Below are 56,374 nucleotides of genomic sequence, written 5' to 3'. Positions count from 1 at the left end.
GCCTACCTCGACGAGCCCGACAAGCTCGACGACGTGCTCGCCGAGGGCGCCGAGCGGGCCTCGGCGATCGCGCGCGGCACGATGGACCGGGTGCGCGACCGGATCGGCCTGCTGCCGGCCCGGGGGCAGCGGGCGTGAGGCTCCCGGAGCGCGTGGGCGACCAGGTGCGGATCGGGGTCGCCCTGCAGGTCCCCGAGCCGTACGGCCCGCTGCTCCAGCGCGCACGCGCCGGGTTCGGCGACCCGCTCGCGCACGACATCCCGCCGCACGTCACGCTGCTGGGGCCGACGGTCGTCGAGCCCGACCAGCTCGAGGTCGTGGGGGACCACCTCACCGCCGTCGGCAAGGAGCACGCGCCGTTCACGGTGCTGCTGCGCGGCACGGGCACGTTCCGGCCGGTGTCGGCGGTCGTGTTCGTGCAGGTGGTCAAGGGCATCGCGGAGTGCGAGCAGCTCGAGCGCGCCGTCCGCTCGGGACCCCTCGAGCAGGAGCTGCGGTTCAACTACCACCCGCACGTCACGGTCGCGCACGACGTCCCCGAGGACGCCCTGGACCGCGCCTTCGACGAGCTGGCTGGTTTCGAGGCCGAGTTCGAGGTCGACAGCCTCCAGGTCTTCGAGCACGGCGACGACGGCGTCTGGCGCGCGGTCCGCGACTTCCCCCTCACGGCCACCCCCCACCTCTAGCCCCACCCGCGCCACCCCAGCCACCCGCGGAGCCCGGCGCCCACCGCGGAGCCCGGTGCCGTCCGCGGAGCCCCGTGCCGACCGCGGAGCCGCGTGCCGTCCGCGGAGCCCGGTGCCGACCGCGGAGCCCGGTGCCGACCGCGGAGCCTGGTGCCCGTCCGCGGAGCCCCGTGACAGCTGTGCGGAGCCTGGTGCCGTGACACGCCGGCGTGTCGTGGCACTTCGCTCGCGGGCGCCCGCGACGGCACCGGCGGTCGCTCGTGGACCCACTGTCGCCACCGTCGCCGGCGACAGCCGCGGGTGGTCGGACCCCACCGGCAGCTCGCGACAGCGGAGCACCGTGTCACGACGCGCCGGCGTGTCCTGGCACCGTGCTCCGCGCTGGGCGCACGGGGCTCCGCGGTCGGGCACGGGGCTCCGCGGTCGGGCACGGGGCTCCGCGGTCGGGCACGGGCTCCGCGGGGGGCACCCGGCTTCGTGGCGGGACGCGTGTGCTGGCCCCCGAGGCGGACAGGGATGAGGGCGGCACGCCCGGCGTGCCGCCCTCCTCCCACGTGGACTGCTAGAAGGCGCGGGTGATCATCGCGCGCTTGACCTCCTGGATGGCCTTCGTGACCTCGATGCCGCGCGGGCACGCCTCGGTGCAGTTGAAGACCGTGCGGCAGCGCCACACGCCCTCCTTGTCGTTGAGGATCTCGAGGCGCTGGGAACCGCCCTCGTCGCGGCTGTCGAAGATGAAGCGGTGCGCGTTGACGATGGCCGCCGGGCCGAAGTACTGGCCGTCGGTCCAGAACACCGGGCACGACGACGTGCACGCCGCGCACAGGATGCACTTGGTCGTGTCGTCGTAGCGCTCGCGCTGCTCGGGCGACTGCCGGCGCTCGCCGGACGGCTGGTTGCCGCCCGTGATGAGGAACGGCATGACCTCGCGGTAGGACGCGAAGAACGGCTCCATGTCGACGACGAGGTCCTTCTCGACGGGCAGGCCCTTGATGGGCTCGACCGTGATCGGCTTCTTGATGTCGAGGTCCTTGAGGAGCGTCTTGCACGCGAGCCGGTTGCGGCCGTTGATCCGCATCGCGTCGGACCCGCAGATGCCGTGCGCGCACGAGCGCCGGAAGGTCAGCGACCCGTCCGTCTCCCACTTGATCTTGTGCATCGCGTCGAGCACGCGGTCGGTGCCGTGCGCCGTGACCGTGAACTCCTCCCAGTACGCCTCGGGGTCCGGGGCGTCCGGGTTGAAGCGGCGGATGCGCAGCGTGACGTCGAAGCTCGGCACGGCCCCGACCTCGGGCTCGGGCGCCTGCGTCGCGCGGGTGTCGAGTGCGGTCATCAGTACTTGCGCTCCATCGGCTGGTAGCGGGTCACGGTCACGGGCTTGGTGTCGAGGCGGATCTCGGTCTCGCCGGCGACGCCCGTCGGCCGCGCGTAGGCCATCGTGTGCTGCATGAACCTGGCGTCGTCGCGGGTCGGGAAGTCCTCCCGGAAGTGGCCGCCGCGTGACTCCTCGCGCGCGAGCGCGCCGACGACGACGACCTCGGCCAGGTCGAGCAGGAAGCCCAGCTCGATCGCCTCGAGCAGGTCGGTGTTGTAGCGCCGGCCCTTGTCCTGCACGCCGACGGCGAGGTAGCGCTTCTTGAGCGCGCGCACGTCGGCCAGGGCCTGCGTGAGCGAGTCGGCGGTGCGGAACACCTGGGCGTTCGCGTCCATCGTCTCCTGCAGCGCCCGCCGGACGTCGGCCACGCGCTCGCCCGCCGCGGCGTCGCGCATGCGCTCGATCTCGGTGACCACGGCCGACGTCGGCTCCTCGGGCAGCTCCACCCACGACGCCGTCTGCGCGTACGCCGCGGCGGCGATGCCCGCGCGCTTGCCGAAGACGTTGATGTCGAGGAGCGAGTTGGTGCCGAGGCGGTTCGACCCGTGCACCGAGACGCACGCGACCTCGCCGGCCGCGAAGAGGCCCCGCACCACGTCCGTGTTGTTGCGCAGCACCTCGGCGTCGATCGTCGTCGGCACGCCGCCCATCGCGTAGTGCGCGGTCGGGTACACGGGGACGGGCTCGGTGTACGGCTCGATGCCGAGGTACGTCCGGGCGAACTCCGTGATGTCCGGCAGCTTGGCGTCGATGTGCGCGGGCTCGAGATGCGTGAGGTCGAGCAGGACGTAGTCCTTGTTCGGCCCGGCGCCGCGGCCCTCGCGGACCTCGTTCGCCATGGACCGCGCGACGATGTCACGCGGCGCGAGGTCCTTGATCGTCGGCGCGTAGCGCTCCATGAAGCGCTCGCCCTCGCTGTTGCGCAGGATCGCGCCCTCGCCGCGAGCCGCCTCCGACAGGAGGATCCCCAGGCCGGCGAGGCCCGTCGGGTGGAACTGGAAGAACTCCATGTCCTCGAGCGGGAGGCCGCGCCGCAGCGCGAGCGCCATGCCGTCGCCCGTGAGGGTGTGGGCGTTCGACGTCGTCTTGAAGATCTTGCCCGCGCCGCCCGTCGCGAACACCACGGACTTGGCCCGGAAGACGTGGATCTCGCCGGTCGCGAGCTCGTACGCGACGACGCCGCTCACCGCGACCTCCTCGCCGTCGGGCACGTCGCCCGTCGTGAGGTCGTGCGTGAGGAGCACGTCGAGCACGTAGAACTCGTTGAAGAACTCGACGTCCTGCTTGACGCACTGCTGGTAGAGCGTCTGCAGGATCATGTGCCCGGTGCGGTCCGCCGCGTAGCAGGACCGGCGGACGGCCGCCTCGCCGTGGTTGCGCGTGTGGCCGCCGAAGCGCCGCTGGTCGATCTTGCCCTCGGGCGTGCGGTTGAACGGCAGGCCCATGCGCTCGAGGTCGAGCACCGCGTCGATGGCCTCCTTCGCCATGACCTCGGCCGCGTCCTGGTCGACGAGGTAGTCACCGCCCTTGACGGTGTCGAACGTGTGCCACTCCCAGTTGTCGTCCTCGACGTTGGCGAGCGCCGCGCACATCCCGCCCTGCGCCGCGCCGGTGTGCGAGCGCGTCGGGTAGAGCTTGGTGAGCACCGCGGTACGGGCCCGGGTCGAGGACTCCAGCGCAGCCCGCATGCCCGCGCCGCCGGCGCCGACGATGACGACGTCGTACTGGTGGGTCTGCATCAGGTGAGGGGTCCTTGTCTTCCGGCAGGTCGGTGGGGTGCGAGGGGTGTCGCGGCCGCGACGGCCGCGGCGGTCAGGCGGTGCAGAAGGACGGCAGCAGGTCGGCCGGCGCGCCCGCGGGGCACGGGTCGAACGTGAAGATCACGAGCGTGCCGAGCACGACGACGACCACGAAGGCCAGGTAGAGCGCGCTCTTGAGCACGATCCGGGTCCCGGTGCGCTCGGCGTAGTCGTTGATGATCGTGCGAACGCCGTTGGTGCCGTGGATCATCGCGAGCCAGAGCATGAGCAGGTCCCAGACCTGCCACAGCGGCGAGGCCCACTTGCCGGCGACGAACCCGAAGTCGATGGCGTTGATGCCGTCGCCGTCGACGAGGTTCATGAACAGGTGCCCGAAGATGAGCACGAGCAGCAGGACGCCGGACGCGCGCATGAACACCCAGCCGTACAGCTCGTAGTTGGTGCGCGACGTGCGGCGGCCGGACCGGGGGCTGCGGGGCGCCGCGACGGTCGGCGCGGCCGTGGTGAGCTGGGCCATCAGTGGCCTCCGAAGACGTTCATGAGGTGGCGCGGGAGGAAGCCCGCCATCGTGACGACGAACAGGCCGATGACGACCCAGAGCATGACGCGCTGGTACCGCGGGCCCCTCGACCAGAAGTCCACGAGCATGACGCGGACGCCGTTGAAGGCGTGGAAGACGATGGCGGCCACGAGGCCGGCCTCGCCGAGCCCCATGACGGGGTTCTTGTACGTGCCGATGACCGCGTTGTACGCCTCGGGGGAGACCCGGACGAGGGACGTGTCGAGCACGTGGACCAGGAGGAAGAAGAAGATGAGGAACCCGGTCACGCGGTGCGCGACCCAGGACCACATCCCCTCGCGGCCGCGGTAGAGCGTGCCAGCCGGTGCATCGGGCACTGAGGGTTCCTCCCGGGCAGTTCGAGGTGACGTCGTCGTCCGGCCCAGGCCGTCCCGGCGGTGCGCCGGCACGACCCGTGACCCGGAGTCACTGTACGTCCCGACTGTAGCCACCGCCGGTGCGCGCACCGCCGCGCGCCAGGGCCAGGAGTCCTGCTCACGGCCCTGCGGGGCCCCCTCGGGGCGCGTTTGTGACCAACACCACAGGCGCCCTCGGCGCCGTGGACAGGCGTCCCGCGGGCCGGACGCCGGAGCCCGGCCCGCGGATCCCGCGCGCCTGGCAGGATCGGCAGCCATGACGACGTCCCCCGCTCCCGTCCCCGGCTTCCGCGCCGTCGTCCCGGCCGGCGGCGCCGGGACGCGGCTGTGGCCGCTCTCGCGGGCCGGCGCCCCGAAGTTCCTGCACGACCTCACGGGGACGGGCCGCACGCTCCTGCAGGCGACGGTCGACCGCCTCCTCCCGCTCACGGGCCCGGACGGCGTCGTCGTCGTCACGGGACGGGCGCACGAGGCGGCCGTGCGCGGGCAGGTCCCCGAGCTCGGCGCGCACGCCGTGCTCGCGGAGCCGTCGCCGCGCGACTCGATGGCGGCGATCGGGCTCGCCGCCGCGGTGCTCGCGCGGCGCGAGGGCGAGGACGTCGTGCTGGGCTCCTTCGCGGCCGACCACGTCATCGACGCCGGGCCGGGCTTCGCGACGGCGGTCCGCGAGGCCGTCGCCGCGGCGCACGAGGGCTACGTCGTCACGGTGGGCATCCCGGCGAGCGGCCCCTCGACGGCGTTCGGCTACGTCCACCAGGGCGAGCCGCTCGGCCTCGCCGACGCCCCGAGCGCCCGGCACGTCGTCGGCTTCACGGAGAAGCCGGACGCCGCGACCGCTGCGGAGTACCTCGCGACGGGGGAGTACCGGTGGAACGCGGGCATGTTCGTCGTGCGCGCGGGCGTGCTGCTCGGTCACCTCGAGCGCCTGCACCCCCAGCTCCACGCCGGCCTGCGCGAGATCGCCGCGGCATGGGGTACCGGCGCGCAGGACGACGTCGTCGCCCGCGTGTGGCCCGGCCTGACGAAGATCGCGATCGACCACGCGATCGCCGAGCCCGTGGCCGCGGCCGGCGGGGTCGCCGTCGTCGACGGCGCCTTCGGCTGGGACGACGTCGGCGACTTCGCGTCGCTCGGCGACCTGCTACCGGTCCGGGACGGCGCGGGGGACGGCGTGCGCGTGCTCGGGGACGCCGACGCCGCCCTCGTCGTCGACGCACGGGACGCCCTCGTGGTGCCGGGCACGGGCCGGCTCGTCGCGGTGCTGGGCCTGGACGACGTCGTCGTCGTGGACACGCCCGACGCCGTCCTCGTCACCACGCGCGAGCACGCGCAACGGCTCAAGGCCGTCGTCGACGCCGTGCGCGAGCGCGGCCGGACCGACCTGCTCTGACCGCCGGACGCCGCGCACCCCGGGTGCCGCTCCACGGACGCCCGCGGGCGCGGCGCGGCCGACGAACTAGGCTCGTCGGGTGCTGGAAGCTGCCCGAACCGTCTCCGTCGACCGTCTCAACGCCCGCGTGGACGGCCTGCTGGACGAGCTCGTCGCGTTCCGTCGCGACCTCCACGCGCACCCCGAGGTCGCGCACACCGAGCGCCGGACGACCGAGCGCGTGGCCGCGCGGCTGCGTGCGGCCGGGCTCGAGCCGCGCCTGCTCCCCGGGACCGGTCTCGTGTGCGACCTGGGGCCGAGCCCCGTCGCCGCGGGTCGGCGTCGGATCGCCCTGCGCGCCGACCTCGACGCGCTCCCCGTCGCGGACCACTGCCCGCACCCGTGGCGCTCGACCGTGCCCGGGGTCGCGCACGCGTGCGGCCACGACGTCCACACGGCCGTCGTGCTCGGCGCGGGCCTCGTGCTCGCCGAGCTGGCCGACGCCGGCCGCCTGGCCACGGGCGTCCGCCTCCTCTTCCAGCCCGCCGAGGAGGTCCAGCCGGGCGGAGCGCTCGCGGCGGTCGAGGCGGGCGCCATGGACGGCGTCGCGCAGATCTTCGCGGTGCACTGCGACCCGAAGCTCGACGTCGGCCGGGTCGGCACGCGCATCGGCCCGATCACGTCCGCCTCCGACCCCGTGACGGTGACGCTCACGGGCTCGGGCGGGCACACGTCGCGACCGCACCTCACGGCCGACGTCGTCTTCGCCCTCGGGCAGGTCATCACGCAGGTGCCGAGCGTGCTGGGCCGGCGGCTCGACCCGCGCTCGGGCGTCAACCTCACGTGGGGCCAGGTGCACGCGGGCAGCGCGAGCAACGCCATCCCGGCGACGGGCACCGTGCGGGGCACGCTGCGCTGCCTCGACGCCCGGGCGTGGGAGGAGGCCGCGTCGGTCCTGCGCGAGGCGGTCGAGCACGCCGTGGCGCCGTACCGCGTCGAGGTCGACGTGCAGCACCATCGCGGCGTCCCCCCGGTCGAGAACGAGGCCGCGAGCACGCGCCTGCTCGACGCCGCCGCGCGCGACGTCCTCGGCAAGGACTCCGTCGAGCTCACCGAGCAGTCGCTCGGCGGCGAGGACTTCGCGTGGCTGCTCACGCGGGCGCCGGGCGCGATGGCCCGGCTCGGCACGCGCACCCCGGGCGGCCGCACGTACGACATCCACCAGGGCGACTTCGACGTCGACGAGCGCGCGATCGGCGTCGGCGCGCGCCTCCTCGCCCGCGTCGCCGTGCTCGCAGGGACGCCCACGGGGGACCTGCCGACGGCCTGAGCCCGCCGGACGACGTCCGGGGCGAACCGTGCGAATGCCCCGCGGGCACCCGAACGGCCCTGCCGAACATTCCGGTTGGGTAACAACCCCCCGGGTGATACCGGCCGGTAACACTGGCGTCGCACGGGCGCGGTTAGGGTGCGTGGTGCCAGCCGGTCAGGTGCCGGCGGTGAGGACGCAGTGACGGAGCGCGCCCGCAGGGCGCCCGCGGCACCCCGCGGGCCCCTCGGCAGGCAGGCCCCCGGCAGACACAACGGGAGTACGACGTGACAAGAGTGACGCGAGCAGCGGTCCTGGCGACCGCGACGGCCCTCGCCCTGGCGGCCTGCGCTGCGGCCCCGGAGGAGGAGCCCGAGGCCTCGGCCGGCGAGGACACCTCGACCGAGGAGACCGTCGACTACACCGCCTGCATGGTCTCGGACGAGGGCGGCTTCGACGACGCCTCGTTCAACCAGTCCGGCTTCGAGGGCCTGCAGCGCGCGGGCGACGAGCTCGGCATCGAGACGCGCACCGCCGAGTCGGCCGACCCGGGCCAGTACGCGGGCAACGTGGACTCGATGGTCCAGGAGGGCTGCAACCTCATCATCGGCGTCGGCTTCGCGCTCGAGGACGCCATCCAGGAGGCCGCCGAGGCCAACCCGGACATCAGCTTCGCGCTGGTGGACAGCGCGTTCTCCGACGCGGACTTCAACCCCGTCACGCTCGACAACGCCAAGCCGCTGCTCTTCAACACGCACGAGGCCGCGTACCTCGCCGGCTACCTCGCCGCGGGCACGTCCAAGACCGGCACCGTCGCGACCTACGGCGGCATGCCCTTCCCGTCGGTCACGATCTTCATGGACGGCTTCAGCGACGGCATCGCGAAGTACAACGAGGACAACGGCACGGCCGTCCAGCTCCTCGGCTGGGACAAGGCGTCCCAGAACGGCTCGATGATCGGCAACTTCTCCGACACCGAGGCCGGCCGCGCGACGACCGAGCAGTTCATCGCGTCGGGTGCCGACGTCATCCTCCCGGTCGCCGGCCCCGTCGGTGCGGGCTCGCTCAACGCGGCCTCGCAGGCCGAGGGCGTCTCGGTCATCTGGGTCGACTCGGACGGCTACCTGCAGTCCTCGAACGCGGACAACAAGCAGCTCATCCTCACCTCGGTGATCAAGCAGATCGGCACCGCGGTGTTCGACACGATCTCGGCCGCGGCCGAGGGCGGCTTCACGTCCGACCCGTACGTCGGCACGCTGGAGAACGGCGGCGTGGACATCGCGCCGCTGCACGACTTCGAGGCGACGGTCCCGGCGGAGCTCGTCGACGCCGTCGACGCCCTGCGCGAGCAGATCATCGCGGGCGAGCTCGTCGTCGAGTCGCCGTCGGCCACCCCGACGGAGTGATCGACCGCTGACCGCACAGGCTGTGGCCCGGGGCGCACGTCGCCCCGGGCCACGGTCGTGGGTGGGCACGGTCGCGGGCGGGTCCGCCCGGTCGCCGTCCGAGAGGACGTCGACGAAGGGCCTGTGGTGGCGCGACGTCGCCTCACTACTCTCAAGTGCATCACCCGACGTGGAGGCGAAGACGCCGTGAACGAGGAACACCGCGAGGAGCGCTCGTGAAGCTGGAGCTGCGGGGCATCACCAAGCGGTTCGGACCCCTGGTCGCGAACAACGCGATCGACCTGACCTTCGAGCCCGGCGAGATCCACGCCCTGCTCGGGGAGAACGGGGCCGGCAAGTCGACCCTGATGAACGTCCTCTACGGGCTCTACCAGCCCGACGACGGCCAGATCCTCGTCGACGACCAGCCCGTGCGCTTCGCGGGGCCCGGCGACGCGATGGCCGCGGGCATCGGCATGGTGCACCAGCACTTCATGCTCGTCCCGGTCTTCACGGTCGCCGAGAACGTCGTGCTCGGGCACGAGCCGACGTCGGGCCCGGTCGGCGTCATCGACCTCGCGGAGGCGCGTCGGCTGGTCCGGGAGATCTCGGACCGCTTCGGCTTCGCGGTCGACCCCGACGCGCTGGTCGAGGACCTGCCCGTCGGCGTCCAGCAGCGCGTCGAGATCATCAAGGCGCTCAGCCGCGACGCCAAGGTGCTCATCCTCGACGAGCCGACGGCCGTGCTGACGCCGCAGGAGACCGACGAGCTCATCGCGATCATGCGTCAGCTCAAGGACGCCGGGACCTCGATCGTCTTCATCACGCACAAGCTGCGCGAGGTCCGGGCGGTCGCCGACCGCATCACGGTCATCCGTCGCGGGACCGTGGTCGGGACGGCCGAGCCGACCGACAGCGAGGCGCAGCTCGCCTCCCTCATGGTCGGCCGCACGGTCGACCTGGGTGTCGACAAGGCCCCCGCCGACCCGGGCGACGCGACCTTCCGGATCGCCGACCTCAGCGTGCTCGACGCCGTCGGCACGCGCGTCGTCGACGGCGTGAGCCTGGAGGTGCACCGGGGGGAGATCCTCGCCATCGCGGGCGTCCAGGGCAACGGCCAGTCCGAGCTCGCCGAGGCGATCCTCGGCCTGCGGCCCGCGACCGCCGGCTCGATCACGCTCGACGGCCGCGAGCTGCTCGGGAGCAGCGTCGACGACGTCCTGCGCGCGGGCGTGGGCTTCGTGCCCGAGGACCGCAGCACCGACGGCCTCATCTCGACGTTCTCCATCGCCGAGAACCTCATCCTCGACCTGCACGCGCAGCCGCCGTTCGCGCGCCTGGGCGCCATCGGCCCCGGCCGGGTCGCGGAGAACGCGGCGCGCCGCGTCCAGGAGTTCGACGTCCGGCTCACGTCGGCCAAGGACCCGATCAGCACGCTCTCGGGCGGCAACCAGCAGAAGGTCGTCCTCGCCCGCGAGATGTCCCGGCCGCTGCGGCTCCTCGTCGCGAGCCAGCCGACGCGCGGCCTCGACGTGGGCTCGATCGAGTTCGTCCACAAGCGCATCGTCCAGGAGCGCGACACGGGCACGCCCGTGATCATCATCTCCACCGAGCTCGACGAGGTCCTGGCCCTCGCCGACCGGATCGCCGTGATGTACCGCGGCCGCGTCATCGGCGTCGTGCCGGGGGACACGAGCCGCGACGTCCTCGGCCTCATGATGGCCGGCGCCTCCGCGGAGGAGGCCCAGCGCGAGGCCGCGACCCACCGCACCGTGCTCGGCGACGCCGACAGCAAGGGGAACGCCCAGTGACCGTCACCGACACGCTCGTCGCGCCCTCGGCGCAGCCGAGCACCCCGCCCCAGGGCGAGCAGCGCTCGCTGCTGCACCGCGTCCTCGACGCCTCGTGGCTCACGATCGTGCTCGCGATCCTCATGGCCCTGCTGGCGTCGTCCGTGCTCATCGCCGCCGCCAACGCCGAGGTCCAGGCGGCCGCCGGCTACTTCTTCTCGCGCCCGTCGGACATGCTCGGCGCGGCGTGGGACGCGATCTACTCCGCGTACTCGGCGCTCTTCCGCGGCGCGGTCTTCGACTACCAGGCCGAGGGCGTCCGCCGCGTCCGGCCGATCACAGAGACGATGACGGCCTCGGTGCCGCTCATCCTCACCGGCCTCGGCCTGGCCGTCGGCTTCCGCTCGGGCCTGTTCAACATCGGCGCCCAGGGGCAGGTGCTCGTGGGCGCGGCCGCCGCGACCTGGGTGGGCATCTCGTTCCCCCTCCCGGTCGTCGTCCACGTCGTGCTCGCGTGCGTCGCGGCCTTCGTCGTCGGAGCCCTCTGGGCGGGCATCGCGGGCTTCCTCAAGGCCCGGACCGGCGCCAACGAGGTGATCGTGACGATCATGCTCAACTCGATCGCGTTCTACCTCATCTCCTACCTGCTGACGACGAGCCTGCTCCGCCAGGGCGGTACGCGGCCGATCTCGCCCGAGGTCGCGGAGACCGCCCTGATGCCGCGCATGCTCGGGTTGCAGTTCCGCCTCCACTGGGGCTTCGTCGTCGCCCTGCTCGTGGCGGTGCTGGTGTGGTGGCTCATGGAGCGCTCGGTGCTGGGCTTCCAGTTCCGCGCGGTCGGCGCCAACCAGCGCGCGGCGCGCACGGCCGGCATCCGGGTCAACCTCGTGTTCGTCCTCGTCATGCTCGTCGCGGGCGGGCTCGCCGGGCTCGGCGGTGCGATGCAGATCCTCGGCACCGACCGCACGCTCCAGGCGACCAGCGCGGGCTCGATCGGCTTCGACGCCATCACGGTCGCGCTGCTCGGCCGCTCCAAGCCGCTGGGCACCGTGCTCGCGGCCCTCCTGTTCGGCGCGCTGCGCGCGGGGTCCCCGCTCATGCAGACGTCCGCCGACACCCCGATCGACATCATCCTGGTCATCCAGGCGTCGATCGTGCTGCTCATCGCGGCACCCGTGCTCGTGCGCGAGCTGTCCCCGCTGCACCGCGTGGCGCAGCTCTTCGGCTACCGGATGAAGGAGGCCCGCGCGTGAGCATCCAGACCGACCCGGTCCCCAGCAGGATCGTCGACCCGGCCGCGGAGGCCGTGCAGGCCCGGATCTCGTGGCGCGGCCCGATCCTCTTCCTCGGGCTCGGCCTCGTCGCCCTCGTCTTCTTCGCCCTGCTGACGCCGGGCGCCGAGGAGACGCGGTTCATGGTCGCCACCCGCGACGACCTCGTGCAGATCGCGCCGTTCGCGGTGCCGTCGCAGCTCACCGCGCTGATCCTCTCGGTCGGCGCGCTCGGCCTCGCCGCGTACGCGACCTGGCTCACCCGTGCGCGGCGCGCCGTCCCGACGTGGCTCCCGCTCGTCTTCGGTGGCCTCGTCCTGCTCGCGTTCCTCGTGTGGGTCATGGCGGGCAACACCAACGCCCTGCCCCTGACGGTGCTCCTCACCGGGGCCCTGACGCTCGCGGTCCCGCTCATCTTCGGCTCGCTCGCGGGCCTGCTGTGCGAGCGGTCGGGCATCATCAACATCGCCATCGAGGGCCAGCTGCTCGGCGGCGCGTTCCTCGCCGTCGTCGTGGCGAGCCTGACGAACAACCCGTACGCGGGCCTCGTCGCGGCGCCCGTCGCGGGCGCGCTCGTCGGGCTCGTGCTCGTGATGTTCGCGGTGCGCTACTGGATCGACCAGATCATCGTCGGCGTCGTGCTCAACGTGCTCGTCGTCGGCGTGACGAACTACCTGTTCTCGACGGTCCTCACGCAGAACCCAGAGACGCTCAACTCGCCGCCCCGCCTGCCCACGCTCCCGATCCCGTTCCTGTCGGAGATCCCCGTGCTCGGGCCGGTGCTCTTCAAGCACTCGATCGTCGTGTACCTCATGTACGTGGCGGTCGCGGTGCTCCAGGTCATGGTGTTCCGCAGCCGGTGGGGCCTGCGCATGCGGGCGGTCGGCGAGCACCCCAAGGCGGCGGACACGGTCGGCATCAAGGTCAACCGGACCCGCGTGCTCAACACGGTGCTCGGCGGGGCCGTCGCCGGCCTCGGCGGCGCGGCGCTCGTCTCGGCGGGCCTCGCGTTCACCAAGGAGCTGACGTCCGGCAAGGGGTACATCGCCCTCGCCGCGATGATCCTCGGCCGGTGGAGCCCCAAGGGCGCCCTCGCCGCCGCGCTGCTCTTCGGCTTCGCCGACTCGCTGCGCCAGGTGCTCAACAACCTGGGCTCCCCGGTGCCCAGCCAGTTCCTCTCGATGCTCCCGTACCTCGCGACGATCTTCGCCGTCGCGGGCCTCGTCGGGCGCGTGCGCCCGCCGGCGGCCGAGGGCATCCCCTACAAGAAGTGAGTGCACCCATGACGCAGGCATCCGACGTCGACTGGGAGGCGCTGCGGGCGGCCGCCCGGGACGTCATGACCCGGGCGTACGCGCCGTACTCCGACTTCCCCGTGGGGTGCGCGGCGCTCGTCGACGACGGCCGCGTCGTCGTCGGCTGCAACGTCGAGAACGCCTCCTACGGCGTCGGCCTGTGCGCCGAGTGCGCGCTCGTCGGCGCGCTGCACGTGTCGGGCGGCGGGCGCCTCGAGGCGTTCGCGTGCGTCGACCGGCACGGCAACGCGCTCATGCCGTGCGGGCGGTGCCGCCAGCTGCTGTGGGAGGCGGGCGGCCCGGCGCTGCTCGTCGACACGGTGAGCGGGATCCGCCCCATGACCGAGGTGCTCCCCGACGCCTTCGGGCCCGACGACCTGGTGGAGCGAGCATGAGCGCCGAGACGCACGACGCCGTCGACGTCATCCGGGCCAAGCGCGACGGGGGTCGCCTCGACGACGCGCAGATCGACTGGGTCGTCGACGCGTACACGCGCGGCGTCGTGGCGGACGAGCAGATGTCCGCGCTCGCCATGGCGATCCTGCTCAACGGCATGGACCGCGCGGAGATCGCGCGCTGGACGGCCGCGATGATCGCCTCGGGCGAGCGGATGGACTTCTCGTCCCTCTCGCGCCCGACGGCGGACAAGCACTCGACCGGCGGCGTCGGCGACAAGATCACGCTGCCGCTCGCGCCGCTCGTCGCGGCGTGCGGCGTCGCGGTGCCGCAGCTCTCGGGCCGCGGCCTGGGCCACACGGGCGGCACGCTCGACAAGCTCGAGGCGATCCCCGGCTGGCGCGCGGCGCTGAGCAACGAGGAGATGATGCGGCAGCTCGAGGACGTCGGCGCCGTCATCTGCCAGGCCGGCTCGGGCCTCGCGCCCGCCGACCGCAAGCTCTACGCGCTGCGCGACGTCACCGGGACCGTCGAGGCGATCCCGCTCATCGCGAGCTCGATCATGAGCAAGAAGATCGCGGAGGGGACGGGGGCGCTCGTGCTCGACGTCAAGGTCGGCAGCGGCGCCTTCATGAAGGACCTGGACCGGGCGACCGAGCTCGCGCGCACGATGGTCGCGCTGGGCACGGACGCCGGCGTGCGGACCGTCGCCCTGCTCACCGACATGTCGACGCCCCTCGGCCTCACGGCCGGCAACGCGCTCGAGGTCCGCGAGTCGGTCGAGGTGCTCGCCGGCGGCGGGCCGCCGGACGTCGTCGAGCTCACGCTCGCGCTGGCGCGCGAGATGCTGCAGGCGGCGGGCCGCGGCGACGTCGACCCCGCGGACGCGCTCGCCGACGGCCGCGCGATGGACGCGTGGCGGCGCATGATCGCCGCCCAGGGCGGCGACCCCGACGCGACGCTGCCGGTCGCGCGCGAGACCGACGTCGTGCTGGCGCCCGCGGACGGCGTGCTCGTCGGGCTCGACGCGCTCGCCGTCGGCGTCGCGGCGTGGCGGCTCGGCGCGGGACGTGCGCGCAAGGAGGACGTCGTCCAGGCGGGCGCGGGCGTCGAGCTGCACGCGAAGCCCGGCGCGCTCGTCCGCGCGGGAGAGCCGCTCATGACGCTGCACACCGACACCCCGGAGCGGTTCGCGCGGGCGCGCGAGGCGCTCGAGGGTGCGGTCACGATCGCGCCCGAGGGCGACCGCCGGGCGGTGCCGCTGGTGCTCGGCCGGATCGCCGCGGACTGACGCCGCCGTGGGGCTGCAGCTGACGACGTTCCTCCACCGGCTCGGGTCGGTGGGGGCGGCGCTGCGGCCAGGCGTGGCAGGCCCGGTCGCGCCGGGGCTCGGCGGCGGATCGGCCGGCTCCGGAGCGGCTGCCGGGATGCACGGCGCGGACCTGCGCGACCTCACCGCCGAGCGCGTGCGTGGCCTCCTCCCGGTCGACGACCGCGAGAGGTTCGACGGCCTCGTCACGGGCAGCCGGGACGCCGTCGTGCTGCGCCGGACGCTCGCCGCGACGGCGTCCGTCGCCGCGGTCGCGGAGGTGGCGGAGGCCCTGGCGGACGCCGACGCGTCCACGCGGCGCGCGGTGCGCGAGCCCGTCCGCGCCATGGCCCGTGCCGGGCGGCAGGGCGACGGGACGACGTGCGGCTCGTCGGTGCTCACGATGCTCGCGGCCCACGGCGACCCGACCCTCGCGCTCTGGCTCGCGGCCGGCGTCGTCGTGCGCTCGGCGCGGCCGCCCGAGCTGGCCGACGCGCCCGACGGCGCCCTGCGTGCCCTCGCGGAGGCGCCGCGCGAGGCCCGGTTCGCCTCGGTGCAGCGTGTCCTCAAACGACGGACGAGCCGGGGCGCGGTCCTGGGCGCGCCGTGGCCGGCGCGCTACGGCACGCCGCCGTGGACCGCCGCACGGGTCGCGCGCCTGCTCGGCGTCCCCTACGGCCACCATCCGCTCGACGACACCGACCGCCCGCATCTCGACGCGGCGCTCGACCGGGTCGGGCGCGCGGTGTCCCTCGGCGTGCCCGTCCCGCTCTACACCGGCGGGGACTCCGGTCGCGGGTGGGGCACCGCGGTGCCGCGGCACGTCGTGCTCGCGCTCGACGCCGACGGCGACGGCCTGCACGTGTGGGAGCCGGGCAGTGGCGCCGTCGTCGTCGCGGACCGCGCCGCGCTCACCTCCGGACGTCCGCACGCCGCTCTCGGTCACTGGAACCACCTCGTGTGGGTGCTGCCGCCGCGGCTCCCCGGCGTGACGGCCTGAGTACGCCCGCGGCGCCCGGGGTGGCAGCCCGCGTCCACGGTGACCACGATGGGGGAGGGCCCACGTCCGGGCCGCGCCGACGACGAGGAGGACGCGATGAGCACGCTCCCGGGTGACGACTCCTGGGCCGACGCCGGCCTGGTGACGCCGGACAGCAGCGAGGTCCCGTCCGCGGAGCGCACCACGGTGCCGGTCGACCCCGAGCACCAGCCCCGCGCCCCGCGCCCGGACCTGCGCGACGAGGCCGCGGAGCCCGACGTCGTCGAGCAGGCGCAGGAGGTGCCCGACGACGGGTCCGAGGAGTACCCGGAGCAGTAGCTGCGGCGGCCGGGACGGGCCGAGGGGCGCGGGGGGTCCGCGTCCCGATAGCGTGCTGCCATGAGCCGTTCCGCTGAGCCCCTGACGACCGAGGCGATCGCCGCGCTGCCGAAGGTCCTCCTGCACGACCACCTCGACGGGGGACTGCGCCCCGCGACGATCGTCGAGATCGCCGCCGAGGTCGGGCACGAGCTGCCGACCACCGACCCGGAGGCGCTCGGGCGCTGGTTCGTCGAGGCGGCCAGCTCCGGGTCGCTGCCGCGGTACCTCGAGACGTTCGACCACACCATCGCGGTGATGCAGCGCGCGGAGGACCTGCGGCGCGTCGCGCGCGAGGCCGTCGTCGACCTCGCGGCCGACGGTGTCGTGTACGCCGAGCAGCGGTACGCGCCCGAGCAGCACCTGCGCGCGGGCCTGAGCCTGCAGGACGTCGTGGACGCGGTGCAGCAGGGCCTCACCGAGGGCGTCGAGGAGGCGGCCGCGGCCGGGCGGCGCATCCGCGTCGGCCAGCTCGTCACCGCGATGCGGCACGAGAACCGCGGTCAGGAGATCGCCGAGCTCGCCCTGGCGAACCGCGAGCGCGGCGTCGTCGGCTTCGACATCGCCGGCGCCGAGGACGGCTTCCCGCCGTCGCGGCACGTCGCGGCGTTCCGGACGCTGCGCCAGGCGCACTTCCCGGTGACGATCCACGCGGGTGAGGCGGCCGGCCTCGACTCGATCTCCGAGGCGCTGCACGTGGGCGGTGCCCTGCGCCTGGGTCACGGCGTGCGGATCGCGGACGACATCACGTTCGGCGAGCGCACCGAGGAGGACCCGAGCGGGCTCGGGGTCGCGTCCCTCGGCTACGTCGCGCACTGGGTCCGCGACCAGCAGGTGCCGCTCGAGCTGTGCCCGACGTCCAACGTGCAGACGGGCGCGGCGGCGTCGGTCGCGGACCACCCGATCACGGCGCTCGGGGCCCTGGGCTTCGCGGTCACGGTCAACACGGACAACCGGCTGATGTCCGGCACGTCGATGACCCAGGAGATGCAGCGGCTGGTCGAGGAGGCCGGCTGGTCGCTCGCCGACCTGCGCGACGCGACCCTCACGGCGGCGTGGAACGGGTTCATCCACCACGACGAGCGCCAGGCGCTGGTCGACGAGGTCATCGAGCCGGGCTTCGTGCCCCAGGGCGCGGGCGGCCGCCACCGCGCCTGACGGCGCGGGCCGCCGCCTTCGCGGCGTGGGGGGGGGGGGGGGGGGGCGGGGGGCCCCCCCCCCCCCCCCCCCCCACACGGGCGCAGCCACTGGCCGCGGCGAGCGTGTGTGGAGGTTCCGTCCCGCTGCGCGGTACGCGGCCCACGTCGTGGCCGAGCACGTGCGGGTCAGGTGCCCTTCGGGTGCCAGACCGTCTTGGTCTCCGTGAACGCGAGGATGCGGCGTGGCCCGTCGGGGACGGCGGTCCAGTCCTGCTCGGCGTCGTCGAGGGCCGGGCGCAGGACGCGCTTGACGTTCCCCGACGCCTCGGCCTCGAGCTCGCCCCACGCGACGCCCTCGGCCAGGGCGGCCCCCGCGAGGTCGATCGCGTTGACGTCCATGTGCCCCGCGAGGTGCGGCGCGATCTCGGCCGTCCGCCCGGTGAGCACGTTGACCACGCCCTTCGGCACGTCCGACGTCGCGAGGACCTCGGACAGCGTGATCGCCGGGAGCGGCCGCCGCTCGCTGCTCACGAGCACGACGGCGTTCCCCGTGACCAGCGCGGGCGCGAGCACGCTCACGAGGCCAAGGAGCGAGGACCGCTGCGGCGCGAGCACCGCGACGACGCCGGTCGGCTCGGGCACCGACAGGTTGAAGTACGGACCGGCCACCGGGTTCGCGGACCCGGCGACCTGGGCCACCTTGTCGGTCCAGCCCGCGTACCAGACCCACCGGTCGACGGCCGCGGAGACGACGTCGTCGGCGGCGGAGCGCGAGACCCCCTCGCCCGCCGCGACCTCGTCGACGAACTGGGCGCGCCGGCCCTCCAGCAGCTCGGCGACGCGGTAGAGCACCTGCCCGCGGTTGTAGGCCGTCGCGCCCGCCCAGCCCGGGTGCGCGGCGCGCGCGGCGACGACGGCGTCGCGCGCGTCCTTGCGCGAGCCGAGCGCGGCGTTCGCGAGGAAGGCGCCGTCGGCCGAGGTCACCTCGTACGTGCGGCCGGACTCGCTGCGCGGGAACGCGCCGCCGATGAACAGCTTGTAGGTCTTGCGGACGTCCACGCGCGTGGGCGTGCGGGCCTCGGTCGCCATCAGTGCGTGCTCCCCTCGACGAGGTACGGCGCCAGGCCGTGGCGCCCACCCTCGCGGCCGTGGCCGGACTCCTTGTACCCGCCGAACGGGCTGGACGGGTCGAACCGGTTGAACGTGTTCGCCCAGACGACGCCGGCCTTGAGCCGGTCCGCCATCCACAGGATGCGCGAGCCCTTCTCGGTCCAGACGCCGGCCGACAGCCCGTAGGGCGTGTTGTTGGCCTTGGACACCGCCTCGTCGGGCGTGCGGAAGGTGAGGACGGACAGCACGGGCCCGAAGATCTCCTCGCGCGCGATGGTGTGCGCCGCGCTGACGTCGGTGAAGACCGTCGGCGGGAACCAGTAGCCCTGCTCGGGCAGCTCGCACGCGGGGCTCCACCGGGTCGCGCCCTCGGCGGTCCCGGCGTCCGCGAGGCGCGTGATCCGCTCGAGCTGTGCGGCGGAGTTGATCGCGCCGACGTCGGTGTTCTTGTCCATCGGGTCGCCCACGCGCAGCCTCGCGAGCCGCTCCTTGAGCCGGTCGACGACCTCGTCCGCCACGGACTCCTGCACCAGCAGCCGCGACCCGGCGCAGCACACCTGGCCCTGGTTGAAGTAGATGCCGTTGACGATGCCCTCGACCGCCTGGTCGATCGGCGCGTCGTCGAACAGGATGTTCGCGGCCTTGCCGCCGAGCTCGAGCGTGACGGTCTTCCGGGTGCCCGCGATCTCGCGCGCGATGCGCTTGCCGACCGCCGTCGAGCCGGTGAACGCGATCTTGTCGACGCCCGGGTGCGCGACGAGCATCGCGCCCGTCTCCCGGGCGCCCGTGACGATGTTGACGACGCCCGCGGGCAGCTCGGCCTGGCGCAGCAGGTCCGCGAAGAGCAGCGCCGTGAGCGGGGTCGTCTCGGCGGGCTTGAGCACGACCGTGTTGCCGGTCGCGAGGGCCGGCGCGATCTTCCACGCGAGCATGAGCAGCGGGAAGTTCCAGGGGATGACCTGGGCGGCCACGCCGTGCGGCCGGGGCCCGACGCCGAACCCGGCGTGGTCGAGCTTGTCCGCCCAGCCCGCGTAGTAGAAGAAGTGCGCGGCGGCGGTGGGCACGTCGACGTCGCGCGACTCGCGGATCGGCTTGCCGTTGTCGAGGGTCTCGAGCACCGCGAACTCGCGCGAGCGCTCGGCGAGCAGACGCGCGATCCGGAACAGGTACTTGGCGCGCTCGGAACCCGGCATCGGGCCCCAGACCTTCTCCTGCGCGCGCCGCGCGGCCGCGACGGCGCGGTCGATGTCAGCCTCGCCCGCCTCGGCGACGTCGGCCAGAACCTCCTCGGTCGCGGGGTTGATCGTCTTGAACATGGTCCCCGCGGCCGGGTCGACGAACTCGCCGTCGATGAAGAGGCCGTAGGACGAGGCGATGTCGACGACCGCGCGCGACTCGGGCGCGGGGGCGTACTCGAAGTTGCTCATGTCAGCCTTCAGTCGACGGTGACGTAGTCGGGGCCGGAGTACCAGCCGGTGCGGAGCTTCTGACGCTGCTGGAGCACGTCGTTGAGCAGCGAGGACGCGCCGAACCGGTACCAGTCGGGGTCGAGCCAGTCCTCGCCCGCGGTCTCGTTGACCGCCACCAGGTGCTTGATCGCGTCCTTGGACGTGCGGATGCCGCCCGCGGGCTTCACGCCGATCTGCACGCCGGTCTCGCGGCGGAAGTCCCGGACCGCCTCGAGCATGAGGTTCGTCACGGGCAGGGTCGCGGCCGGGCTGATCTTGCCCGTGCTCGTCTTGATGAAGTCGGCGCCCGCGAGCATCGCGAGCCACGACGCGCGCCGCACGTTGTCGTACGTCGCGAGCTCGCCCGTCTCGAGGATGACCTTGAGGTGCGCGGTGGCGCCGTTCTCGCGGCACACCTCGCGCACCGCCACGATGTCCTCGAAGACCCGCTCGTAGCGTCCCGAGAGGAACGCGCCGCGGTCGATGACCATGTCGATCTCGTGCGCGCCGGCCTGGACGGCCTCGCGCGTGTCCGTGAGCCGCACGTGCCGGCTCGCGCGGCCCGACGGGAACGCGGTCGCGACCGCGGCGACGTGCACGCCCGAGTCGCCGAGCGCCTCGACCGCCACGGGCACGAGGTCGTTGTAGACGCAGACGGCGGCGACGCGCGGGCAGCTCGGGTCGCCGGGCTCGGGCTGGACGGCCTTCGCGCACAGGCCGCGGACCTTGCCCGGGGTGTCGGCGCCCTCGAGCGTCGTGAGGTCGATCATCCGGATGATGAGGTCGAGCGCCCAGGCCTTCGCCGTCGTCTTGATCGAGCGCGTGCCGAGCACCGCCGCGCGGCCGTCCGCGCCGACCTGGTCGACGCCCGGGAGGCCGTGCAGGTAGCGGCGCAGCGAGGCGTCGTCGAGCGCGGAGGTGCCGACGACGTGCCGCGCGATCTCCGCGAGCTCGGACGCGGTCCGCTCGGGTGGCCGCTCGGGGGTGCGTCCTGCTGCCGGCGTCGTTGCCGTGGTGGTCATCGCCCGATCCTACCCACGGGTAACACCGGGAGAACCCGCCCGGCGCGGCGTCGCGGCGGGTCGCGCCGGGCAGCGCTGGAGGGGTCGCCCGGGATGCCCCAGGCTGTCCCCGTGAGCCCCGCACCGCCGCCCCGGACGGCCTACCTCGACCACCCGGGTCCCATCCCGTTCGCGCACCGCGGCTTCGCGCCCGACGGCCGCGAGAACTCCATGGCCGCGTTCGCCGCGGCCGTCGAGCTCGGCTTCCGGTACGTCGAGACCGACGTCCACGCGACGTCCGACGGCGTGCTCGTGGCCTTCCACGACGAGACCCTCGACCGCGTGACCGACGGCCGGGGTCCAGTCGCCGCGCAGCCCTGGTCCACGGTGCGCGCGGCCCGCATCGGCGGCACCGAGCCGGTCCCGCTGCTCGAGGACCTGCTCGGCACCTGGCCCGAGCTGCGCGTGAACATCGACGCCAAGGCGGACGCCGCCGTCGGCCCGCTCGCCGACGCGATCGAGCGCACGCGCGCCCACGAGCGCGTGTGCGTCGCGTCGTTCTCCGACGCGCGCCGCCGCGCGGTCCTGCGCCGTCTTTCGCGGCCCGTGGCGACGTCGGCCGGAAACGCGTCGGCTGCTGCGTTCCGCGCCGCCGCCGCGACCCGCTCGGTGCGCGCGGTCGCCCGCGCCCTGCGCGACGTCGACTGCCTCCAGGTGCCCGAGCGCCACCGCCGCGTCCCCGTGGTCACCGCGGCGACGGTCGCCGCGGCGCACCGCGCGGGCACGCCCGTGCACGTGTGGACCGTGAACGACCCGGCGGACATGCGCCGCCTGCTCGACCTCGGCGTCGACGGCCTCGTCACGGACCGCGCGGACCTGCTGCGTGAGGTGCTCAGTACGCGCGGTGAGTGGGTGGGGTGACCCGTACCGGCGGTTCCCCGACGCTTGCCCGACCCTCGCGCGGAGGACCGTCACCCTTTCCCGGAAACGGACAAATGGGTAGATTTCGCGCGTGCCGGTTCGGCGTCGGGGTCAGTGCCAGCTACTCGACGAGGCAGTGCCAGCTGCTCGACGCCCCGACCCGCCGTCATCGGAGCTGAAGGGGGCACACCATGCGCAAGGGCCTGCTAGTCGCAATCGCCTCCACCGCGATCGTCCTCACCACCGCCCTGCCATCGTCGGCTGCAAGCGGAGACCTCGCGTGCGGCGACACGGTCACAGGGACCGTCACCCTGACCCGCGATCTCACGTGCACCGACGTCGGCCTGCGCATGACCCCAGGCGCCACCCTTGACCTGGGCGGGCACACTCTGCGCGGCCCAGGAAGCAGCGGCGTCGCGCTTCCCGTCGACGCCGACATGCCCCTCGGCAGCCCGGTGACAGTGCGCAACGGCACGATCAGGGACTGGGGTTGGGTATTCACCACCGACGACTTCAACTCGCTCGCGGTCCGCATCGCCGACGCGTCGTTCACGTCCGTCAGCGGGGACGTCCTCGGCTCCATGGGGCTGAACGCGACCATCGACCGTTCGATCTTCAGAGATGCCGCGCCAGGGTTCTTCTGGGGTGGGTCGCTTACCGTGCGTGACAGCACCTTCGTCGACAGCTGGATCGAAGGTGGGCCGAGCATCCCGGTGATCACCGTGACCAGATCGACCTTCACCCGCGCCGGCATCGGCGGCAGCTGCACCGACGGCGGCCAGATCGCAGTCAGTGACTCGCGCTTCACCTCGGGGCACGGTGGCGTCCTCGCCGGTTGGTGCCGCCTGACCATCACCAGGTCGGACTTCCGCGACCTCGAGACCGCCGTCCGCGCCGAGAAGAACTCAGCGATCGGGAGCCTGGGAACTCACGTTCTGGCGGAGAACCGGTTCAGCCGCAACGGCGTCGCGCTCGACCTGACCCACCGAGCCGAGGTCACAGACTCCGAGTTCACCCGAAATCGTGTGGGCATCATCTCCGAGACAGCCTGGCTCGAGGGCGCTGCTGTCGAGGACATCACGCTCTTGCGGAACACCTTCAGCCGCAACGGCGATGGCGTCATCATCGACACGCTGGCCCACGTCGGCGACAACACCGCGACCCGCAACACGGCCTACGGTCTGTACGTGCCACGCGCGGTGGACCTCGGCGGCAACGTCGCCAACCGCAACGGCGTGGACTGCGTCGGCGTGGTCTGCCCCTAGTCGACGGACTGCCATACGCCCCTCGGCGTCGGGGCCCGCGTCGCGCTCGGTCTCCCAAGCCGCCACCGCGGGCAGAACCACCCAGGGCTCTCGCCAGGGACGTGCGTATGTCCCGATGTCGTGACCGTAGGGGTCACCGAGGTGGTCAGATCGGTCCGTCGAGCTCCGGGAAGTCGACGGTCGGGACCGCCCACGGCGCCTGGAGCGTCGTGACCGTGGCCCAGCCGGCGGCGAGCAGGCCCGCGTCGGACGTCGTGTCCGAGGCGAGGTCCCAGCCGTCGTAGCCGAGCTGGAGCTCGCCGACGCCGTCGTCGCCCAGGTGCCGGTCGACGCGTGCCTCGACGACGCCGAACGGCGCGAGCGGCGCGACGCGCACGCCGCGGAGCAGCTCGGGCGGCACGTCGGGGACGTTGACGTTGAGCACGCCCTCCCCTGCGGGCCGGCCCTCGAGCCAGCGCAGCGCGTGCGCCGCGACGACGCCCGCGGTCTCCCAGTGCCGCGGGCGGTGTCCTGCGGAGGAGACCGCCATCGACCGGATGCCGAAGGTCAGCGCCGCGAGCGCCGCGCCCACGGTGCCCGAGTGCAGCACCGCGTGGCCCGTGTTCGGGCCCCAGTTGATCCCGGAGAGCACGACGTCGGGCCGCGGCCCGAACGCGTCGTGCGCCGCGAGGAACGCGACGAGCGCGGGCGCGCCGCCCACGGCCCAGCACTCGACGTCGTCGGCGACCCCGGGCGCGCGGCGCCGCTCGACCTCGACGCGACCGCGCGCGTCGATGCCGAACAGCGCCGCGGACGCGCCCGAGTGCTCGACCGCGGGCGCCGCGACGACGACCTCGTAGCCGGCTGCGCGCGCGACGTCGACGAGCGGCGCGAGCCCGGGGGAGTCGATCCCGTCGTCGTTGGTGACGAGCGCGCGCTTCACAGCCCGAGCGCCGCCGCGACGTCGGCACGCACGGCGTCGAGGCGCTCGCGTGCGGCACGGCGCGCGGCGCCCACCGGGTCGTCCGACCCGTCGTCCGTCACGGGCACGATCACCTCGAGGTAGCACTTCACCTTGGGCTCGGTGCCGCTCGGGCGCACGACGACGCGCGTCCCGTCCGCCGCGACGAGCCGCAGCCCGTCGGTCGGCGGCAGCGCGTCGACGCCCTCGCCGCTGCCGAGCGACAGGTCGGTGAGCTCGACCACCTCGGACCCGGCGAGCGTGGCGGGCGGCGCCTCGCGGACCCGTGCCATGGTCGCCGGGATCTGCGACAGGTCGCTGAACCGGACGGAGAGCTGGTCGGTGAGGTGCAGCCCGTGCTCGACGGCGAGGTCGTCGAGCAGGTCGAGGAGCGTGCGTCCCCGGGCCTTCGTCGTCGCCGCGAGCTGGGCCAGCAGCAGGGCGGCCGAGAGGCCGTCCTTGTCGCGCACCCGCGCGGGGTCCACGCAGTACCCGAGCGCCTCCTCGTAGCCGAACACGAGGCCCTCGACGCGCGAGATCCACTTGAAGCCCGTGAGCGTGGCGCGGTGCGCCATGCCCTGGGAGGCCGCGATCCGGGCGAGCAGCCGCGAGGACACGATCGAGCTCGCGAGGACGCCGTCGCCCGAGTCCGGGTGGGCCCGGCGCCAGCGCGACGCCCGGTCGAGCCCGAGCAGCGCGCCCACCTCGTCGCCGTGCAGCATGCGCCAGCCCGACGAGCCGACGGTGTCGGGCCCGGTGGCCGAGGTGGTGTGCCCGACGCGCGGGTCGCGGACGGCGGCGGCGCACCGGTCGGCGTCGGGGTCGTTGGCGAGGACGAGGTCCGCGTCGAGCTCCTCCGCGAGCGCGAGCGCGAGGTCGATCGCGCCCGGCTCCTCGGGGTTGGGGAACGCGACCGTCGGGAAGCGCGGGTCCGGGAGGGCCTGCTCGGGGACGATGTGCAGGTCCGCGAAGCCCGCGCCGCGCAGGAGGCGCTCGGCCGTGTGGCCGCCGACGCCGTGCAGCGGCGTGAGGACGATCCGCAGGTCCCGCGGCGTGCTCGGGTCGGCCAGGGCGCCGACCGCGGTGAGGTAGCCCTCGACGAGCTCCTCGCCGAGGACGGTCCAGCCGCCCTCGGTGCGCCGCACGGACGCGACCGACGGCACGGCCGCGATGCGCGCGGCGATCTCGGCGTCGTACGGCGGGACGATCTGCGAGCCCTGGCCGCTGTCGGTGACGACACGTCCGCCCAGGTAGACCTTGTAGCCGTTGTCCGCGGGCGGGTTGTGGCTCGCGGTGACCATGACGCCCGCGTCGGCGCCGAGCTGGCGCACGGCGTACGCGAGCACGGGCGTCGGCAGGGGCTCGGGCAGCAGGAGCGCGTGGCCGCCCGCGGCCGTGACGACCGCGGCGGTGTCCCGCGCGAAGACGTCGGAGGAGAAGCGCGCGTCGTAGCCGATGACGACGCGCGGGCCCTCGACGACGACGCCCCCGCCCTCACCGCGTCGCGCCTCGAGCGCGTCCGTGAGGTAGCGGATGAGGCCCGCCGCGGCGCGGATGACGACCGCGCGGTTCATCCGGTTCGGCCCGCCGCCCATCGCGCCCCGCAGGCCCGCGGTGCCGAACTCGAGCGTCCCGCGGAAGCGGTCCGCGAGTTCGGTCACCGCCACGTCGCGCAGCTCCGGGTCGGCGTCGCCGTCCTGGGCCGTGGCCAGGAGCACGCGCAGGTGCTCGGCGGTCTGCGGGTCGGGGTCGTCGTCGATCCACGCCTCGACCTGCGCGACGAGAGCCGCGTCGAGCACGGCCGCCTCGCCCGTCGGCGAGCCCGACGCCTCGCTGTCGCCGGTGGCCGTCACGTCCTGCTCGGCGGCCATCAGAGCCGCCCGACGACGTCGGCGAGCAGGCGGCTGATGCGCGGCGCGGCCGCCTGGCCGGCCTCGATCACCTCGGCGTGCGAGAGCGGCTGGTCGCTGATCCCCGCGGCGAGGTTGGTCACGAGCGAGAGCCCGAGCACCTCGAGCCCCGCGTGCCGCGCGGCGATCGCCTCGAGCGTCGTCGACATGCCGACGAGGTCCGCCCCCATGACGCCGGCCATGCGGACCTCCGCCGGCGTCTCGTAGTGCGGGCCACGGAACTGCGCGTAGACGCCCTCGGGGAGGCCGGGGTCCACCTCGTGCGCGAGGTCGCGCAGACGCTGGGAGTAGAGGTCGGTGAGGTCGACGAACGTCGCGCCCTCGAGCGGCGACGTCGCGGTGAGGTTGAGGTGGTCGCGGATGAGGACGGGCGTGCCGGCGGCCCAGTCGGGGTTGAGCCCGCCGCAGCCGTTCGTCAGGACGACCGCGCGGGCGCCCGCGGCGGCCGCCGTCCGGACGCCGTGCACGACGCGGCGCACGCCGCGTCCCTCGTACAGGTGCGTCCGCGACCCGAGCACGAGCGCGTGGGCGCCGTTCGCGAGCCGGATCGAACGCGTCGTCCCCACGTGCCCGACGACGGCGGGCGCGCTGAAGCCGGGCAGCTCGTGGCTCGGCACCGCCGCGACGGTCTCGCCCAGCAGGTCGGCGGCACCGCCCCAGCCCGAGCCGAGGACGAGCGCGACGTCGTGGCGCTCCACCCCCGTCCGCTCGGCGAGGACGGCGGCGGCCGCGCGGGCCACCTCGAACGGGTCGGTGGCCGGGTCGTCCAGGGTGGTGACGTCGCCGGCGCTGGTGCTCGCACTCATGTGCCCGAGGCTAGCGGCGCGCCGGGGCCCGTGCCGCGTCCCTGGTCCCGCCCGGCGGGCCGGGCGCCGTGATCGTGCCGGTCCGGCAGGCGGGTGCACGGCGCGGGGCGGCACAATGCCCGGGTGACCGCCACCACGCCCGGCCTGGCCTCGCCCGCCCCCGCACCCGAGACCCCGCCCGGCCGCCCGCCGCAGCGGGTCGTCGTCGTCGGCGGAGGGCCCGGCGGCTACGAGGCCGCCCTCGTCGCGCGCCGCTCGGGCGCGGACGTCACGCTCGTCGAGCGCCAGGGCCTCGGCGGCGCGGCCGTGCTGACCGACGTCGTGCCCTCGAAGACGCTCATCGCCACGGCCGAGTGGATGACGATCGCCGACCGCGCCTCCGAGCTGGGCATCCGGACGGTCGGCCTGCCCACGGACACGCCCGTGCGCGGCCACGAGGTCGACCTCGGCAAGGTCAACGCGCGCGTCGTCGAGCTCGCGGCCGCGCAGTCGGCCGACATCCGCACGCGCCTCGAGACCGAGGGCGTGCGGGTCGTCGAGGGCACGGGCCGGCTCGACGGCCCCGAGCGTGTCGTGACCGAGGCGGGGGACAGCTTCGACGCCGACGTCGTGCTCCTGGCCACCGGCGCCACGCCGCGCGTGCTGCCCGAGGCGATGCCGGACGGCGAGCGCATCCTCACGTGGACCCAGCTGTACACGCTCACCGAGCTGCCCGAGCGCCTCGTCGTCGTCGGCTCGGGCGTCACGGGTGCCGAGTTCGCGGGCGCCTACAACGCGCTCGGCGCCGACGTCGTCCTCGTGTCCTCGCGCGACCGCGTGCTCCCGGGCGAGGACGCCGACGCCGCCCAGGTGATCGAGGACGTCTTCACCTCGCGCGGCATGACCGTCATGAGCCGCTCGCGCGCCGCAGGCGCGGTCCGCACGGCCGACGGCGTCGCGGTGACGCTCGCCGACGGGCGCGTCGTCGAGGGGTCGCACTGCCTCATCGCGGTCGGCGCGATCCCGAGCACCGAGGGGCTGGGCCTCGACGAGGCCGGCGTGCGGCTCACGGAGAACCGCTACATCGAGGTCGACAAGGTCTCGCGCACGAGCGCGCGCGGGGTCTACGCGGCGGGCGACTGCACGGGGGTGCTGCCGCTCGCGTCCGTCGCCGCCATGCAGGGTCGGATCGCGATGGCGCACGCGCTCGGCGACGCCGTCCAGCCGCTCGACCTCACGGAGGTCGCGGCCAACATCTTCACCGCGCCCGAGATCGCGACCGTGGGGCGCTCGCAGACCTGGCTCGAGGAGAACGCGGTCCGGTTCGTGGCGAGCACGCTGCCGCTGCGTCGCAACCCGCGCGCGAAGATGCTGGGCATCCGCGACGGCTTCGTCAAGGTGTTCGCGCACGCCGCGACGGGCATCGTCCTGGGCGGCGTCGTCGTGGCCCCGCGCGCGGGCGAGCTCATCTTCCCGCTGACGCTCGCCGTGAACCACCGGCTCACCGTCGACCAGGTCGCCGACTCGTTCACCGTGTACCCGTCGCTCTCGGGCAGCATCGCCGAGGTCGCGCGCGTGCTCCACGCCCGCCAGGCCTGACGGGCGTCAGGAGGCGGCCCGCGCCACGAGCTCGCGGATCAGCGCCTCCTCGCCCGCGCCGAGCCGCGTCAGCGCGTACGACGTCGGCCACAGGGCGCCGTCGTCGAGCGCGGCCTTCTCCTCGAAGCCGAGCGTCGCGTAGCGCCCCTTGAACTTCTCGGCGGCCTTGAAGAAGACGACGACCGACCCGTCCTTGGTGTACGCGGGCATGCCGTACCAGAGCCGCGGCACGAGCCCGGGCGCGACCTCGCGGACGATCGCGTGGATGCGCTCCGCCATGACGCGGTCGGCCTCGCCCATCTCGGCGATCTTCGCCAGGACGGTCTCCTCGGGGTCGACCTTGTCGGCTCGCCGGGCGGCGCGCACCTCGCGCGCGCGCTCCTTCATCGCGGCGCGCTCGTCCGCGGTGAAGGTCGCGTCGTCCTCGGCGGTGGTGCGGGCCGTCGTCGGGCTGGTCATGGTTCCTCCTCGGCTGCGGTCCGCGTCGTCCGGACCGTTCGTCGTCAGGATGCCCGGCGGCACCGGTCGGTGGCTTCTCCGGAACTGATCGATCGCGGTCCGGGCAGAGGTGTACGCCCCGGGGGTCCCTTGCCGCGGGCGGACGCACCGCCCATCCTGGGGTCCCGCTGGTCACGCGCGGCCCCCGGCCCGTGGACCGACCCCCGAAGTCGTGAGGTCGCCGTGAGCCGAGGAGATGCCATCCCCCCCGCACCGGAGGGGGCCGGGCGCACGCGCGTGCTCGCGCTGTCCACCACCGGGTTCACGCTCATGTTCGCCGTGTGGCTGATGTTCGGCGTGCTGGGCATCCCGATCCGCGACGAGTTCGGCCTGACCGACGTCGAGCTCTCGTGGCTGACGGCGACGGCGATCCTCAACGGTGCGCTGTGGCGGCTGCCCGCGGGGCTCCTCGCGGACCGGTTCGGCGGGCGCCGCGTGTTCCTGGCCATGCTCGTCGCGACTGCGGTGCCGACGTTCCTGGTCTCGCAGGCGACGAGCTTCGGGATGCTCCTCGTCGTCGCGTTCTTCGCCGGGTTCGCGGGGAACGCGTTCAGCGTCGGCATCGCCTGGAACTCGGCGTGGTTCCCGCGGGAGCGCCAGGGCTTCGCGCTCGGGGTCTTCGGCGCGGGCAACGTCGGCGCGTCGGTGACCAAGCTCATCGGCCCGGCCCTCATCGCCGGGGCGCCCGCGCTGACCGTCGCGGGCCTGACGTTCGAGGGCTGGCGCTTCGTCCCGCTCGTGTACACGGTGCTGCTGCTGGCCATGGCGGTCGCCGTCTGGGTGCTGACGCCCCGGCACGACCCGACGCCGGGCCGGGGGCGCTCGCTGCGGTCCATGCTGGCCCCGCTGCGGGACGTGCGCGTGTGGCGGTTCAGCCTCTACTACCTCGTCGTGTTCGGCGCCTACGTCGCGCTGGCCGCGTGGCTGCCCAAGTACTACGTGGACGTCTTCGACGTGCCGCTCGCCACCGCCGCCCTGCTCACCGCGCTCTTCATCTTCCCGGCGAGCCTCCTGCGGCCCCTGGGCGGGCACCTCGCCGACCGGTTCGGCGCCCGGGTCGTCATGTACGGCACGTTCGCGACCATGCTCGTCGCGACGGGCGTCCTGATGATGCCGTACGGCTACATCGTGCTGCGCGTCTCGCCCGAGGTGGAGCCCAGCGGCGTCCGCGAGGTGCTCCCGTACGAGCTGGGGGTCGGGGCGTTCACGGCGCTCGTCCTCGTCGTCGGGGTCGCGATGGGGATCGGCAAGGCCGCGGTCTTCAAGCACATCCCCGAGTACTTCCCGGCCGACGTCGGCGCCGTGGGCGGCCTGGTCGGGACGCTCGGCGCCCTCGGCGGGTTCGTCCTGCCGCCGCTGTTCGCCTACCTGCAGGCGTGGACGGGCATGCCCCAGTCGACCTTCTTCCTCCTCTTCGTGCTCACCGCCGTGAGCGCGTTGTGGATGCACGTGACCATCCACCGCATGCTCGGCCAGCGCGCGCCCGAGGTCCGGACCGTCATCGACGAGCCGCAGGACGCGCAGGACGTCGCGGAGCGGGACGCCGCGATCGTCGCCGACCGGGCCTAGGGGAGGTCGAGCCGGCGCCGCAGGGCGGGCCAGCTCGCGGCGAAGGCGGGCAGGAGCGGGCGCGCGTCGACCGCGTCGACGGCGACCCACGCGATCTCGAGGCTCTCGGCGTCGGTCGGGCGCACGTGCTGCGGCCCCGTCGCGCGCGCGACCACGGTCGTGTAGCGCCACGGGCCGTGGTCCAGCACGTGGAGGTCGTGCACCTCGAGCCCGCCGGGGTCGACGCCGGCCTCCTCGGCGGCCTCGCGGACCGCGCCGTCGACGGGCGTCTCGCCAGGCGCGAGGGCGCCGCCGGGCAGCGCCCACGTGCCGCCCTGGTCCGACCACAGGGCGCGGTGCTGGAGCACGACCTCGTGACGGCCGTCGTCGGGCCCGCGCCGGTGCAGCAGGAGCCCTGCCGCGCCGTGCACGCCCCAGTGCCGGCGGCCGCACGCGCACTCGACCCAGGCGTCGCCCGAGTGCCGGCCGCCGGGTCGGTGGCCGTCGGTGCCGCCGGGTCCCGGGACCGCGTCGTCGAACGGGCGTCCCGCCACGTGCCACCTCCCGCGGCCCACCCTAGGCACGACGCGACGGCGGCACCCGCCGACCCGCTCCGACCGGACCGACCCGGGGCGGGTCCCCGGCCGTGCGCGGACAGGTCCTCCCGCGGTCCCGAGGGACCTTCGGCACTGGGGTCCGGCGCCCGGGCGCGCCACGGTCGAGAGGACCACCACGGTGCACGGAGGAGGACACGATGGACGAGTTCGGCGTGGTCGAGCAGCTCGAGCGCCCGACGGCGGGCGTGCGCAGGGTCGTCCGGATGGACGCGATCTCGGAGGCGTTCCAGGCGCTCGACACCGTGCTCGCGGCCCTCGGTGACCGCGGCGTCGCACCGGCGGGCCCGCCCTACGCGCGGTACCGCGGCGAGCCGACCGACGTCGTCGACGTCGAGGTCGGCTTCCCCGTCGAGAGCACGGCGCCGCTCGCGGCCGCCGACGGCTCGGGCGCCCCCGAGCTCGTGCTCGGCGCGCTCCCCGCGGGCCTCGCCGTCGAGACCGTCCACGCCGGTGCCTACGACGGGCTCGGCGCGATGTACGGGCGGCTCACGGCGTGGATGGCGGAGCACCACCTGCAGCGTGGCGAGGACTCGTGGGAGATCTACGAGTCCGGGCCGGCGTCGGATCCTGACCCGACGACGTGGCGCACACGCGTCGTCGTGCGCGTCTCCGGCCCGGGGCTCGCGTCGAGCGGGGCCGGAGCCGAGGCGGGGGCACGGGCCTGAGCACGCCGCCCCGACGCCGCCACCAGGGCCCTTGGACCCTGGGGTCGGGCGGCGTCGTCGCCCTTGACTGGACCCGGGAGGTCACCATGGAGGCACGTCACGTCCGGCGCACGGTGCTCGTCGGGACGGCCCTCGTCCTGCTGCTCCTGGCCGCCTGCGCCCCGGGGGCCAACGACGCGATCACGAGCGAGCCGGGCGCCGCGGGCTTCTGGCTCGGCCTGTGGCACGGGATCATCGCGCCGGTGACGTTCGTCGTCTCGCTCTTCACGGACACCGTCAACGTCTACGAGGTGCGCAACACGGGGAACGGGTACGACGCCGGCTTCATGCTCGGCCTGCTCGTCGCGCTCGGCGGGCCCGCGCGCGGCGCGGGCGCGTCCGCGCGGGCACCCCGCCGCGCCCCCCGGGACCGCCGGGGCGTCGGCCGCTGAGACCCCGAGGTGTGACCGCCTCAGCCCGCAGGTCCTCAGCCCGCACGCCTCAGGTGGACGATCAGCCCGCGCGGCCCGCCGGGTCCGTCGGGGGCCGGGTGGCGTCGCGCCGCGCGCGCCGCACGGACAGCGTCAGGAGGACCACGCCGGCCGCCGCGAGCAGCGCGGGCCAGACGACGCCGGCCAGGCTCTCGTCGACCAGGGTGCCGAGCGCGACGACGAACGACAGCAGCAGGAGCACGACCGCCGGGACGAGCGGCCAGCGCATCCGTGCGGGTCCGGCGGCCCCGGCCGCGGCCGTCGGCCTCCCCGTCGGCACCACGGCGAGCAGCGCGAACGTCAGGCCGAGGCCCAGCAGCAGGACGGCGCCGCCCGTGCCCTCGCCCACGGCGCCCTCGACGAGGGCCACGAGCGCGAGCGTCACGAGGACGCCGCCCGGGATCAGCGCCCACCAGCGGCGGTGGTCGCGCAGGTGCACGGTGAGGAAGCCCGCGCCGGCGAGGGCGAGGAACGCCGCGCCCGCGAGGTCGGCGTCGCCCACCGGCGGCTCGACGTCCTCGAGCACGACGGCGGCCGCGAGGCCCAGCAGCACGCCCGCGGGGATCGCGCCCCACCAGCCCTGCGGGCCGGAGCGGACGACGAGGGCGAAGGCGACGGCGCCGACGGCGAAGGCGGGTCCCCACAGGAGGGCGTCGCGGTCGACCACGGCGAGGCGGTCGAGCAGCAGGAGGCCGCCGACCGCGAGCAGGATCAGCCCCCAGACGGTGGTCGCGTCGACGCCGCGCGAGGGGCGGGTGGCGGGTGGGGGCGCCACCTCGCTCGGGTGTTCCGGTGCGGGGCTCTGCAGGCTCATCGTCGTCTCCCGGTCCCGGCGCACCGCGGCGCGCCGCCTCACGTCACGACGTCACGATGGCGCCGCGCGCGCACCCGGGACCAGGGACCGACGTCCCCTGCCGCCGGGGCGGGCGTCCCGCTGGGACGCCCGCTCAGCCGACGATCTCGCAGATGGCGGTGCCCGCGCTGACGCTCGAGCCGACGCCGGCCGCGAGCCGCTGGACGGTACCCGCGCGGTGGGCCACGAGCGGCTGCTCCATCTTCATGGCCTCGAGCACCACGACGAGGTCGCCCTCGGCGACCTCGTCGCCCTCGGTCACGGCGACCTTGACGATGGTGCCCTGCATGGGCGAGGCGAGGGTCGTCCCGTTGGCGCCTGCGGCACGTGCGGGGCCGCGGGCACCGGCCTGGCGGCGCGGGCGTGCCGCGGCACGCGCCCGGCCGGAGCCGAGCCCCAGGCCGATCGGGAGGACGACCTCGAGACGCTTGCCGCCGACCTCGACGACGACGCGCTCGGTCTGCGGCTCCTCCGGCTCGGCCGGTGCGGCGGCGGTCTCCCCGGCCCGTCCCAGGGCCGCGAGCGTCTCCGCGAACTCGGTCTCGATCCAGCGCGTGTGCACCGTGAAGGGCTCCGCCGGGTCCGCGGGCACGAACGCGGGGGAGTCGAGCACCGCGCGGTGGAAGGGGATGACGGTGGGGATGCCGACGACCTCGAGCTCGGCGAGGGCGCGCCGCGCGCGCTCGACCGCCTGGGTCCGCGTCGCGCCCGTGACGACGAGCTTGGCGATCATCGAGTCGAACGCGCCCGAGACGGTGTCGCCCTCGACGACGCCGCTGTCGACGCGGACGCCGGGGCCGCCCGGGAACCGGAGCGTGGTGATCCGCCCCGGCGTCGGCAGGAAGCCCGCCGCAGGGTCCTCGCCGTTGATCCGGAACTCGAGCGAGTGGCCGCGGACCGGGACGGAGTCGTAGCCGAGCGGCTCGCCGGCGGCGATGCGCAGCTGCTCGCGCACGAGGTCGACGCCGCTGACCTCCTCGGTGACCGGGTGCTCGACCTGCAGGCGCGTGTTGACCTCGAGGAACGAGACGGTCCCGTCGCGGGCCACGAGGAACTCGCACGTCCCGGCGCCGACGTAGCCGGCCTCGCGCAGGATCGCGATCGACGCGTCGCGCAGCAGCGCCTCCTGCTCGTCGGTGAGGAAGGGCGCGGGCGCCTCCTCGACGAGCTTCTGGTGGCGGCGCTGGAGCGAGCAGTCGCGCGTCGAGACGACGACGACCGTGCCGTGCTCGTCCGCGAGGCACTGGGTCTCGACGTGGCGCGGGGAGTCGAGGTAGCGCTCGACGAAGCACTCGCCCCGGCCGAACGCGGCGGTCGCCTCGCGCACCGCCGACTCGTACAGCTCGACGATCTCGTCGTGCTCGCGCGCGACCTTGAGGCCCCGGCCGCCGCCGCCGAACGCGGCCTTGATCGCGACGGGCAGGCCGTGCTCCTCGGCGAAGGCCTGGACCTCCTCGGCGCCGGTCACCGGGTCCGGCGTGCCCGCGACGAGCGGTGCGCCCGCGCGCTGGGCGATGTGCCGCGCGCTGACCTTGTCGCCGAGCGCCTCGATCGCCGCGGGCGGCGGGCCGATCCAGACGAGCCCCGCGTCGATGACGGCCTGGGCGAAGGCCGCGTTCTCGGCGAGGAAGCCGTAGCCGGGGTGCACCGCGTCGGCGCCCGACCGCCGGGCGACGTCGAGCAGCTTGCCCATGTCGAGGTAGGTCTCGGCCGCCCGAGCGCCGCCGAGCGCGAACGCCTCGCCGGCGACGCGCACGTGCAGCGCCTCCCGGTCCTGGTCGGCGTAGACGGCGACGCTCGCGATCCCCGCGTCGGCGCAGGCCCGCGCGATGCGGACGGCGATCTCGCCGCGGTTGGCGATGAGGACCTTGTGGATGTCGGGCACGGCTCACCGTAACGTCACCCGCCCGCGCCGTTCACGCGGCGCCCGGTCGACCCCCGAGCGTTGTTCGGATCGGCAACCGGCCTCCGCGGCGCTTTGTGGGGATCAGCGACGCCAGAGGGCGTGGAGCGGCACGCCGACCTCGCCGAGCAGGTCCCGCAGCAGGGGCAGGCTCAGCCCGACGACGCCGTGGTGGTCGCCCTCGATGCGCGTGACGAACGGGCCGCCGAGCCCGTCGACCGTGAACGCCCCGGCCACCGCGAGGGGCTCGCCGGTCGCGACGTAGGCCTCGATCTCGGCGTCGGACAGGTCCGCGAAGTGCACGGTCGTCGAGGACACGCCGCCGACGGTCCCGCCGCTGCCGCCGTCCTCGACGGGGCGCAGGTCCACGAGCCAGTGGCCGGTGTGCAGCACGCCGCTGCGGCCGCGCATGCGCCGCCAGCGTGCGACGGCGTCGTCGGCGTCCGCGGGCTTGCCGAACGCCTGCCCGTCGAGCTCGAGCATCGAGTCGCACGCGACGACGAGCGCGTCGTCCGGGTCCGGCAGGTCCGGGAGCACGCCCAGGTCGCGCGCCGCGACGTCCTGGGCCTTGGCGTGGGCGAGGAGCAGGACGGCGTCCGCCGGGTCCGGCGCGTCGTCGCCGCCCGACGCCGCCGCGAGCACGGCGTCCTCGTCCACCCCGGACACCTGGACGACGACGTCGATGCCGGCCGCGCGCAGCAGGGCGCGGCGGGCGGGGGAGGCGGAGGCGAGGACGAGGGTGGTCACCGCGGCAGGGTAGCCGCGCGGCCGGGGCACGGCCCGGCGGACCGCCGACGGCGAGGGCCGGCGAGGGCCCGGGACGCGCGCGGCGTCCCAGGCCCCGGCCGGTCGTGGGTGCGTCGCTCAGACGAGCGCCTCGCGCAGGACGTCGAGGCCGACCGAGCCGAGCGCGAGCGCGCGCGCGTGGAACGCCTTGAGGTCGTGCTGCTCGCCGCGCTCCTGCGCGGCGAGGGCGGCCTCGTCGCGCGCGGTCTCCCACAGGCGCTGGCCGATCTTGTACGCCGGGGCCTGACCGCCCCAGCCGAGGTAGCGGTTGAGCTCGAACCGCAGGAACGCCTCGGGCATGTTGACGTTGGCCTTGAGGAACTCCCACGCCTTGTCGTGGTCCCACGTGCCGCCGCCCCAGCGCTCGGGGCACGGCAGGCCGAGGTGCACCCCGATGTCGAGCACGACGCGCGCCGCACGCATGCGCTGCCCGTCGAGCATGCCGAGGCGGTCGCCCGGGTCGTCGAGGAAGCCGAGGTCCGCCATGAGGCGCTCGGCGTACAGGGCCCAGCCCTCGCCGTGGCCGCTCACCCAGCAGGCGAGGCGCCGCCAGCTGTTGAGGGTCGCGCGCTGGTAGACCGCCTGGCCGATCTGCAGGTGGTGGCCCGGGACGCCCTCGTGGTAGACGGTCGTCCGCTCGCGCCACGTCGTGTGCGTCGTGACCTCCGGCGGCACCGACCACCACATCGTGCCCGGGCGCGTGAAGTCGTCGGACGGCCCGGTGTAGTAGATCCCGCCGTTCTGGGTCGGGGCGATCCGGCACGCGAGGCGCAGCACGGGCTCGGGGATGTCGAAGTGGACGCCGTTGAGCGCGGCGACCGCGGCGTCGGACGTCTCCTGCATCCACGCCTGGAGCGCGTCGTTGCCGTGCAGGACGCGCGCGGGGTCCTCGTCGAGCACCGTCACGGCGTCCGCGACGCTCGCGCCCTCGCCCGCGATCTGCGCGGCGACGGCCTCCTGCTCCGCGATGACCCGGTCGAGCTCCTCGAGGCCCCACCGGTAGGTCTCGTCGAGGTCCACGCGCGCGCCGAGGAAGTACCGCGACCACAGCGCGTAGCGCTCGCGCCCGAAGGCGTCCTCCTCGGGGGCCTGGGGCAGCAGCTCGTCGCGCAGGAAGGCGGCGAGGGTCGCGTAGGCCCGCTTGGCGGCCGCCGCGCCGTCCGCGAGGTCGCGTCGGACGGCCTGGCACGCGGCCGAGTCGTCGAGCGCCGCGTCGACGGCGGCGCCCGTGGTGAAGGTGTCGAAGAACGAGCCGTCCGCGGCGAGCTCCTCGGCCTGGGTCACGCACTCGCGGACCTGCCGGGCGGCGGCCACGCGCCCGCGCGACGCGGCGAGGCGCAGCGACGCGACGACGCCGTCGGCGGCGGTCGGCAGCGCGGCGAGCCGCGCCGCGACGTTCTCCCAGTGCTCGGGGGTCGACGTGGGCATGACGTCGAAGATGTCGCGCAGCTCCTGGACCGGGGACGCGATGTTGTTGAGCATCCCGAGGAGCTCGTCCGCGTCGAAGAGCTCGAGCTCGAGCCCGATGCGCTCGCGCATCGCCGCGATCGTCACGCGGTCGACGTCGTCGACGGGGTCGACCCGGTCGAGCTCGTCGAGGACGGCGCGCGCCGCGTCGGCCTGGGCCTGCCAGCCGGCGGGCGAGAAGTCGGTCATGAGGTGGTCGTACCCGCTCAGGCCCATGGCGGTCGCCGCGAGCGGGTTGAGGCGCGCGATCGTCTCGACGTAGGCGTCGGCGACGGCGTCGACGGGGGTGGGCTCCCGGTGGGTGGGGGAGCCGGTGGCGGTGTGCTCGGTCGTCATGGGCCGACCCTAGCCACCGCCCGGGCGGTGCCGTCCACCCCGATCCGGCGCACGGCCGGACGACGACGCGTCAGCCGCGCGCCGGGCGTCGCGCGGCGTCGAGGTCCTCGCCGTCGACGTAGACCCAGCGGCCGGCGCGGCGCTCGAACCGGCTGCGCTCGTGCAGGCGCCCGCCGGCGTGGTGGGCGACGAACTCCACGACGCCCGTGGCGTCGCCGGGGCCGCCCGCCTCGGTCGCGAGCACCTCGAGGCCCGTCCAGGCGACGTCGTCGTCGAGGTCGAGGTCGGCCGGGCGCGTCCGGGGGTGCCACGTCGCGAGGAGGTAGCCCGCCTCGCGGCGAACGAAGGCGCTGTACCGCGACCGCATGAGCTCCTCGGCCGTCGCGGCGAGCGCCTCGCCGCGGTGCAGACGACCGCAGCACAGGTCGTCGCGGAGCCCGGACCCGCACGGGCAGCCGGCGGCCGCGTCGGCGAGCGGGCCCGTCACGCCCGCGAGCTCCAGCGCCACGCGTCCGCGCCGGGCGCGAGGCGGCCCGGGCTCGGCCACGCAGCCGCCCGCCAGCGACGGGCGGCGTCGCCCGCGCGGGACGCGGCCGTCGGCCCCGGACCCGGGTCCTCGTCGGCCGCGCTCGCCGCGAGCCCGGCGACGAGGGCGGCGAGCTCGACGTCGTCGGGCTCGCCGCGGACCACCCGCACGTCGGGGGTCACAGCGGGATGTTCCCGTGCTTCTTGGCGGGCAGGGCCGCGCGCTTGGTGCGCAGGGCCCGCAGCGCCCGCACGACCTGCGTGCGCGTGTGCGACGGCGCGATGACCGCGTCGACGTAGCCGCGGTCCGCGGCCTCGTAGGGGTTGATGAGCGCGTCCTCGTACTCGCCCGTGAGGCGCGCGCGCTCGGCCTCGACGTCCCCGCCCGCCTCCGCGACCTTCTTCAGCGCGCCGCGCTGGAGGATGTTGACCGCGCCGCCCGCGCCCATGACGGCGACCTGCGCCGTCGGCCAGGCGAGGTTGACGTCGGCGCCGAGCTGCTTGGAGCCCATGACGATGTAGGCGCCCCCGTAGGCCTTGCGCGTGATGACGGTGACGAGCGGGACGGTGGCCTCGGCGTAGGCGTAGATGAGCTTGGCGCCGCGCCGGATGATCCCGTTCCACTCCTGGTCGGTGCCCGGCAGGAAGCCGGGGACGTCGACGAACGTGAGGACCGGGATGTTGAACGCGTCGCAGGTCCGGACGAACCGCGCGGCCTTCTCGGCCGCGTTGATGTCGAGCGTGCCGGCCATCTGGAGCGGCTGGTTCGCGACGATCCCGACGGGGTGGCCCTCGACGTGGCCGAAGCCCACGAGCACGTTGGGCGCGTACAGCGCCTGGACCTCGAGCAGCTCGCCGTGGTCGACGACGTGCTCGACCACGGTGCGCATGTCGTAGGGCTGGTTGTCCGAGTCGGGGACGAGCGTGTCGAGCTCGAGGTCGGCGTCGGTCACCGCGAGGTCCGCCTCCTCGCCCGGCCACACGACGGGGTCGGTGAGGTTGTTCGACGGCAGGTAGCCGAGGAGCGCCTTGACGTACTCGATGGCGTCGTCCTCGTCGTGGCCGAGGTAGTGCGCGACGCCCGAGCGCGCGTTGTGCGTGTGGCCGCCGCCGAGCTCCTCGAAGCCGACGTCCTCGCCCGTGACGGCCCGGATGACGTCGGGGCCGGTGATGAACATGTTCGACGTCTGGTCGGCCATGACGATGAAGTCCGTGAGGGCGGGGGAGTAGACCGCGCCGCCCGCGCTGGGGCCGAGGATGAGCGAGACCTGGGGGATCACGCCGGACGCCGCGACGTTGCGGCGGAAGATCTCGGCGAACTGGGTGAGCGCCGCGACGCCCTCCTGGATGCGCGCGCCGCCGCCGTCGAGGATGCCGACGAGGGGGACGCCCGTGCGCAGCGCGAGGTCCATGACCTTGGTGATCTTCTGGCCGTGCGCCTCGCCGAGCGAGCCGCCGAACACCGTGAAGTCCTGGCTGTAGACGGCGACCTGGCGCCCGTCGACGGTGCCGTACCCGGTGACGACGCCGTCGCCCGGGATGCGCCGCGCGTCGAGGCCGAAGGCCGTCGAGCGGTGGCGGACGAAGGCGTCGAGCTCGACGAAGCTGCCCTCGTCGAGCAGCGCGGCGATGCGCTCGCGGGCGGTCTTCTTGCCGCGCGGGTGCTGCTTGGCGGCGGCGGCCGTGTCGTCGGCGGCGCTCGCGGTGCGCGCGGCGAGGTCCTCGAGCTTGGCTGCTGTCGTGTCGGTCACGTCCCCGAGGGTAGTTGTCGGGTGTCGACGAGACCCGTGCGGGTGGCGACGGCGTGGCGGCCCCCGCGTGTGCGGGTCCCGACAACGGCGTCGTCCCCGGGCTGTCGCTCGGGCGGTCTCCCGGGCGGCGTCCGGGCCCCCTAGCGTGGGCCCGTGAGCTCCCCCCTGGACCCTGCCGCCGTCGTCGCGGCCCTGCCCGGCGCGTCCCGGGTCGTCGTCGTGCCGCGCACCGCGTCGACCTCGACCGACCTCGCCACGGGCGCCCGGACCGACCCGGCGGCCTGGCCGGACGGGTCCGTCCTCGTCGCCGACCACCAGGCCGCCGGGCGCGGCCGCGCGGGGCGCACGTGGGAGACGCCGCCGGGCACGGCGCTCACGGTCTCCGTGCTGCTCCGCCCGACGGCCGGCGCCGACCGTCTCGGCTGGGTGCCGCTGCTCACGGGGCTGGCGGTCGTGCGGGCCGTCAACGAGACCGCGGGCGTCCGCGCGGCGGTCAAGTGGCCGAACGACGTCCTCGTCCCTGCCCCCGACGGCGCCGTGCTCGAGGGGTGGGGCGCTTGGCGCAAGGTCGCCGGCGTGCTCGCGGAGGTCGTCGTGCCCGACGGCGCGCCCGCGGGGAGCCCGCCGGCCGTCGTCGTCGGGGTCGGGGTGAACGTCGCCCAGGCCGCCGAGGACCTGCCCGTGCCGAGCGCCGCGTCGCTGCGCGGCGTGGGGGCCGACGTGGACCGGACCACGCTGCTGGGCGTGCTCGTGCGGCACCTGCTCGCGCTCGACGACCGGTGGCGGGCCGGCGACCCGTCGCTCGGCGCGGAGGTGGGGGCGGTGTGCGCGACCCTCGGCGCGGCCGTGAGCGTGGACCTGCCGGGCGGTCGGGTGCTCACCGGGACCGCCGCCGGCCTCGCGGACGACGGCGCGCTCGTCGTCGTCGACGCCGCCGGCCGGCGCCACGAGGTGCACGCGGGGGACGTCCGGCACGTCCGGGCCGCGGGGGCGCAGGGTCCCGGGCCGGGCGCGGGGCGCGGCTAGCCTGACGTCGTGGCACCCGAGTCGAGCGACGCAGTCCCCGATCCGGAGGACGGGTCCACCCTGCGCCGGCTCGAGGACCAGCTGCTCGGCGGGCGGCGCACGCTGACCCTCGCGCAGGTGGCCGACCGGCTCGGGGCGGACGTCGAGGAGGTGCGCCTCTTCTGGCACACCCTCGGCCTGCCGACCGGCGCGCCGGACGCCGTCGCCTACACGGAGGACGACGTCGACGTGCTCGCCCTGCTCCTCGAGGCGCGCCACCGCTACGGCCTCTCGGACCAGGCCGCCGTCTCGCTCGTCCGGTCGATCGGCCACACCACCGACCGCCTCGTGCTGTGGCAGGTCGAGGCCCTCGTCGAGCACATGACCGAGCGGTACGCGCTGGACGACACGAGCGCGCGCCTCGCCGTGCTCGACCGGCTCGCCGACATCGCCCCGCTGCTCGAGCGCCAGCTGCTGCACGCGTGGCGCCGCCAGGTCGTGGCGATCGCCGGACGCTTCGCCGCCGAGTTCGGCGGCACGCGGTCGACGGGCACCGGCGACCAGCTCCCGCTGGCGCGCGCGGTCGGCTTCGCCGACATGGTGTCGTTCACGACGCGCACGGCGGGCCTCGGCGCCCACGACCTCGCGGAGTTCGTCCAGACCTTCGAGACGCGCGCGCGCGACGTCGTGACGGCGTCGGGCGGGCGGGTCGTCAAGACGATCGGCGACGCGGTGCTCTTCGTCGCCGACGACCCCGCGACCGGAGTCGCCGTCGCCCTCGGGCTCGCCGAGGCGTTCGGCGTCGAGAGCGCGACGCCCGTCCGCGTGGGGCTCGTCTGGGGTCGCGTGCTCTCGCGGTTCGGGGACGTCTTCGGTGCGTCGGTGAACGTCGCGGCGCGGCTCACCGAGCAGGCGCTGCCCGGCACGGTGATGCTCGACGAGCCGACGGCGGAGGTCGTCGCCGCGCAGGTCGCGGGCGTCGACCTCACGACGCAGGAGGAGCGGGTCGTCCCCGGGCTGGGCCCGGTCCGCCCCGTGCTCCTGCGCCGCGCCCGGGCGTGAGGCTCAGCCCGGCTGGGGCTCGTCCTCCGCGTCGGGCAGGCGCTCGATGAGCTCAGGACCGTTGGTGCGCACCGAGTTCACGGCGGTCGAGACCGGCGTCGCCACGAGGCGGGGTGCCGGGTCGTGGAGCAGCCCGACGGCGTCCGCCGCGTCCGTGCGCGTCGGGTCGAGCCACGCCGCCCACCGCTCGGGCGCCAGCACGACGGGCCGACGGTCGTGGATCTCGGCGAGCACCGGGTCGTCCGTCGGCGCGCCGCCCGTGATGATCGTGGTCGTGACGAGCCAGCGGTGCGGGTCGTCGTCGGGCAGCGAGCGGTCGCGCCAGAACTCGTAGAGGCCCGCGAAGGCGAGCGGCGAGCCGTCCGCGGCGTGGATCCAGAACGGCTGCTTGGGCGTCTTCGCCGGCGAGCCCTCCGGCGCCTTGCGCCACTCGAAGTAGCCCTCGGCGGGCACGAGGCAGCGGCGCGCCGCGGCGGCCTTGCGGAACGCGGGCTTGTCGACGAGCGACTCGACGCGTGCGTTGATCATGCGCGACCCCACCGACGGGTCCTTGGCCCACCCCGGGACGAGGCCCCAGCGCGCGAGCCGGAGCGAACGGACGACGTCGTCCGACGGCTCCTCGCCCTCGGCCGCGCCCTCGCTCGCCCGGGGGGCGCGCTCGACCACCACGCGCACCGGGTCCGTGGGCGCGACGTTCCACGACGGTGGCAGGAGCGCGGCGTCCTCGGCCACGTCGTCCGGGTCGATGTCGAAGGCGTCCGCGAGGTCCTGGGCCTCCCGGAACGCGGCGTAGCGTCCGCACATGGGTCCAGCATGCCCGGGGCGTCCGACACGCGCCGGGTCGGGGTCCGGAGCCGGCCCGCGTCCCCCGTGAGCGCGGCCGGACCGCCCGCGTCCCGGGCTGCGTGACGAGCGACACGTGCCCCACCGGGTCAATTCCCGTGTCGTGTCGAATCGATTCGTTCTAGACTCGCCCGGTGACGAACCCCAGCCTCCGGACGCCCTCCGTCCCGACCGACACCCCGCGCGAGCGCGTCGCCGGCTTCGTCCTCCTCATCGGCATGCTGACCCTCCTTCCGGCCGTCACGACCGACATGTACCTCCCGTCGCTGCCGGACGTCGCGGCCGACCTCGGCACCACGCACGCGGCCGCCCAGTTCACGATCACCGGCATGCTCATCGGCGGCGCCGTGGGCCAGCTCCTCGTCGGGCCGTTCTCCGACCGCGTCGGGCGCCGCCTGCCCGTGCTCGTGGGCGTGAGCCTGCACGTCGTCATCTCGCTCCTGTGCGTCGTGGCGACGACGATCGGCCAGCTCGCGACGCTGCGCGTGCTCCAGGGCCTCGTGAGCTCGGGCGCGACCGTCGTCGCGATGGCGTGCATCCGGGACCGGTACACGGGCGCCGACGCCGCCAAGCTCATGTCGCGCCTCATGCTCGTCATCGCGGTCGCGCCGCTGCTCGCGCCCACCGCGGGCAGCGCCATCGCCGAGGCGTGGGGCTGGCGCGCGGTGTTCCTCGCCCTCGCGATCGTCGCGGGTGTCGTGGTGCTCGTCGTCGCGCGCTTCCTGCCCGAGACCCTGCCGGTCGAGCGCCGCACGTCCGCCGGGATCGGTGCGTCGCTGCGCGGCTACGGCGAGCTCCTGCGCGACGGCCGCTTCGTCGCGCTCGCCGTCCTGCCGGGTCTGGGCATGGCGATGATCTTCAGCTACGTCGCGGGCTCGCCGTTCGTCCTCCAGGACGAGTACGGCCTGTCGCCGCAGCAGTTCGCGCTGGTCTTCGCGATCGGCGGCACGTCGATGGTCACGGGCTCGCAGGTCAACGCGGCGCTCGTGCACCGGGTCGGCCCGGCCCGCCTGCTGCGGCTCGGGCTGCCCGCGACGACGCTCTTCGCCGCGGGCCTCGTGGGCGTCGCGGCGACGCACCTCGGCGGCATCGTCGGCCTCGTGGTCGCGCTGTGGTTCACGACGGCGCTCCTCGGCTTCGTCATGTCCAACGCGTCGGCGCTCGCGCTGAGCCGCCACGGCGAGCGCGCGGGCACCGCGGCCGCGACGATCGGCTTCCTCCAGGCGGGCCTGGGCGGCGCGGTGAGCCCGCTCGTGGGCGTGCTGGGCGGGGACGCGGTCGCGATGACCGGGGTCATGCTCCTCAGCATGGTCGTGGCGCTCGTCGTGCTCGCGGTGGGGACCCCCGCGTTCCGCCGCGGCGGCTGGGTCGAGATGGGCGCGGACCGGCGCGCCGGCGACGCCGCCGTGCCCGCCGACCAGGCGGCGCTCGCCCACTGAGCAAGCGGCCCGCGCGCCCCGAGCGGTGGCGGCCGGCGCGTCCGGGTCGCCCGACCCGTCGGCCTCGCCCGACGGCGTCGTCCTCCTAGGCTGGTCCGCATGACCGCCGCCCCGTCCGGACGCTGGCACGACGTCGCGCGCGCGGCGGGGCTCGTGGGTGCCGACGGCGTCGTCCGGCCCACGGTCTTCGCCGAGATGTCGGCGCTCGCCGACGCGACCGGCGCGATCAACCTCGGCCAGGGCTTTCCCGACGTCGACGGCCCCACCTTCGTGGCCGACGCGGCGGTCGCAGCCATCCGTGCGGGCCGCAACCAGTACCCGCCCGGCCCGGGGATCCCCGAGCTGCGCGAGGCGGTCGCGGCGCACCAGGAGCGGCACTACGGCGTGCGCCTGGACCCGGCGACGGAGGTGCTCGTCACGGCCGGCGCGACCGAGGCGATCGCCGCTGCCGTGCTGGCGCTGGCGGGTCCGGGGGACGAGGTCGTCACGCTCGAGCCGTACTACGACTCGTACCCGGCGGTCGTCGCGATGGCGGGGGCGACGCACGTGCCCGTCCCGCTGCGCGCCGGGCCCGACGGCTTCCGCCTCGACCCGGCCGAGCTCGCCGCGGCCTTCTCGCCGCGGACCCGCCTCGTGCTGCTCAACTCGCCGCACAACCCGACCGGCACGGTGCTCGAGCGGGCCGACCTCGAGGCGGTCGCGCGGCTCGCGCGCGAGCACGACGCCCTCGTCGTGACCGACGAGGTCTACGAGCACCTGACGTTCGACGGCACCCGGCACGTCCCGCTCGCGACGCTGCCCGGCATGGCGGAGCGGACCCTGACCATCTCGTCGGCGGGCAAGACGCTCTCGTTCACGGGCTGGAAGATCGGCTGGGTGAGCGGGCCTGCCGCCCTCGTCGCGGCCGTCCGCACCGTGAAGCAGTTCCTCACCTACGTCTCGGGCGCCCCCTTCCAGCCTGCGGTCGCGCTCGCGCTCGCCGACCGGGACGGTCGGACGCAGGACTACGTGCGGGACCTCGCGCGGTCGCTCGCGCGGCGCCGGGACCTGCTGTGCGAGGGCCTGGTCGCGGCCGGGTTCGACGTCGTCGTGCCCCGCGGGACGTACTTCGTGGTGGCCGACGGCGCCGCACGGTGGGGCGAGGACGGCGTCGAGACGTGCCGTCGCCTGCCGCACGAGGTGGGTGTCGTCGCGGTGCCGGTCACGGCGTTCTGCCGCGAGGGGTCGCCGACGGCCGACGCGCTGCGGTCGCGGGTGCGGTTCACCTTCGTCAAGCGTGAGGAGGTCCTCGTCGAGGCGGTGCGGCGCCTCGGCGGGTGAGGGTGGGCCGGTGCGGGTCCGGTCCACATGGGGTGGCGCCCCTCGTGACGGGAACGGCGCGCGCCGCAGGGCGGGTCAGCCCGCGGCGACCTGCGCCTCGGTGACGCCCGCGATCCGGGCGACGAGGCGGACGGCGTCGTCCCACGAGCGGGTGTAGTGGTCGGGGTCCGCGTTGCGCTGCACCGCGTGCGCCACCTGCGTCGGGGCCATCGCGGCGCGCCCGTCGACGCGCTGGAGGGCGCGGAAGAAGCTCTGCGCGCTCGCCGTCGGGTCCATGCGCTCGGCGAGCGTGCCCCAGGCGCCGTTGTCGCGCTGCTGGAAGAGGCCGCGGCTGTCGGGGCCGGCGGTGTCGCCGTGGTCGAGGACGCGCAGCGAGGACTCGCCGATCGCCGTCATGACACCGATCGCCTGGTCGCGGAGCGACAGCCCCATGCCGCGTCCCGCCTCGACGACCGCCGCGGCGTTGGCGACCTGCTCCGTCGTGAACCCCGCGACCGCGGGCACGGCCCCCGCGCTGCGGACCTCGGCGGCCAGGGTCGCCGCGAACGCCGACGTCGTGCCGGTGACCGGGGCGGGCGACGCTGCCGGCGCCGTGGTCGACGTCGTGCGCGGCGTCAGGAGCGCGAGCGTGCGCTGGATCGTCGCCATGCGCTGCTCGATCGCGGCGATGCCGTCCACGTGGCCTCCGTCCGGTGGGTCGTGCTCCCATCGGCCGGCCCCCGGCCGACCTGAGCGGTGCGGCGCAGCGCCGCGGCGCCCGGCCCGCGCGAGGATGGCGCCGACCCGTCCGCGGACCGACAGGAGCACGCCATGGACTTCCCCCGCTTCGACGTCGAGGGCCAGGTGGCCCTCGTCACGGGTGCCGCGCGCGGGCTCGGCCGGGCGATCGCGCTCGCCCTGGCGCACGCGGGCGCCGACGTCGCGCTCGGCCTGCGGGACCTCGACGCCGACGGTGGCGTCGCGGCCGAGGTCGAGGCGCTCGGCCGGCGCGCGCTGCCGCTGCAGATGGACGTCGCCGACGTCGGCCAGGTGCGCGCCGCCGTCCGGCGGGCGGCCGAGGAGCTCGGACGGCTCGACGTCCTCGTGAACAACGCGGGCATCGCGCCCGGGTCGATGGCGATCGACGTCACCGAGGACCTTTTCGACGCGACCGTCGCGCTCAACGTCCGCGGCACGTTCTTCGCGGCGCAGGAGGCGGCGCGGGTCATGCGCGAGCAGGGCGGCGGGCGGATCGTCATGGTCGGGTCCCAGGCCGGCGAGGTCGCGCTGCCGGGCGAGACCGTCTACTGCATGACCAAGGCTGCCGTCGCGCACCTCACGCGATGCCTCGCGGTCGAGTGGGGCGCGTACGGGATCACCGTGAACAACGTGGCCCCGACCTTCATCCGCACGGACGGCACCGCGCCAGCGCTCGCCGACCCGGCGTTCGAGGCCGACGTCGTCGAGCGGATCGCGGCGCTGCACCGCATCGGCGAGCCGATGGACGTCGCGGGCGCCGTGCTCTACCTGGTCTCGCCCGCGGCCGGGCTCGTCACCGGGCACACGCTGCTCGTGGACGGAGGGTGGACGGCGCGCTGACGGGGGCCGCGGCGGAGCGGGGGCGGTGCGCCGGGGCGACTGTCGGCGGGGGCGCTGGGGTCTGGGTGGTGCCTGACGGACTCGCCCGGGCGATCCCCGCGCGACCGGCAGGGCGGGCCGGAGCGAGAGGCGCCCGCGGTGGTCGGGCCTGGTGCTCGCGGGCGGCTCGGGAGTCGCAGAGGTGCGCGCCTCGACCCGGGCGCAGGTCGTGTCAGTGGTCGGTTCTAGCGTGTCCGGTATGTCGAGTTCCGTGGTCGAGGCGCCGGTGGCGCGGGCGCGCGCCGACGCGGCCGCGGCGCCCGACGGTGACGCAGCGATCCGCGGAGCGGACGGCGTCCCGCTCTCCTGGGCGGAGCGTCATCCGTTGGCGGCGGCGTTGGACGCGATGGTGCCGGGTGTGGGGCTGGTGGAAGTGCTGGCGGGCTGTGAGCCGGCGGATGTCGATGACGCGGCGCTGGTGGAGCTGGTCGCGGGGTGGGAGCGGGTCGTCTCGTGGGCGGTGGCGGGTCAGGCGGCGGCGCTGGCCGAGCTGGGTCGGCGGCGGGTGGGGGAGCGGGCGGAGTTCGTGGGCGACGAGGTCGCGGCGCGGTTGGGGGTGACGCGTGCGGTGGCCGAGGGGAAGGTGGGGTTGGCGATCGGCCTGGACCGGGTCCCGGTGGTCGCCGATGCCCTGGCTGAGGGTCGTCTGGATGTGCGGCGGGCGACGGTGCTGGTCGATGAGCTGGCCCGGGTCCCCGAGCACGTGGCGGTCGAGGTCGCGGCCGCGGTGCTGCCGCAGGCCGTGGGATGCACGGCGCCGCAGCTGCGGCAGCGGTTGCGGCGGATGGAGCTGTTGCGGGACCCCGATGGTGCGGTGGTGCGTCACCGGCGGGCGTGCGACCAGCGGCGGGTGGAGCTCGTGCCGGCGGCGGACGCGATGGCGTGGTTGTCGGCGTACCTGCCCGCGGTGGACGCGGTCGCGGTCCAGGCCACGCTGACCGCGCTGGCGCGGGACGTCTCGCCGGAGGAGCGGGACCGCTTCGATGCCCGGACCTTGGATCAGCGCCGCGCCGACGCCCTGGTGGACCTGGCCACGCGGTGGTGGGACGCCGGGGTGCACCCCGACGGGCGTCCGCTGCGCACGGTGCAGGGTCGGGCGCCGCACCTGACGGTGACCGCGACCGCCGCGACGGTCCTGGGCCTGGAGGACCAGCCCGGCGTGCTGGACGGGTACGGGGTGATCCCCTCGAACCTGGTGCGGCGCCTGGCCGCGCGCTCGACGTGGGAGCCGCTGCTGGTCGACGCGGCCACCGGTGAGCCCCTGGCCCGCTCGACCCGCCGCTACGCCCCGACCCAACCCCTGCGCGACGCGGTGACCGCCCGCGACCGCACCTGCACCTTCCCCGGCTGCCGCGTCCCGGCCACCCGCTGCGACATCGACCACCTCCAGCCCTACGACCAGCACGCAGCCGCCACAGACCCCACCAGCGCCACAGACCCCGCCAGCGCCACGGACCCCGCCAGCGCGACGGACCCCGCGAGCACGTCCGGGCCCGCGAGCCCCCCGGGTGCTGCCGGCGCGGCCGGCGCTGCGGGTGCGGGCGTGGACCAGACGCGCCTGGACAACCTGCAGGCCCTGTGCCGCCACCACCACCGCGCCAAGACCCACGCCGGCTGGACCCCCGCCCGATCCCCGGACGGGACCACCGTGTGGACCTCACCGACCGGCCACGCCTACGACCGGCCACCCGCCTGGCCCGACCCCGACCCGCCACCCCCCGACGACCCCGGCCCCGCATGGACCGACGACCCACCCGACGCGCACACGCCCACACGCGACCCGCGACCACCCGACACCGAGCACGACGAGCCGCCCTTCTAGCGACCCGTGTCTGCTCGCGGGCGCTGCTCTGCGGCCCGGTGCCGTGCGGTGCCGTGCCCTGCCGGCGCCGTACCGGTGCCGTACCGGTGCCGTGCCTGGGGGCGAGGGCCGGCGTCCGGCCTACGGCCGCGCGCGATCCGCCGGGGAGATCCCGGCGCCGTCGACGGCGGCGGTGAGGAGCAGCGCGCCGGGCACGATGAACCAGAACCCCGCGCCGAGGCCCGTCACCAGCGCCCAGCCGATGACGACGACCGCTGCGAGCCACGTGACGGCGTTGGCGGCGCGACCACCGCCGGCGAGCACGACGAGGGCTGCCGCGGCGAGGGGCACCCCGACGACGAGCAGGGTGCCGGTGCCCGAGTCCTCCCACCAGCCGACGACGAGCACGACGGCGACCACCGCCGTGGCCAGCACGCCCACCGCCCGCAGCAGCGCGACGCGTCGCGGGCTCGACCCGACGGCGACCGCCGGAGCGCGCGGCGCGTACGCGCCGGTCGCGAGCCCGCTGGTTCCGCGCGCGCTAGTGGTGGGCTCGCTGGCCAGGTGCGCGGGCGCCGTGGGCTCGCTGGCCACGTGAGCGCCGGTCGCGGGCCCGCTGGCCGGGTGAGCGCCCGTCGTGGGCCCGCTGGGCATGTGCGCGCTGGTCTGTGCCTCGCCGGCCGTGGGCCCGCTGGGCACGTGGGCGCTGGTCGGCGGCCCGGTGGTTGCTCGGCCGCTCGGGGTCGGCCCGTTCGTCGCGGGCACGTCGCTCGCTCGCCCGTCGGTCGCGTGCGCCATCGCTCGCCTCCGCTCCTCGGTCCTTGTCTACCGGACCGGCGGCTCGCTGCGAAGACCCTCGTCGGGGCCGTGCGGACCCGGCGGCCACGCCCGCTCGTCCGGCCCGAGCGGACCCGGTGCGCACGCCAGCTCGTCCGGCCCCAGCGCGACGACGGGCGTTCCCGCGACGACGAGGTCGGCGCGCTGCCATGGCCGCTCCCGGGCGAAGAAGGGCAGCTCGTGCGCCATCCACTCGTGCCAGAACCGCCGCGACTCCTCGGCGTCGCCGTTGACGCCCTGCTCCACGTCACGCGCGATGCCGCGCTCCTCGGCCAGCGCGTGGTCGGTCTGGACCCACACGGTCCGGTCGACGAGGTGGGCGAAGGCACGCTGGTTCGCGCCCGTGCCCTCGACGACGACGGCCCGCAGCCCGGCGGGGACCTCGATCGCGCCCGCACGCCCGTGCGCCGCCCACGCCGCCGGCGCGTACGCGACGCCGGCCCCTGCGTGGAGCGGCCCGAGGACGTGCTCCGCAAGAAGGTGGCCCCACGCGAAGAACGGCTCGTGCCAGGCGACGTCGTCGGTGCCCACGACGGCGGCCGGGGCGAGGTGGGGCAGCAGGCGCGCGGCGAGCGTGGACTTGCCCGCGCCGCCGCGGCCGTCGACGGCGACGACCCAGGGGCGACCGGGCGCGTGCTCGGACCCGGCGAGCAGTCGCCGGGCCAGCTCCTCGACCCGGACGGCGGACCACGGACCGGCCTCGGGCTCCTCGGGCGGCAGGCGGAGGCGTCCGAGCGCGCCGCTCACCGCCGACCACCGCCAGGGCGTGGCGTCGGCACCGGGCCGACCACCTTGCGCACGGCCTGCTCGGTGAGGGTGCGGTCGAACGGGTCGTCGTCGAGCGCCCGGTGCAGCGCGAGCCCTTCGATGAGGGCGTCGAGCTGGCGCGTGACCGTCGGGTCGAAGTGCCGCTCGAGCTCGTGCCGGCTGCGCGCCATCCAGGCGGTCGTGATCGCGCGGTAGCGCGGGTCGCGCGCGGCGAGCGTGTAGAGCTCGTAGGTGAGCACCTGGTCGCGCCCGCCCGCGCGGTCGGAGAGCTCGTGGATGAGGTCGACGACGGCCGTCACGGCCTGCTCGCCGTCCGCCGCGGCGCTGAGGTGCGCCTCGAAGGAGGCCGCGACCCGGTCCGCGAACCGCGTGAACGCCTCGCGGAGGACCTCGTCCATGCCGGCGAAGTGGTAGGTCATCGATCCCAGGGGGACGTCGGCGCGCTCGGCGATCCGGCGGTGGGAGACGCCCGCTACCCCCACCTCGGCGATGAGCTCGAGCGCGACGTCGATGATCCGGTCGCGGCGGCCGGGGTCCGTCCTGCGGGGTCGCACGTCACCGCCCTCAGATGCTGCGCACGACGCGGGCGGGGTTGCCCACGGCGACGCTGTTCGGCGGGATGTCGCGCGTCACCACGGCGCCGGCCCCGACGACGCTGTTCTCGCCGATCGTCACGCCGGGGCACACGACGACGCCGCCGCCCAGCCACACGTTGTCCTCGATCGTGATGGGCCGCGCCGCCTCGAGCTTGTCGCGCCGCGGCCGCGGCTCGACCGGGTGCGTCGGGGTGAGGAGCTGGACGTGCGGACCGATCTGGCAGTCCGCGCCGATGCGGATCTCGGCCACGTCGAGGGCGGTGAGGCCCATGTTGACGAAGGTGCGCGGACCGACCGTGATCCGGGTGCCGTAGTCCACGTGGACGGGAGCGCGCACGAACGCCGTCGGGTCGAGCTCCCCGAAGAGCTCGCGCGCCTGCTCCTGCGCGGCCTGGGGGTCCCGGTCGTATGCGTCACGGAACGCGGCCGCGCGACGGACCGCGAGCGTCTGCGCCTCGAGGATCGCCGGGTCGTCCGCGATGTAGAGGTCGCCCGCGAGCATCCGCTCGGTGTTCGTCCGCGGGTCGCCGGCGAAGTGGTCGGGCGTCTCGTCGCTCATGCGGCCGAGCGTAGGACAGGTACGTACGAGCGTCCACAAGGCGGCGTCCGGCGCGCCGACAGCGGACGTCGGCGGTCGCCCGACAGCGACGCCGCGAGCGCCGGCGGTACCCTCGGGCGTGCTCACGTCGACGTGGTCCGACGCGCTGACCTGGCGGCTCGCCCGCCACCACCTCGACCCCGTCGGGCCGGCGTCGGTCGCGGAGGTCGTGGGCGACCTGGTCGCCGTGGCCGCCCAGCTCGACCCGGCGGTCGCCGAGCTCGGCCTCCGGCTGCGCCGACGCGCCTCCGAGCCGGGCGACGTCGGCCGCGCGGTCGCGGAGGGCACGCTCGTGCGGACCTTCGCGTTCCGGGGCGCGGTGCACCTCATGACCCCGGCGTCGGCGGCGACGCACCTCGCGCTGCGTGCGTCGAGCCGCATGTGGGAGCGCCCGAGCTGGCGGAGCTTCTACCGGCTCGAGCCTTCCGCCTGGCCCGCCCTGCGCGCGGCGGTGCGCGAGGCGCTCGCCGGTGGGCCGCTCACGCGCACCGAGCTCGCCTCCGCGATCACGGCGTCCCCGCGCTTCGCGCACCTCGGGCCGGCGTTCACCGACCCGGCGGTGACGTTCCTCAAGCCGCTCGCCTGGCAGGGCGACCTCAGCATCGCGCCGTCGCGCGACGGGCAGCTGACCCTGCAGAGCCTCGAGGGGAACCCCGCGTGGCCCGGCCTGCCCACGCTCGACGACGCCGGCCCGCGCGCCGTCGAGGCGTACGTCCGCGCGTACGGTCCCGCGTCACCCGACAACCTGCGGTACTGGCTCGTGGAGGGCCTCGGCGTGCGCCGGGCGCTGGTGCCCGGCTGGGTCGACGCCCTCGGCGACCGGCTCCTGACCGTCGAGGTCGACGGCGAGCCGCGGCTCGTGCACCGCGACGACGTCGACGCGTTCGCCGCGGCCCGCGCGCACCCGGTCGTCCGGCTGCTCCCGAAGTACGACCCGTGGGTGCTCGGCCCGGGCACGGCGGACGTGCGGGTCGTGCCGCCGGACCTGCGGCAGGACGTGAGCCGGGGCGCGCACCTCGTGGTGGCGGGCGGCGTCGTCGTCGGCACGTGGACGCTCGCGCGCGGAGAGGTCGTGGCCACGGTGCCCGACGGCGTCGTCGCGCGCGAGGACCTCGGGGCGGAGGCGGCGCGCGTCGCCGCGCTCGCGGAGGGGCTCGTGGGCGCCGGCGCCGGACGCGCCGGTCGGGCACGCCCTCGGGGCTGAGGCCCTCAGCCCGCCGTCGGCCAGGTCTCGCGCGGCGCCTCGCCGGCGTCCGCGCCCGGGGCCCCGGGCCGCGGCAGCGCGACGCGGCCCAGGTCCAGGTCGACCTGCGTGCGTCCCGGCCCCACGCCGAGCAGCTGGGCGAGCCGCAGGGCGTCGAACGGCGCATGCACCTTGACGTCGTTGTCGAAGTAGACGACGACGTCGCGACCGTCCGCGGCCCACGCGGCGATGCGCTCGGCCCAGACCGCGAGCGCGGCGTCGTCGTACCCGCTGACGTAGAGCTCCTCGCCGCCGTGCAGCCGGACGTAGACGAGGTCGCTCGTCACGTCGAGCAGGAACGGCCACTTCCCGGCCGTGTCCGCGACCACCAGGCCGACGTCGTGCCGGCGCAGCAGGTCGACGAAGACGGGCGTGACGAACGTGTCGTGCCGCACCTCGAGCGCGTGCCGCAGGGGGCGGTCCGCGTCGGTCGCGGTGAGCGCGCGGCCCTCGAGGCGCTCGTCGTGGCGTGCGGCGAGGGCCGCCGCGGCCGCCGTCGTGCGGGGGAGGAGGTCGAAGAACGCCGCGAGGCGGTCCGGGTCGAAGCCGAGCATCGGCGGCAGCTGCCACAGGACCGGGCCGAGCTTGTCACCGAGCGCCAGCACGCCCGAGGCGAAGAAGTTGGCGAGCGGCTGCTCGGGCTCCCGCAGCTTGACCATGTGCGTGATGAAGCGGCCGCCCTTGACGGCGAAGAGGAATCCGGGCGGCGTCGCGTCGTACCACTGGCGGTAGCTCTCGGGGCGCTGGAGCGAGTAGAACGAGCCGTTGAGCTCGATGCTGCCCAGCAGGCTCGAGGCGTGCGCGAGCTCGAGGCGCTGGGGGAGCCCGCGCGGGTAGAACACGCCGCGCCAGGGCGCGTACCGCCACCCCGAGATCCCGATCCGGACGTCACCGCTCACCCGGCCACGGTAGGCAGGCGACGCGCTCGGCGCCTCCGGGCGCCGCGGTCCCGGACGCCGGGCGACCGCGGCCCCGCCACCAGCGGGTGCCGGTGCTGCGGCCGGCTCAGACGCCGACGACCGCGCTGCGCCGCTCGAGGCGGACGACGTCGCGCCACTCGCCCGCCGCGGTGCGGCCGAGGCGCTCGTTGACCCCGACGGTCCGGAAGCCGTGGCGCGCGTGGAGCGCGAGGCTCGCGGCGTTGCCGGGGAAGATGCCCGCCGTGAGGGTCCACACGCCTGCGGCCTCGGTCGACGTGACGAGCGCCCCGAGCAGCGCCGACCCGACGCCGCGGCCCTGCGCGGCTCCCGCGACGTAGACGCTCACCTCGAGCACGCCCGCGTAGACGCAGCGGCTGCTCACGGGTGAGCACGCGGCCCAGCCGAGGACGACGGGGTCAGCAGTGGCGGTGGCAGGTCCCGCGGCAGCGGCAGGGCCGCCCGGGCCGGCGGGTCCAGCCAGGTCGGTCGCGACCAGGCGGTGGTCCGGCGTGTGCGCCGCGTCCCACGCGTCCCACGTCGGGACCGCGGACTCGAACGTGGCCTGACCACCCGCGATGCCCTCCGCGTACACCGCCGCGACGGCGGGCCAGTCCTCGACGGTCATCGGTCGCAGCTCCACGCGCGGCATCGTGCCACGGGCTGATGGTCCGGTGTCAGTGCCGCGCCACCCTCACTACGGTGGGGACGACACCCCAGCCCGCAGGAGGACCAGCGTGACCACGGCACCGATCGACCCCACGACGACGAGCGCCTGGGCCGCTCTGGCAACGCACCGGGACGCGACGACGCCGGACCTGCGGGCCTGGTTCGCGCAGGACCCGGACCGCGCCCGCAGGCTCTCGTTCGGCGTCGGGGACCTGCACGTGGACCTGTCGAAGAACCTCGTGACGGACGAGACGCTCGCCCTCCTCGTGCGGCTCGCCGAGGAGGTCGGTCTCGCCGGCCGCGTCGAGGCGATGCTCTCGGGCGAGCACATCAACGTCACCGAGGACCGCGCGGTGCTCCACACCGCGCTGCGGCGGCCGCGCGGCGCGACGCCCACGCTCACCGTCGACGGCCAGGACGTCGACGCGGACGTCCAGGCCGAGCTCGAGAAGGTGTTCGCGTTCGCCGACCGCGTCCGCTCGGGGGAGTGGACAGGCGTCACGGGCGAGCGGATCCGCACCGTCGTCAACATCGGCATCGGCGGCTCGGACCTCGGGCCGGTCATGGCGTACGAGGCGCTCCAGCCGTACGTCGCCGAGGGCATCGAGCTGCGCTTCGTGTCCAACATCGACCCGACGGACGTCGCCGAGACGCTGGCGGGGCTCGACCCGACGACGACGCTGTTCGTCGTCGCCTCGAAGACGTTCGGCACGCTCGAGACGCTCACCAACGCACGCCTGGCACGCGCCTGGATGTGGCGCGAGCTCGCCGCGGCCGGCGCGATCGAGGACACCGACGAGGCGCGCTCGGGCGCCGTCGCGAAGCACTTCGTGGCGGTCTCGACCGCCCTCGACAAGGTCGCGGCGTTCGGCATCGACCCGGCCAACGCGTTCGGGTTCTGGGACTGGGTCGGCGGCCGCTACTCGCTCGACTCCGCGATCGGCACGTCGCTCGCCGTCGCGATCGGCCCGGACGCGTTCCGCGACCTCCTCGCGGGCTTCCACGCCGTCGACGAGCACCTGCGGTCGGAGCCGTTCGCGAGCAACGTGCCGGTCCTCATGGGCCTGCTCAACGTCTGGTACGTCAACTTCCTCGACGCGCACACGCACGCCGTCCTGCCCTACGCCCAGCACCTGCACCGGTTCCCCGCGTACCTGCAGCAGCTGACCATGGAGTCCAACGGCAAGAGCGTGCGCTGGGACGGCACGCCGGTGACGACCGACACGGGCGAGGTCTTCTGGGGCGAGCCCGGGACCAACGGCCAGCACGCGTTCTACCAGCTCATCCACCAGGGCACGCGGCTGGTCCCGGCCGACTTCATCGCGGTCGCGACGCCTGCGCACTCGCTGCGCGACGCGGACGCGGGCGACGTCGACGTCCACGAGCTGTTCCTCGCGAACTTCTTCGCGCAGACCAAGGCGCTCGCGTTCGGCAAGACGGCCGACGAGGTGCGTGCCGAGGGCACGGCGGAGGCGATCGTCCCGGCGCGGGTCTTCCCGGGCAACCGGCCGACGACGTCGATCATGGCCCCCGCGCTGACGCCCTCGGTGCTCGGGCAGCTCATCGCGCTCTACGAGCACATCACGTTCGTCCAGGGCGTCGTGTGGGGCATCGACTCGTTCGACCAGTGGGGCGTCGAGCTCGGCAAGGTCCTCGCGAACCAGATCGCGCCGGCGGTCGGCGGCGACACCGACGCCCTCGCCGCGCAGGACGCGTCGACCCGCGCGCTCATCGAGTACTACCAGGCGCACCGCGCCCGCTGACGCCCCGGGTCGCGCGCTCACCCACCCGACCCCCGCTCACCCACCGGCCCGCACCGCCGAGGTCGCGGGGTCCCCGCGGGGTCGCCGGGGGCCACCACCGCCCACCACCCGGACCCGCGCC

General features: G+C 75.1%; 54 protein-coding genes (1 of these 54 cut by a window edge). 27 read left to right on the top strand and 27 right to left on the bottom strand.

Going from position 1 to position 56,374, the window contains the following annotated elements; all coding sequences use genetic code 11:
• Together trpS and JIG38_RS03630 are read left to right on the top strand one after the other, a co-directional pair.
• On the top strand, window positions 1–138 hold the final stretch of the coding sequence (gene trpS, locus JIG38_RS03635) for a tryptophan--tRNA ligase (protein ID WP_199422347.1). The gene continues 900 nt to the left of window position 1, outside the view; only the last 138 of its 1,038 coding nucleotides appear in the window; its start codon lies beyond the left edge, outside the window; the stop codon is at window positions 136–138.
• Window positions 135–686, top strand: a complete 552-nt coding sequence (locus JIG38_RS03630) for a 2'-5' RNA ligase family protein (RefSeq protein WP_199422345.1) — start codon at window positions 135–137, stop codon at window positions 684–686. Before trpS ends, JIG38_RS03630 begins: the two co-directional genes overlap by 4 nt.
• Window positions 687–1,248: 562 nt before the next feature.
• Here the strand turns inward: JIG38_RS03630 and JIG38_RS03625 are convergent.
• The 4 genes from JIG38_RS03625 to sdhC all read right to left on the bottom strand — a co-directional run bounded on the left by JIG38_RS03625 (window position 1,249) and on the right by sdhC (window position 4,718).
• Window positions 1,249–2,019, bottom strand: a complete 771-nt coding sequence (locus JIG38_RS03625; protein WP_199422343.1) for a succinate dehydrogenase iron-sulfur subunit — start codon at window positions 2,017–2,019, stop codon at window positions 1,249–1,251.
• A complete protein-coding gene (sdhA, locus tag JIG38_RS03620) occupies window positions 2,019–3,800 on the bottom strand; it encodes a succinate dehydrogenase flavoprotein subunit (protein WP_199422341.1) in 1,782 nt (593 codons plus the stop codon). Before sdhA ends, JIG38_RS03625 begins: the two co-directional genes overlap by 1 nt.
• 73 nt (window positions 3,801–3,873) lie before the next feature.
• Entirely contained in the window at window positions 3,874–4,338 is a 465-nt protein-coding gene (locus JIG38_RS03615; RefSeq protein ID WP_199422339.1) for a succinate dehydrogenase hydrophobic membrane anchor subunit, read from the bottom strand.
• A complete protein-coding gene (sdhC, locus tag JIG38_RS03610; RefSeq protein ID WP_199422337.1) occupies window positions 4,338–4,718 on the bottom strand; it encodes a succinate dehydrogenase, cytochrome b556 subunit in 381 nt (126 codons plus the stop codon). Before sdhC ends, JIG38_RS03615 begins: the two co-directional genes overlap by 1 nt.
• Before the next feature lie 295 nt (window positions 4,719–5,013).
• On the opposite strand from sdhC, the gene JIG38_RS03605 reads away from it, so the two are divergent.
• The 11 genes from JIG38_RS03605 to JIG38_RS03555 all read left to right on the top strand — a co-directional run bounded on the left by JIG38_RS03605 (window position 5,014) and on the right by JIG38_RS03555 (window position 17,396).
• Entirely contained in the window at window positions 5,014–6,147 is a 1,134-nt protein-coding gene (locus JIG38_RS03605) for a mannose-1-phosphate guanylyltransferase (RefSeq protein WP_199422335.1), read from the top strand.
• Between the two features lie 79 nt (window positions 6,148–6,226).
• Window positions 6,227–7,456: an amidohydrolase gene (locus tag JIG38_RS03600; protein ID WP_199422334.1), complete on the top strand. Its 1,230-nt coding sequence runs from the start codon at window positions 6,227–6,229 to the stop codon at window positions 7,454–7,456.
• Between the two features lie 266 nt (window positions 7,457–7,722).
• The gene (locus JIG38_RS03595; protein ID WP_199422332.1) at window positions 7,723–8,841 is read left to right on the top strand and encodes a BMP family lipoprotein; all 1,119 of its coding nucleotides are present in this window, start codon (window positions 7,723–7,725) and stop codon (window positions 8,839–8,841) included.
• 215 nt (window positions 8,842–9,056) lie between these two features.
• Complete coding sequence (locus JIG38_RS03590; protein ID WP_199422330.1) at window positions 9,057–10,631, top strand: ABC transporter ATP-binding protein; 1,575 nt, start codon at window positions 9,057–9,059, stop codon at window positions 10,629–10,631.
• The gene (locus tag JIG38_RS03585; RefSeq protein WP_307844547.1) at window positions 10,628–11,863 is read left to right on the top strand and encodes an ABC transporter permease; all 1,236 of its coding nucleotides are present in this window, start codon (window positions 10,628–10,630) and stop codon (window positions 11,861–11,863) included. The genes JIG38_RS03590 and JIG38_RS03585 overlap by 4 nt, the downstream gene beginning before the upstream one ends.
• Window positions 11,860–13,155, top strand: a complete 1,296-nt coding sequence (locus tag JIG38_RS03580) for an ABC transporter permease (protein ID WP_307844546.1) — start codon at window positions 11,860–11,862, stop codon at window positions 13,153–13,155. Before JIG38_RS03585 ends, JIG38_RS03580 begins: the two co-directional genes overlap by 4 nt.
• An 8-nt stretch (window positions 13,156–13,163) precedes the next feature.
• A complete protein-coding gene (locus JIG38_RS03575) occupies window positions 13,164–13,571 on the top strand; it encodes a cytidine deaminase (RefSeq protein ID WP_199422328.1) in 408 nt (135 codons plus the stop codon).
• Window positions 13,568–14,863 carry a thymidine phosphorylase gene (locus JIG38_RS03570; RefSeq protein WP_199422326.1) on the top strand — a complete coding sequence of 432 codons (1,296 nt, stop codon included), beginning with the start codon at window positions 13,568–13,570 and terminating at the stop codon, window positions 14,861–14,863. Before JIG38_RS03575 ends, JIG38_RS03570 begins: the two co-directional genes overlap by 4 nt.
• A gap of 7 nt (window positions 14,864–14,870) precedes the next feature.
• On the top strand, window positions 14,871–15,881 hold the full coding sequence (locus JIG38_RS03565) for a hypothetical protein (protein ID WP_199422325.1): 1,011 nt from the start codon (window positions 14,871–14,873) through the stop codon (window positions 15,879–15,881).
• Window positions 15,882–15,977: 96 nt separating this feature from the next.
• Entirely contained in the window at window positions 15,978–16,199 is a 222-nt protein-coding gene (locus JIG38_RS03560; RefSeq protein ID WP_199422323.1) for a hypothetical protein, read from the top strand.
• A gap of 60 nt (window positions 16,200–16,259) precedes the next feature.
• Window positions 16,260–17,396, top strand: a complete 1,137-nt coding sequence (locus tag JIG38_RS03555) for an adenosine deaminase (protein WP_199422321.1) — start codon at window positions 16,260–16,262, stop codon at window positions 17,394–17,396.
• Between the two features lie 167 nt (window positions 17,397–17,563).
• Here JIG38_RS03555 and JIG38_RS03550 read toward each other — a convergent pair whose 3' ends face one another.
• The 3 genes from JIG38_RS03550 to deoC are packed head-to-tail and all read right to left on the bottom strand — an operon-like array spanning window position 17,564 to window position 20,957.
• The gene (locus JIG38_RS03550; RefSeq protein WP_199422319.1) at window positions 17,564–18,466 is read right to left on the bottom strand and encodes an aldehyde dehydrogenase family protein; all 903 of its coding nucleotides are present in this window, start codon (window positions 18,464–18,466) and stop codon (window positions 17,564–17,566) included.
• Window positions 18,466–19,914, bottom strand: coding sequence for an aldehyde dehydrogenase family protein (locus JIG38_RS03545; protein WP_199422317.1), 1,449 nt, complete (start codon window positions 19,912–19,914; stop codon window positions 18,466–18,468). The genes JIG38_RS03550 and JIG38_RS03545 overlap by 1 nt, the downstream gene beginning before the upstream one ends.
• A gap of 8 nt (window positions 19,915–19,922) precedes the next feature.
• A complete protein-coding gene (deoC, locus tag JIG38_RS03540) occupies window positions 19,923–20,957 on the bottom strand; it encodes a deoxyribose-phosphate aldolase (protein ID WP_199422315.1) in 1,035 nt (344 codons plus the stop codon).
• 93 nt (window positions 20,958–21,050) lie between these two features.
• On the opposite strand from deoC, the gene JIG38_RS03535 reads away from it, so the two are divergent.
• Together JIG38_RS03535 and JIG38_RS03530 are read left to right on the top strand one after the other, a co-directional pair.
• A complete protein-coding gene (locus JIG38_RS03535) occupies window positions 21,051–21,857 on the top strand; it encodes a glycerophosphodiester phosphodiesterase family protein (RefSeq protein WP_199422313.1) in 807 nt (268 codons plus the stop codon).
• A gap of 191 nt (window positions 21,858–22,048) precedes the next feature.
• A complete protein-coding gene (locus JIG38_RS03530) occupies window positions 22,049–23,122 on the top strand; it encodes a right-handed parallel beta-helix repeat-containing protein (RefSeq protein ID WP_199422310.1) in 1,074 nt (357 codons plus the stop codon).
• Window positions 23,123–23,267: 145 nt separating this feature from the next.
• Here the strand turns inward: JIG38_RS03530 and surE are convergent, their stop codons facing one another.
• From surE to JIG38_RS03515, 3 genes are read right to left on the bottom strand one after another with little or no spacing between them, the layout of a single operon-like run.
• Window positions 23,268–24,044: a 5'/3'-nucleotidase SurE gene (gene surE / locus JIG38_RS03525; protein ID WP_199422308.1), complete on the bottom strand. Its 777-nt coding sequence runs from the start codon at window positions 24,042–24,044 to the stop codon at window positions 23,268–23,270.
• Window positions 24,041–25,933, bottom strand: coding sequence for a phospho-sugar mutase (locus JIG38_RS03520; RefSeq protein WP_199422306.1), 1,893 nt, complete (start codon window positions 25,931–25,933; stop codon window positions 24,041–24,043). The genes surE and JIG38_RS03520 overlap by 4 nt, the downstream gene beginning before the upstream one ends.
• Window positions 25,933–26,778, bottom strand: coding sequence for a purine-nucleoside phosphorylase (locus JIG38_RS03515; protein WP_199422304.1), 846 nt, complete (start codon window positions 26,776–26,778; stop codon window positions 25,933–25,935). The genes JIG38_RS03520 and JIG38_RS03515 overlap by 1 nt, the downstream gene beginning before the upstream one ends.
• A gap of 123 nt (window positions 26,779–26,901) precedes the next feature.
• On the opposite strand from JIG38_RS03515, the gene JIG38_RS03510 reads away from it, so the two are divergent.
• The gene (locus JIG38_RS03510; RefSeq protein WP_372419746.1) at window positions 26,902–28,356 is read left to right on the top strand and encodes an NAD(P)H-quinone dehydrogenase; all 1,455 of its coding nucleotides are present in this window, start codon (window positions 26,902–26,904) and stop codon (window positions 28,354–28,356) included.
• A 6-nt stretch (window positions 28,357–28,362) separates the two neighbouring features.
• Here JIG38_RS03510 and JIG38_RS03505 read toward each other — a convergent pair whose 3' ends face one another.
• On the bottom strand, window positions 28,363–28,815 hold the full coding sequence (locus tag JIG38_RS03505; RefSeq protein WP_199422300.1) for an iron chaperone: 453 nt from the start codon (window positions 28,813–28,815) through the stop codon (window positions 28,363–28,365).
• 222 nt (window positions 28,816–29,037) lie between these two features.
• Between JIG38_RS03505 and JIG38_RS03500 the strand changes: the two genes are divergently transcribed.
• The gene (locus JIG38_RS03500) at window positions 29,038–30,423 is read left to right on the top strand and encodes an MFS transporter (RefSeq protein ID WP_307844543.1); all 1,386 of its coding nucleotides are present in this window, start codon (window positions 29,038–29,040) and stop codon (window positions 30,421–30,423) included.
• Here JIG38_RS03500 and JIG38_RS03495 read toward each other — a convergent pair.
• Window positions 30,420–30,956, bottom strand: a complete 537-nt coding sequence (locus JIG38_RS03495; protein WP_199422298.1) for an NUDIX hydrolase — start codon at window positions 30,954–30,956, stop codon at window positions 30,420–30,422. The two genes, JIG38_RS03500 and JIG38_RS03495, sit on opposite strands and share 4 nt — an antisense overlap.
• Window positions 30,957–31,156: 200 nt before the next feature.
• On the opposite strand from JIG38_RS03495, the gene JIG38_RS03490 reads away from it, so the two are divergent.
• Both JIG38_RS03490 and JIG38_RS03485 read left to right on the top strand, forming a co-directional pair.
• A complete protein-coding gene (locus JIG38_RS03490; RefSeq protein WP_199422296.1) occupies window positions 31,157–31,684 on the top strand; it encodes a GyrI-like domain-containing protein in 528 nt (175 codons plus the stop codon).
• Window positions 31,685–31,770: 86 nt separating this feature from the next.
• On the top strand, window positions 31,771–32,115 hold the full coding sequence (locus JIG38_RS03485) for a hypothetical protein (RefSeq protein WP_199422295.1): 345 nt from the start codon (window positions 31,771–31,773) through the stop codon (window positions 32,113–32,115).
• 61 nt (window positions 32,116–32,176) lie between these two features.
• On the opposite strand, the gene JIG38_RS03480 is transcribed toward JIG38_RS03485, so the two are convergent.
• From JIG38_RS03480 to JIG38_RS03450, 7 genes are all read right to left on the bottom strand, one after another.
• Window positions 32,177–32,968 carry a hypothetical protein gene (locus JIG38_RS03480; RefSeq protein ID WP_199422293.1) on the bottom strand — a complete coding sequence of 264 codons (792 nt, stop codon included), beginning with the start codon at window positions 32,966–32,968 and terminating at the stop codon, window positions 32,177–32,179.
• A gap of 133 nt (window positions 32,969–33,101) precedes the next feature.
• Window positions 33,102–34,892 carry an acetyl/propionyl/methylcrotonyl-CoA carboxylase subunit alpha gene (locus JIG38_RS03475; RefSeq protein ID WP_199422290.1) on the bottom strand — a complete coding sequence of 597 codons (1,791 nt, stop codon included), beginning with the start codon at window positions 34,890–34,892 and terminating at the stop codon, window positions 33,102–33,104.
• A 102-nt stretch (window positions 34,893–34,994) separates the two neighbouring features.
• Complete coding sequence (locus JIG38_RS03470; protein WP_199422288.1) at window positions 34,995–35,657, bottom strand: Maf family protein; 663 nt, start codon at window positions 35,655–35,657, stop codon at window positions 34,995–34,997.
• 117 nt (window positions 35,658–35,774) lie between these two features.
• Window positions 35,775–37,499 (bottom strand): DUF885 domain-containing protein, encoded by a 1,725-nt coding sequence (locus JIG38_RS03465; RefSeq protein ID WP_199422287.1) that lies wholly within the window; start codon window positions 37,497–37,499, stop codon window positions 35,775–35,777.
• Between the two features lie 70 nt (window positions 37,500–37,569).
• On the bottom strand, window positions 37,570–38,007 hold the full coding sequence (locus JIG38_RS03460) for a YchJ family protein (protein WP_307844542.1): 438 nt from the start codon (window positions 38,005–38,007) through the stop codon (window positions 37,570–37,572).
• Window positions 37,983–38,207 carry an acyl-CoA carboxylase epsilon subunit gene (locus JIG38_RS03455; RefSeq protein WP_199422285.1) on the bottom strand — a complete coding sequence of 75 codons (225 nt, stop codon included), beginning with the start codon at window positions 38,205–38,207 and terminating at the stop codon, window positions 37,983–37,985. The genes JIG38_RS03460 and JIG38_RS03455 overlap by 25 nt, the downstream gene beginning before the upstream one ends.
• On the bottom strand, window positions 38,204–39,775 hold the full coding sequence (locus JIG38_RS03450; protein ID WP_199422283.1) for an acyl-CoA carboxylase subunit beta: 1,572 nt from the start codon (window positions 39,773–39,775) through the stop codon (window positions 38,204–38,206). The genes JIG38_RS03455 and JIG38_RS03450 overlap by 4 nt, the downstream gene beginning before the upstream one ends.
• Window positions 39,776–39,928: 153 nt before the next feature.
• On the opposite strand from JIG38_RS03450, the gene JIG38_RS03445 reads away from it, so the two are divergent.
• A complete protein-coding gene (locus tag JIG38_RS03445; protein ID WP_199422281.1) occupies window positions 39,929–40,801 on the top strand; it encodes a biotin--[acetyl-CoA-carboxylase] ligase in 873 nt (290 codons plus the stop codon).
• A 9-nt stretch (window positions 40,802–40,810) separates the two neighbouring features.
• Window positions 40,811–41,842 carry an adenylate/guanylate cyclase domain-containing protein gene (locus JIG38_RS03440; protein WP_199422279.1) on the top strand — a complete coding sequence of 344 codons (1,032 nt, stop codon included), beginning with the start codon at window positions 40,811–40,813 and terminating at the stop codon, window positions 41,840–41,842.
• A gap of 3 nt (window positions 41,843–41,845) precedes the next feature.
• Here JIG38_RS03440 and JIG38_RS03435 read toward each other — a convergent pair whose 3' ends face one another.
• Complete coding sequence (locus tag JIG38_RS03435; protein WP_199422277.1) at window positions 41,846–42,646, bottom strand: SOS response-associated peptidase; 801 nt, start codon at window positions 42,644–42,646, stop codon at window positions 41,846–41,848.
• A gap of 173 nt (window positions 42,647–42,819) precedes the next feature.
• Between JIG38_RS03435 and JIG38_RS03430 the strand changes: the two genes are divergently transcribed.
• Together JIG38_RS03430 and JIG38_RS03425 are read left to right on the top strand one after the other, a co-directional pair.
• Window positions 42,820–44,124 (top strand): multidrug effflux MFS transporter, encoded by a 1,305-nt coding sequence (locus JIG38_RS03430; protein WP_307844539.1) that lies wholly within the window; start codon window positions 42,820–42,822, stop codon window positions 44,122–44,124.
• Between the two features lie 99 nt (window positions 44,125–44,223).
• The gene (locus JIG38_RS03425) at window positions 44,224–45,444 is read left to right on the top strand and encodes a pyridoxal phosphate-dependent aminotransferase (RefSeq protein WP_199422275.1); all 1,221 of its coding nucleotides are present in this window, start codon (window positions 44,224–44,226) and stop codon (window positions 45,442–45,444) included.
• Between the two features lie 75 nt (window positions 45,445–45,519).
• Here the strand turns inward: JIG38_RS03425 and JIG38_RS03420 are convergent, their stop codons facing one another.
• The gene (locus JIG38_RS03420) at window positions 45,520–46,122 is read right to left on the bottom strand and encodes a hypothetical protein (protein WP_199422273.1); all 603 of its coding nucleotides are present in this window, start codon (window positions 46,120–46,122) and stop codon (window positions 45,520–45,522) included.
• A 132-nt stretch (window positions 46,123–46,254) separates the two neighbouring features.
• On the opposite strand from JIG38_RS03420, the gene JIG38_RS03415 reads away from it, so the two are divergent.
• A complete protein-coding gene (locus JIG38_RS03415; RefSeq protein WP_199422271.1) occupies window positions 46,255–47,022 on the top strand; it encodes an SDR family NAD(P)-dependent oxidoreductase in 768 nt (255 codons plus the stop codon).
• Between the two features lie 238 nt (window positions 47,023–47,260).
• Complete coding sequence (locus JIG38_RS03410) at window positions 47,261–48,883, top strand: HNH endonuclease signature motif containing protein (RefSeq protein ID WP_199422269.1); 1,623 nt, start codon at window positions 47,261–47,263, stop codon at window positions 48,881–48,883.
• Window positions 48,884–49,003: 120 nt separating this feature from the next.
• On the opposite strand, the gene JIG38_RS03405 is transcribed toward JIG38_RS03410, so the two are convergent.
• The 4 genes from JIG38_RS03405 to JIG38_RS03390 form a co-directional block, all read right to left on the bottom strand.
• A complete protein-coding gene (locus tag JIG38_RS03405; protein ID WP_199422267.1) occupies window positions 49,004–49,456 on the bottom strand; it encodes a hypothetical protein in 453 nt (150 codons plus the stop codon).
• A 231-nt stretch (window positions 49,457–49,687) separates the two neighbouring features.
• Window positions 49,688–50,446, bottom strand: a complete 759-nt coding sequence (locus JIG38_RS03400; protein ID WP_199422265.1) for a uridine kinase family protein — start codon at window positions 50,444–50,446, stop codon at window positions 49,688–49,690.
• Entirely contained in the window at window positions 50,443–51,021 is a 579-nt protein-coding gene (locus tag JIG38_RS03395) for a TetR/AcrR family transcriptional regulator (protein WP_199422263.1), read from the bottom strand. The genes JIG38_RS03400 and JIG38_RS03395 overlap by 4 nt, the downstream gene beginning before the upstream one ends.
• Window positions 51,022–51,031: 10 nt before the next feature.
• Window positions 51,032–51,622 (bottom strand): sugar O-acetyltransferase, encoded by a 591-nt coding sequence (locus tag JIG38_RS03390; RefSeq protein ID WP_199422261.1) that lies wholly within the window; start codon window positions 51,620–51,622, stop codon window positions 51,032–51,034.
• A 118-nt stretch (window positions 51,623–51,740) separates the two neighbouring features.
• Here JIG38_RS03390 and JIG38_RS03385 point away from each other — a divergent pair, with 118 nt between their 5' ends.
• Complete coding sequence (locus tag JIG38_RS03385; RefSeq protein WP_307844537.1) at window positions 51,741–52,865, top strand: DNA glycosylase AlkZ-like family protein; 1,125 nt, start codon at window positions 51,741–51,743, stop codon at window positions 52,863–52,865.
• 5 nt (window positions 52,866–52,870) lie between these two features.
• Here JIG38_RS03385 and JIG38_RS03380 read toward each other — a convergent pair whose 3' ends face one another.
• Together JIG38_RS03380 and JIG38_RS03375 are read right to left on the bottom strand one after the other, a co-directional pair.
• Window positions 52,871–53,803 (bottom strand): DUF72 domain-containing protein, encoded by a 933-nt coding sequence (locus JIG38_RS03380; RefSeq protein WP_199422258.1) that lies wholly within the window; start codon window positions 53,801–53,803, stop codon window positions 52,871–52,873.
• Window positions 53,804–53,909: 106 nt separating this feature from the next.
• Window positions 53,910–54,464 carry a GNAT family N-acetyltransferase gene (locus JIG38_RS03375; RefSeq protein WP_443592133.1) on the bottom strand — a complete coding sequence of 185 codons (555 nt, stop codon included), beginning with the start codon at window positions 54,462–54,464 and terminating at the stop codon, window positions 53,910–53,912.
• A gap of 94 nt (window positions 54,465–54,558) precedes the next feature.
• On the opposite strand from JIG38_RS03375, the gene pgi reads away from it, so the two are divergent.
• Window positions 54,559–56,253: a glucose-6-phosphate isomerase gene (gene pgi / locus JIG38_RS03370; protein ID WP_199422254.1), complete on the top strand. Its 1,695-nt coding sequence runs from the start codon at window positions 54,559–54,561 to the stop codon at window positions 56,251–56,253.
• Window positions 56,254–56,374: the final 121 nt, after the last annotated feature.

It is taken from the genome of Actinotalea solisilvae, assembly GCF_016464425.1.
Classification (GTDB): Bacteria; Actinomycetota; Actinomycetes; order Actinomycetales; family Cellulomonadaceae; genus Actinotalea; species Actinotalea solisilvae.
This window is presented reverse-complemented; position numbering and strand designations above follow the sequence as displayed.

Excerpts from the sequence above, each read along its gene's own strand:
- JIG38_RS03410 (WP_199422269.1), top strand. The coding sequence starts at position 47,261 with ATGTCGAGTTCCGTGGTCGAGGCGCCGGTGGCGCGGGCGCGCGCCGAC.
- JIG38_RS03575 (WP_199422328.1), top strand. The coding sequence starts at position 13,164 with ATGACGCAGGCATCCGACGTCGACTGGGAGGCGCTGCGGGCGGCCGCC.
- JIG38_RS03415 (WP_199422271.1), top strand. The coding sequence starts at position 46,255 with ATGGACTTCCCCCGCTTCGACGTCGAGGGCCAGGTGGCCCTCGTCACG.
- JIG38_RS03560 (WP_199422323.1), top strand. The coding sequence starts at position 15,978 with ATGAGCACGCTCCCGGGTGACGACTCCTGGGCCGACGCCGGCCTGGTG.
- JIG38_RS03570 (WP_199422326.1), top strand. The coding sequence starts at position 13,568 with ATGAGCGCCGAGACGCACGACGCCGTCGACGTCATCCGGGCCAAGCGC.
- JIG38_RS03435 (WP_199422277.1), bottom strand. The coding sequence starts at position 42,646 with ATGTGCGGACGCTACGCCGCGTTCCGGGAGGCCCAGGACCTCGCGGAC.
- JIG38_RS03545 (WP_199422317.1), bottom strand. The coding sequence starts at position 19,914 with ATGAGCAACTTCGAGTACGCCCCCGCGCCCGAGTCGCGCGCGGTCGTC.
- JIG38_RS03480 (WP_199422293.1), bottom strand. The coding sequence starts at position 32,968 with ATGAGCCTGCAGAGCCCCGCACCGGAACACCCGAGCGAGGTGGCGCCC.
- deoC (WP_199422315.1), bottom strand. The coding sequence starts at position 20,957 with ATGACCACCACGGCAACGACGCCGGCAGCAGGACGCACCCCCGAGCGG.
- JIG38_RS03555 (WP_199422321.1), top strand. The coding sequence starts at position 16,260 with ATGAGCCGTTCCGCTGAGCCCCTGACGACCGAGGCGATCGCCGCGCTG.
- JIG38_RS03625 (WP_199422343.1), bottom strand. The coding sequence starts at position 2,019 with ATGACCGCACTCGACACCCGCGCGACGCAGGCGCCCGAGCCCGAGGTC.
- JIG38_RS03505 (WP_199422300.1), bottom strand. The coding sequence starts at position 28,815 with ATGACCAGCCCGACGACGGCCCGCACCACCGCCGAGGACGACGCGACC.
- JIG38_RS03530 (WP_199422310.1), top strand. The coding sequence starts at position 22,049 with ATGCGCAAGGGCCTGCTAGTCGCAATCGCCTCCACCGCGATCGTCCTC.
- JIG38_RS03390 (WP_199422261.1), bottom strand. The coding sequence starts at position 51,622 with ATGAGCGACGAGACGCCCGACCACTTCGCCGGCGACCCGCGGACGAAC.
- JIG38_RS03490 (WP_199422296.1), top strand. The coding sequence starts at position 31,157 with ATGGACGAGTTCGGCGTGGTCGAGCAGCTCGAGCGCCCGACGGCGGGC.
- JIG38_RS03465 (WP_199422287.1), bottom strand. The coding sequence starts at position 37,499 with ATGACGACCGAGCACACCGCCACCGGCTCCCCCACCCACCGGGAGCCC.
- JIG38_RS03605 (WP_199422335.1), top strand. The coding sequence starts at position 5,014 with ATGACGACGTCCCCCGCTCCCGTCCCCGGCTTCCGCGCCGTCGTCCCG.
- JIG38_RS03615 (WP_199422339.1), bottom strand. The coding sequence starts at position 4,338 with ATGGCCCAGCTCACCACGGCCGCGCCGACCGTCGCGGCGCCCCGCAGC.
- JIG38_RS03550 (WP_199422319.1), bottom strand. The coding sequence starts at position 18,466 with ATGGCGACCGAGGCCCGCACGCCCACGCGCGTGGACGTCCGCAAGACC.
- JIG38_RS03515 (WP_199422304.1), bottom strand. The coding sequence starts at position 26,778 with ATGAGTGCGAGCACCAGCGCCGGCGACGTCACCACCCTGGACGACCCG.
- JIG38_RS03425 (WP_199422275.1), top strand. The coding sequence starts at position 44,224 with ATGACCGCCGCCCCGTCCGGACGCTGGCACGACGTCGCGCGCGCGGCG.
- JIG38_RS03520 (WP_199422306.1), bottom strand. The coding sequence starts at position 25,933 with ATGGCCGCCGAGCAGGACGTGACGGCCACCGGCGACAGCGAGGCGTCG.
- sdhA (WP_199422341.1), bottom strand. The coding sequence starts at position 3,800 with ATGCAGACCCACCAGTACGACGTCGTCATCGTCGGCGCCGGCGGCGCG.
- JIG38_RS03485 (WP_199422295.1), top strand. The coding sequence starts at position 31,771 with ATGGAGGCACGTCACGTCCGGCGCACGGTGCTCGTCGGGACGGCCCTC.
- JIG38_RS03535 (WP_199422313.1), top strand. The coding sequence starts at position 21,051 with ATGCCCCAGGCTGTCCCCGTGAGCCCCGCACCGCCGCCCCGGACGGCC.